This is a genomic window from Thioprofundum lithotrophicum (genome assembly GCF_055387065.1).
Genome location: NZ_AP042379.1, coordinates 695001 through 750607 on the forward strand (window position 1 = coordinate 695001; position 55607 = coordinate 750607).

Consider the following 55607-nt stretch of genomic DNA (forward strand, 5'->3'; position numbering starts at 1 on the left):
GGGCGTTGAGGCCGTTGAATTCGGGCATCTGGTAGTCGGACAGCACGATGTCCCACTCCTGCTGGCGCAGGGCCTCGAGCAGCTGCTCGCGGTTCTCCACGCGCAGGTAGTCGACGTCGAACCCCCCCTTGCGGATGCTGCGGATGACGAGGGCCTCGTCATCGGGGTTGTCCTCGATCATCAGCAGCCTGAGGCTGATCTTCTCCTCGACCATCTTCAGGATTCCGGCACCTCGTTGAGCACCAGCCAGTAGAGACCGAGCTGGGCCACCGCCTCGGTGAACTGGTTGAAGTCCACCGGCTTGCGGATGTAACTGTTGGCCCCGAAGTCGTAACTGTCGATGATGTCCCGCTCCTCGGACGAGGAAGTGAGGATCACCACCGGCAGGCGCCGGGTCCGTTCGTCGGACTTGATGCGCTTGAGCACTTCCAGGCCATCCACCTTGGGCAGCTTGAGATCGAGCAGCACCACCACCGGCAGATCACAGGGCGATCGATCGGCATGCTGCCCCTCGCAGAAGAGGAAATCCAGGGCTTCCACGCCATCCCGGGCCACGGCGATCTCGTTGGCCAGATTGCTTTTCTTCAGGGCCCGCAGGGCCAGGGCCTCGTCGTCGGGATTGTCCTCGACCAGCAGTATCATTTTCTTCTTGAATGCCATCATTCCTCCCCGGTGTGAGCTGCCCGCCAACGGCGGGAACCGATCTTCTCAGCCTAGCCAATTCCTCGCCGCACGGCGAGCGGCTGGGCCAGTTTTAACATTCGACATGCTTCAACGTCGACCGTGGCCCGGGTAGAGAGTCTATCGACCCGGCGCCGGAAACATTTAACCGCGAAGGGAAAACGACGTTTTTCCGCACGTTAAATGGCACTAATTATAGGGTTTAATGCCGTTTTCGTCTGCGTCTTGCACCGGCGCGCCGAGAGTGAAGCAGAAGCGCGCGCCCTCGCCCGGCGCCGACTGGGCCCAGATCCGTCCGTTGTGGCGCTGGATGATGCGCTGCACCGTGGCCAGTCCGATGCCCGACCCCGGAAACTCGGCCTCGGTGTGCAGGCGCTGGAAAGGCTCGAAGAGCTTGCCGGCATGGGCCATGTCGAATCCGGCCCCGTTGTCGCTGACGCACCAGGCCGGGCCGTCCTTGCAGGGCTCCGCCGCGAAGCGGATCCGGGGATTCGGTGTCCGGGCGGTGTACTTCCAGGCATTGCCCAGCAGGTTTTCCAGCACGGCCCGCAGCAGGCCGGGATCGGCCTCGGCCTGCAGATCCGGTTCGATGATCCATTCCACCTGGCGCTGCGGATCCCGGCGCCCCAGCTCGGCGGCGATCTCGCCGGCCAGGGCGGAGAGATCCACCGTCTGCCAGTGCAGTTCGCTGCGGGACAGTTTCGAGAGCTTGAGCAGGGCGTCGATGAGGTCGCCCATGCGCTGGGCGGCGTGACGCACCCGTTCCAGGTATTCGCGCCCGGTGGCATCGAGACGTTCGCCGTACTCCTCGAGCAGGGCGTGGCTGAAACCGTCGATGGCCCGCAGGGGGGAGCGCAGATCGTGGGAGACGGTATAGCTGAAGGAAGCCAGTTCCCGGTTGGCCCGGGTCAGTTCGGCCGTGCGCCACGCGACCTGTTCCTCGAGCCGGTCGCGGTAGTCCTCGAGTGCGCGCTGGGCCGCCTGGCGCCGCTCTTCCAGCCGCTGGGTATGGATGGCGATGGCCGCCTCGCGGGCCATGTTCTCGAACAGCAGGATCTCCTCGGCCGTGTAGTGATGGCAACGCTCGCGGCAGATGCTCATCAGCACGCCCAGCCGTTCTTCGTCCACCTGCAGCGGGGTGGCCAAGGCCGAGCAGACCCGGAACTGCTCGCGCATGCGCGGGCTGACCCGGGGATCCCGGGCCACGTCGTCCAGCGCCAGGGTCTGGCCGTCGTGGTAGACGCTGACTGCCACGGAGGTCTCGTCAAGCGCGAGCCGGAAATGGCCTTCCGGCGCGTAAGGCGCGCCGCTCTGGATCACGCCCACCAGTTCCTCGCGCTGCGGATCCTTGAGGATCAGGAACACCATGTCGCCGGGAATGGCCTCGTCGGCCAGGCCGACGATGGTCTCGAGCAGCGCCGGCAGGGCCCGCGCGCGGCCGGCACAGCGCAGCAGGCGGTTGGAGACGTCGAGCACGGCATTGCGCACCCGCAGGGCCTCGAGGAGCTGGCGGTAGCCCTCGGTCAGCACGCCCAGCTCGTCGGTGGAGCGGGGCCGCAGGCGGGCGCCGGGGGCCGGCACGTCGGGGCCGCCGGCGATCACCGCCTGCAGGGGCTGGAGCGACTGGCCGAAACTGCGCACGAAGATCAGGCTGCCGCCCACCGCCAGCAGTTCCAGGCTCAGCCATACGGCGAAGGTTTCCAGGGTGAAGAAACCGGTGCGGGTCCAGTAGTACTGGACCAGGATGGTGTCGATCAGCAGCGGCACGAGGGCCCCGATCAGGAAGACCTTGGTGCGGATGGTCACCAGCGGCCGCTGCAGAGGCAGCGCATCCAGGGCCCGGCCGAAGAGATCGAGGATCAGGAAGAAAATGGGCAGGCCGACGATGATCGAGACGATCAGGGCCACCAGGTGGATGCGGAACCAGTCGATGGGCGGCGCCAGATAGCCGGTGCTCAGCCAGGTGCCGAGGATCACCGACCCCGGCGCCAGCAGCAGATAGAGCAGGAACAGGCTCCAGTAGCGCCAGGCAAAACGCCGCAGGCTGTGCCGGGCGGCGTCGATGCGCGCCGGCGCGGGCTGATCGAGATAGTCCACAAAGGGCCGGATGCGGCGCGGGAAGTACCACAGGGCGAAGAACAGCCAGCCGAGGATGAACACCGGCTCCAGGGGATGACCCAGCAGGGCCAGGAGCTGGCCGGGCGTGAGAATGCCCAGATAGAGGATGAACAGCAGGCCGAAAACCGGCGGGATCAGCCAGGTGAGAAGAATCAGCAGGAAGAAACGGCGCCGGAACGTGGCGCCGTCGAGGCGGAACCTTTCAGCGGATTGGCGTGGCATCCGTTACTCGCGGCATGACCGGGGGGCGGGTCTGCTTCCAAGGATAGCCCATTTCCGCGGCGCTCAGGTCAGCTTCACCCGTGCGAAGCGGCGCTTGCCCACCTGGAAGACGTGGGTCTCGCCTGACGGCAGGCGCCGTTTCGTGTCTTCGATCTTCTCCCCGTCGATGCGCACCGCCCCCTGGCGGATCATGCGCAGGGCTTCGGAAGTACTCTGGACCAGCCCCGCCTCGCGCAACAGGTTGGCGATGGGCAGGCCCTCGGCGCCGGCGGTGAGCGTCACCTCCGGCATCTCGTCGGGCATGGCGCCCTTCTGAAAGCGGGCGATGAAGTTCTCGCGGGCCTTGCGCGCCGCCTCGGGGGAGTGGAAACGGGCCACGATCTCCTCGCCGAGCAGGAACTTCACGTCACGGGGGTTGCGGCCCTCGGCCACCTCCTGGCGCAGTTTTTCGATCTCGCTCAGGGGCCGGAAGCTCAGCAGTTCGAACCAGCGCCACATGAGATCGTCGGAGATGGACATGATCTTGCCGAACATCTCGTCGGCAGGCTCGTCGATGCCGATGTAGTTGCCCAGGGACTTGGACATCTTCTGCACGCCGTCCAGGCCCTCGAGGATCGGCACGGTGATCACCACCTGGGGCGGCTGCCCGTACTGCTTCTGCAGCTCCCGGCCCACCAGCAGGTTGAACTTCTGATCGGTGCCGCCCAGCTCCACGTCGGCCTTCATGGCCACCGAGTCGTATCCCTGGATGAGCGGATAGAGGAATTCGTGGATGGCGATGGGCTGGCCGGACTGGTAGCGCTTGGCGAAGTCGTCCCGCTCGAGCATGCGAGCCACGGTGTACCGGGCGGCGAGCTGGATCAGGCCGGCCGAGTCCATCTCGTTCATCCAGCTGGAATTGAACATCACCAGGGTCTTTTCCGGGTCGAGGATCTTGAAGATCTGCTGCTCGTAGGTGCGGGCGTTCTCGATCACCTCGTCGCGGGTCAGGGGCGGACGGGTGGCGCTCTTGCCGGTGGGATCGCCGATCATCCCGGTGAAATCGCCGATCAGGAACAACACCTCGTGGCCCAGGTCCTGGAAGGTGCGCAGCTTGTTGATGAGCACCGTGTGGCCCAGGTGCAGATCGGGCGCAGTGGGGTCGAAGCCGGCCTTCACCCGCAGGGGTCGGCCGCTCTGCAGGCGTTCCACCAGCTCCGACTCGACCAGAATCTCCTCGGTACCCCGCTTGATCTGTTCCAGTGCCTCGGCCACGGACATCTTGCTCAGCTCCTCGTTCCCAAAAAGGCGCGTAGATTAGCATACCCCCTGCCCGCCCCGCGGGGCAGGGAGCCGCAGTATCCCGGCGGGCGGGAAAACGGTATCCTGTCGATTGACCGCGCCGGCGTTTCGGGCTATCTTCGGGTGGAAACAAAAAATCAATAAATTCCGTGGATTATAATTCCTTCTTCACAAGGGACTACAAGTCGCTGCTGGAACCGGCTCCCCGTCGCCGACTGCGCTGGACGGGCCTGCATACCCTGCTGCTGGCCAGTGTCATGACCACCCTGGCCACGGTGCTGGTGTTCGTCTCCGCCGACGCCGAGGCCACCCGCAATCCCGCTTCGGCCGCCCCCGACCAGCAGCCCCAGCGGATCACCGTTCCCCTGGAATTTCCGGCCCTGCAAGCGGAGACGCCCCCGACGGTCGCCACCCTCGCCCCCGCTCCGGCGGCCAGCGAACCCGCCGCCGCCCCGCCCGAGGCGCCCTCCTCCCCCTGGCACCGCGTCACGGTTCGCCGGGGCGACAGCCTGGCCCGGATCTTCCGCCGGGAAGGCCTGGATCCGGCCGACCTGCACCGCATCGTGCAGCTGGGGCCGCTGACCGGGGCCCTGCGCCATCTCCAGCCCGGCCAGGCCTTCCGCTTCCGAATGGACGAACAGGGGCGCCTGCAGGCCATGGAATACGTGATCAGCCGGCTCGAATCGCTGGTCGTCACCCGCAAGGACGGGGGGTTCACCGCACGCCATGTGCAGCATCCGCTCGAGGCGCGGCTGGCCTATGCCGCCGGCAAGATCGAAAGCTCCCTGTTCGAAGCCGGCAAAAACGCCGGCCTGAGCGATGCGCTGATCATGGAACTGGTGGGCATCTTCGGCTGGGACATCGACTTCGCCATGGACATCCGTCAGGGCGACCGCTTCTCGCTGCTCTACGAGGAGCAGTACCTGCAGGGGGAGAAGATCCGCAACGGCCCCATCGTGGCGGCCGAATTCACCACCCGCGGCCACACCTATCGCGCCGTGCGCTACACCGACGCCCGGGGCCACAGCGACTACTACACGCCGGACGGCCATTCCATGCGCAAGGCCTTCCTGCGCACGCCCGTGGACTTCCGCCGGATCAGCTCCCGTTTCGGCCGCCGGCATCACCCGGTGCTCAACCGCATGAAGATGCACAAGGGGGTCGATTACGCCGCCCGGCGCGGCACCCCCATCAAGGCCGCCGGTGACGGCCGGATCGTCTTCCGGGGGCGGAAGGGCGGTTATGGACGGGTGATCATCATCCAGCATGGCGGCCGCTACAGCACCCTCTACGCCCACATGTCGGCCTTCAAGAAGGGCCTGCGGGTCGGCTCGCGGGTCCGCCAGGGACAGATCATCGGCTTCGTCGGCAGCTCCGGCCGGGCCACCGGCCCGCACCTCCATTACGAATTCCGCGTCAACGGCGTGCATCGCAATCCGCTGACCGTCAAGCTGCCCGACGCCGCGCCCATCCGCCGCGCCTATCTGGAGGATTTCCGGCGCAAGACCGCAGGCCTGCTGAGCCAGCTCGACCTGTACAACCGCACCCGCCTCGCCCTGCGTCAACCCTGATGGGCAAGCCTGGCGATCTGTTCATCGGCCTGATGAGCGGGACCAGTCTCGACGGCATCGACGCCGTGCTGGTGCGCCTCGAGGAAACGGCCCCCCCGGAACTGCTGGCCTGCCACCGGCACCCGCTGCCGGCGGATCTGCGTCGGGAGATGGCCGCCCTCACCTGCCCCGGCGAGAACGAACTGGCGCGCATGGGCGCGGCGGACGTGCGCATGGGCCGGGAACTGGCCAGGGCGGTTCAGGACCTGCTGGCGAAGGCCGGCACCGAGGCCGCGGCCGTGCGCGCCATCGGCAGCCATGGCCAGACCCTGCGCCACCGGCCCGGCGGCGAAACGCCCACCAGTCTGCAGATCGGCGATCCGAACATCGTCGCCGAGCGCACCGGCATCACCACCGTGGCCGACTTCCGCCGCCGGGACATGGCCGCCGGCGGCCAGGGCGCACCGCTGGTGCCCGCCTTCCACGCGGCCGTGTTCCGCCATCCTGCCGAATCCCGGGTGATCCTCAACCTCGGCGGCATCGCCAACCTGACCCTGCTGCCCGCCGATCCCGACGCCCCCGTGCAGGGCTTCGACACCGGCCCCGGCAACGCCCTCATGGACGCCTGGATCGCCCGCCACCGGAACCGGCCCCACGACGCCGAAGGCCAGTGGGCCGCCAGCGGACAGGTCCATCCCCAGCTGCTTGCCGCCCTGCTCGCCGATGCCTATTTCGGGGCGCCGCCGCCCAAGAGCACCGGCCGCGATCACTTCCATCTGGACTGGGCCGCCCGACAATGGCCAAAGCTCGACGAACTGCCGGCAGCCGACGTGATGGCCACCTTTCTGGAACTGACCGCCGCCTCCATCCGCGACGCCCTCGAGGCACACGCGCCCGATGCCGGGCGCCTGCTGGTCTGCGGCGGCGGCGTGCACAACACCCGGCTCATGCAGCGCCTGCAGGCCCTGCTGCCCGGCCTCCCCGTGGAATCCACCGCCCGCCACGGCCTCGACCCCGACTGGGTCGAGGCCGTGGCCTTCGCCTGGCTGGCCCGGCAGACGCTGGAAGGGCGGCCGGGCAATCTGCCCTCGGTCACCGGCGCCGGGCGGCCAGCCTGTCTCGGCGCCATCTATCCTGGCATCGACTTCTCATAACCCCCCCACAGGCTGTCGAGAAACGCCGATGTCGACAGCCTGTGGGGGGTTTGCGACTTGCAATCACCACAAATACAAAATACAATCATTCTCATTTAGAGACATTCAACCTGCCGGTACCGCTCATGCTGTCACGTTCCAAGTCGCTCGTTCTCCTTCTTCTGCTGTTGTTGCCAACCTTCGCCCTGCAGGCGGAACCGCGCAAGGATCCGGCGGCGGAGCTGATCCATCTGCTGGACTACATCGGGGTGGACTATCCGGGCACCGTGCAGGCGGGGCGGATCGTCAATCCCGACGAATACCGGGAGCAGGTGGAGTTCGCGCAGCGGGTGCCGGCGCTGATCGAGCAGCTGCCGGAAGGCGAGCTGCGCCTGGAACTGGCCGGCCTCGGCCAGGCGCTGATCGCCGCCATCGAGGCGAAGGCGCCGGGCGAGAAGATCGCCGGGATCACCGAACGCATGCAGCAGAAGGTGATCGCCCTGACCGGCACCGCCACCGCACCGCGCCGGCCGCCCTCGCTGGCCAAGGGGGCCGCGCTCTACCAGGCCCACTGCGCGTCCTGCCACGGCGCCGAGGGCCGCGGGGACGGCCCGGCCGGCCGGGGGCTGGAACCGCCGCCCAATGATTTCCACGACCGGGAGCGCCAGTTCGTGCGCAGCCTCTACGGTCTGTACAACACCATCACCCTCGGCGTGAACGGCACCGGCATGCGGGCCTTCACCGAACTGACCAGCGCCGATCGCTGGGCCCTGGCCTTCCACGTGGGCAGCCTGCCCTTCACGGCGGAGGAGAGCGCCCGCGGCAAGGCGCTCTTCGAGGCCGGCAAACTCACCGATCTGATACCCAACCTGGGTGCCCTGGCCCGCCTGACGCCGGCGCAAGCCCGCGAGCAGGCCGGCGAGGACGGCGTGGCCCTGCTGGCCTGGCTGCGCCGCCATCCGGAAGTGCTGGGCGGCGGCGCCAGCGCCCTGAACAAGGCCCAGGTGCTGCTGGACAAGAGCCTGAGCGCCTACGCGGCGGGACGGGTGGAAGATGCCTATCGGATTGCCGTGTCCGCCTATCTGGACGGTTTCGAGGCGGTGGAAGCCGGGCTGCGCAACCTCGACGCGAAGATCGTCAGCGACGTGGAGCGCACCATGTCCGCCTACCGGGCGGCCATCAAGGCCCATGCCCCTCTCGACGAGGTCCGGGCCCGCCATGCCGACGTGAGCCGCCTGCTGGACGAGGCCCGGGAACTGCTCACCGGCACCGCCCTGACCCCGGCCATGACCTTCGCCAGCGCCCTGGTGATCCTGCTGCGCGAGGGTCTGGAGGCCCTGCTGGTGCTGGCCGCCATCATCGCCCTGCTGATCAAGGCCGATCGGCGCGACGTGCTGCCCTGGGTGCACATGGGCTGGGTGAGCGCCCTGGCCCTGGGCGGGGTGACCTGGTGGTTCTCCCGCTATGTGGTGGCCATCAGCGGCGCCAGCCGGGAGGTGACCGAAGGGGTGACCGCGCTGCTGGCCACGGCCATCCTGCTCTACGTGGGCTTCTGGCTCCACTCCAAGACCCACGCGCGGAGCTGGCAGCGTTTCCTGCAGGAGAAGATCCACGGCGCCCTGCAGGGCCGGACCCTCTGGGCCCTGACCGGCATCGCCTTCCTGGCCGTCTACCGGGAGGTGTTCGAGACGGTGCTGTTCCTCGAAGCCCTGAACCAGCAGACCGCCCCCGGCGAAGGCGAACGCATGCTCTGGTGGGGACTGCTGACGGGCGTGGGACTGCTGCTGGTGCTGGCCTGGACCATCCTCAAGACCAGCCTGCGCCTGCCGCTGCGGCTGTTCTTCAACGTCAATGCCTTCATCCTGTTCATCCTGGCCATCATCTTCACCGGCCACGGCATCGCCGCCCTGCAGGAAGCCGGCTACATCGACGCAAGACACCTCAACCTGCCCACCTTCGACTGGGTGGGCTTCTATCCCACCGTGCAGACCATCCTCGGGCAGAGCCTGGTGATCGCAATGATCGCCGGCCTGTTCTTCTGGGAACGTTACCGGAATCAGCGCGAAGCCGCCTGAGGGTAGCGGTGGAACGTGGATCGAAAAAGGGGCCCTGCGGCCCCTTTTCCGTTTCTGCTGCGCCGCCCTGAAGGCCTTGGGCAAGCGTTTCGCCGGCGCCGCTAAACAGAAGCGCCCAATAGCGGACCACTTAGGCAAGCGTGCCCGATTCCAATACCGCCCTCTGGGACCGAGGTCTCAGTGCGCATAATGAACCATGCTCTGATATTTGGAACTCAGCTTTGGCCAACCCAAGAACCGCATTTTTCGGCAACCGGTCAGCGCCGGTCGATGGGCACGTAGGGGCGCAGGGGTTCGCCGGTGTAGATCTGGGTGGGGCGGAAGATCCGGTTGTCGGCGAGCTGTTCGCGCCAGTGGGCGAGCCAGCCGGCGGTGCGGGCGATGGCGAAGATGGTGGTGAACTGATCGGAGGGGATGCCCATTTCCGAGTAGAGCAGGCCGGAGTAGAAATCGACGTTGGCATAGACGCCCTTCTTCGCCAGGCGATCCTCGCAGACCTTTTCCACCGCCTTGGCCACCTCGAACAGGGGATTCACGTCGCCGCCGCGGGCTTCGATGAACTTGTCCATCAGCTTCTGCAGGATGATGGCGCGGGGGTCCTTGGTCTTGTATTCGCGGTGGCCCATGCCCCAGATCACCTTCTTCTCGGCCAGGCGCCGGTCCACGTATTCCTCGGCCCGCTCGGGCGTGCCGATTTCCTCGAGCATCTGCAGCACCTTCTGGTTGGCCCCGCCATGCAGGGGGCCGGAGAGCGCGCCGATGGCCGCGGCGATCACGCTGTAGGGGTTGGCCAGGGTGGAGGCGTTGACCAGCACCGCGAAGGTGGAGGCGTTGATGGTGTGCTCGGCGTGCAGGATCAGGCACACGTCCATGATCCGCGCCAGCAACGGGTCGGGCTCGCGGCCGGTGAACATCCAGAGGAAGTTTTCGGCATAGGAGAGATCGTCACGCGGCGGCACCGGATCGTAACCGCCGCGAATGTGCTCCCACATGGCCACGATGGGCCCCATGCGGGCCAGGATCTTGACGGTGGTGTTGTGGATGTAGTCGAGATCGTTGCAGGTGTCGGCGCCGGTGAGGCAGTCGCTGCCCGGATAGAACATGGCCAGGGAGGAGACCACCGTCTGGAGCATTTCCATGGGATGGCCGCTGGCCGGCAGGTTCTTCATCAGGCCCCGGGTGTGGAACTTGATGCGCCGGTTCTCGACCAGCTGACGGCGGAATTCGGCCAGCTCCTGCTCGTTGGGCAGGCGGCCGTCGAGCAGCAGCAGGGCGGTTTCCTCGAAGGTGCTGTGCTCGGCCAGCTCCTCGATGCGGTAGCCGCGATAGGACAGGATGCCCTTCTCGCCGTCGATGTCGGAGATGTTGGATTTGGTGGCCGGCACCCCGGCCAGGCCGGGCAGATACTCGCTCATGTCCTTCACTCCCGTCGGTTCGGCCTTCCGGCGGCGGAAGGCGGGCAGGCGGGCGGTTCCCTTGTCCGCCGCGCAGAAAACGAAACACCGGGCCGCGGCTCGCGCCGCGCCCCGGCAGGGCAAAGTTTACTCGAAAAGTCGGGGATCAGACAGAAAACGAGGAGCCGCAGCCACAGGTGGTGGTGGCGTTGGGATTGCGGATCACGAACTGGGAGCCGGAGAGATCTTCCTTGTAGTCGATCTCGGCGCCGCTAAGGTATTGAAAACTCATGGGGTCGATCAGCAGGGTCACGCCGCCGTTCTCGACCTTGGTGTCGCCTTCCTGCTCGTTCTCGTCGAAGGTGAAGCCGTACTGGAAGCCGGAGCAGCCGCCGCCGGTGACGAACACCCGCAGCTTGAGGTTGTCGTTGCCCTCTTCCTCGATGAGCTGGCGGACCTTCTGCGCGGCGCTGTCGGTAAAGGTCAGGGGACTTTCGGTTTCGGTACTCATGTCACTACTCCACGGATCGGTGCTGTGCCGGGCACAGGATAACAATAACCTAGTGTTTTGGTCAACTTTCGCTGGCCGCCGGTTCCCCGTCCGAATCGGTGTTCTTCAGGGGCACCACGGTCTCGTCGGCCCGATGGACCAGGTTGCCGTTGACCTCGGCGCCCATGGCCATCTCGATCAGGCTGTAGTACACGTTGCCCTGGATCCGGGCCTGGGCGGCCAGTTCCACGTGGCCGCTGGCGTGCACGTCGCCGATCACGCGGCCATTGATGACCACATTGGGGACTTTCACCTCGCCTTCAATGGTGCCCCGCTCGCTGAGGGTCAGCACCGAGTCTTCGCCCTCGGCGGCGATCACGCTGCCCTGCACGGTGCCGTCCACGTGCAGGCCACCGCTGAAGATGACGTCGCCCTGGATCCGGGTGTTCTGTCCGATCAGGGAATCGATGTGCGCCGTCTGCTTGGGTTTCCGGGATTTACCCCACATGGTCTGGTTTCTCCTGTGTCGGCCAGTCGATGGTCTTTTCGATGGCATCCTTGCGGCGGCCCCGCGGCAGGATGCGCACGGTGATCCGCAGGGGGGTGAAGCCGTCGGGCAGGATCAGATCCCCCTCGAGGTTCTGAAAGTACTTGAACCGGTACGGCAATTCCTTGACCGGCTTCTCGGTCAGGGCAGGCAGTTCCAGACTGCGGGGCTGGCCGCCCTGCAGGCCTTCCACCCGCAATCTTACCGCGCCCCTCGCCAGCCTGTCATTCTTCAGCACCTGGGTGAGCACCACCTTGTAGCGCCAGCTGCGGGGTCCGTTGGGCTCCAGGGTGAAGCTCTGCAGGCGCAGGCCCCGGGAGGCCTCCCGGGGCGAGACGATGCCCCGGTAGAAGGCCAGTTCCTCCTTCAGCTCGAGGATTTCGGCCTGCAGGGCCTTGAGGGTCGCATCCTGCTCCTCGTAGGCCTGGCGCTCGATCTGCGCGGCCCGTTCGAGCTGGGCCTTCTGCTCGCGCAGCGTCTCGATCTCGGCGTTCAGGGCGTCCACGCTGGCCAGCAGTTGCACGATCTCGCGGCCCGATTCGGCGCTGTCGTAGCCGGCCATGTAACGGCCATAGTCGTAGAGGCTCCAGCCGCCGACCGCCAGGGCCACGATCCCGAAGGCGACGAACAGCCGGGTCTTCCAGGGATGATGGGGCTTGACCTTGAGGTGCATGGGTCAGGGCAGCAGGGCGATGCCGTCGATGCCGGCATGCTCGTCGAAGCCGAACAGGATGTTCAGGTTCTGCACCGCCTGGCCCGCGGCACCCTTGACCAGATTGTCAATCACCGAGAGCACCACCACCGTGTCGCCGCCCTGGGGGCGGTGCACGGCGATCCGGCAGGTGTTGGCGCCACGCACGCTGCGGGTCTGGGGGTGGCTGCCCGCCGGCAGTACGTCCACGAAGGGTTCGTCGGCGTAACGGCTCGCGTAGAGGGCCTGCAGATCCCCGGCCTCGCCGGCCAGGGTGGCATAGCAGGTGGCGTGAATGCCGCGGATCATCGGCGTCAGATGGGGCACGAAGGTCAGTTCCACCGGCTGATCCGTGGCCACCCGCAGGCCCTGGCGGATCTCCGGCAGATGGCGGTGGCCGGCCACGGCATAGGCCTGGAAGTTCTCGCTCGCCTCCCCCAGCAGGGTGGTGACGCTGGCCTTGCGCCCGGCCCCGGAGACGCCCGACTTGCAGTCGGCCACCAGGCCCTGCGGCCGGACCAGCCCCTTTTCCAGCAAGGGCAGGAAGGCCAGCTGCACGGCGGTGGGATAGCAGCCGGGATTGGCGATCACCCGCGCCTGGCGGATCGCCTCGCGATTGACCTCGGGCAGGCCGTAGACCGCCTCGGCGAGCAGCTCGGGGCAGGCATGAGGCATGCCGTACCACTGTTCCCATTCGGCCGGATCCCGCAGCCGGAAGTCCGCGGCCAGATCGATGACCCTGACCCCGGCCTCGACCAGCGCCGGCGCATGCTGCATGGCCACGCCGTTGGGGGTGGCGAAGAACACCACGTCGCAGGCGGTCAGATCGGCCTCGTCGGGATCGCTGAAGCGCAGATCCACGTGGCCGCGCAGATTGGGAAACATGTCGGCGACCGGGGTACCGGCCTCGGAGCGGGAGGTGATGGCACGCAGGATCACGCCCGGATGGGCGGCCAGCAGACGCAACAGCTCCACGCCCGTGTATCCGGTGCCGCCAACGATCGCTGCCTGAATCATGTGCCCTTCCCGCTGTGGTGTCTGTACCTGAACGGCACATGATAAATGCTGGCGAAACAATCGGAAAGGCGGGATTTTTCAACCACGTTCACGAAACCGGCCGCCGGGCCGGCTGCAGACAAGAAAAAAGCGGCCGCAGCCGCTTGTCTCGAAAGTTGTCGTTATGCTTGTTGTTGTGGTGTGTTGGCGGATGGTTACCCCCTGCGCGAAGTCAAAATTACCGGCATGCCCCCGCAGGGTCAAGGCCTTTTTTTCCGGCCATTGGCACGCCTCTTGCCGTGCCGGGGAGGCGAGGCGCCCCGTGCTACACTTGCCCGCCATGTACCGCCGCCATCTCCGCCGCACCCATCGCCGCCTGTTCTCGCGCCGTTCCTGGCAACTGCGGCTGGTGTTCTGGGGCGGCGCGCTGGCCGTGGGCGCACTGGCGGCGGCCTTTGCCCTGCTGGCCCGCTTCGCGGACGAACGCTTCCGCGCCCTGCATGCCGAGCAACCCTGGCTGGCCTATGCCCTCACCCCGCTGGCCCTGGCCGCCATCGCCTGGCTGACCCGCAAGGTCTTCACCGGCACCGAGGGCAGCGGCATTCCCCAGGCCATCGCCGCCATCTCGGTGCCCAGCCACGAAGTGCGCGCCCGGGTACTGTCGCTGAAGGTGGCCTTCGGCAAGATCCTGCTGACCACGCTGGGCCTGGCCAGTGGCGCCTCCATCGGCCGCGAGGGCCCCACGGTGCACGTGGGCGCCGCCATCATGCATTCCCTGCGGCGGATCGCGCCCTTTCGCGGCAAGGACATGAACCGTTCGCTGATCCTCGCCGGCGGCGCGGCGGGCATCGCCGCGGCCTTCAACACGCCGCTGGCCGGAGTGCTGTTCGCCATCGAGGAGATGAGCCAGTCCTACGAACACCGCACCACCGGCACCCTGGTGGTGAGCGTGGTGCTGGCCGGTCTCACGGCCCTGGCGATCCTCGGCAGTTATACCTATTTCGGCTCCACCGGCGCGGCCCTGCCCCTCGCGCCCCTGGCCTGGCTGGCGGTGCCCGTCTGCGGCCTGCTCGGTGGCCTGCTGGGCGGGCTGTTCGCCACTTCCCTGATCGAGGGGACCCGGCGCATCGCCCCGCTCGCCCGGCGCCATCCCGTGCTGCTGGCCTTCGGCTGCGGCCTGCTGCTCAGCGGCCTCGGCTATCTCTCGGGGGGCATGACCTACGGCACCGGTTATGACGAGGCCCGGCACCTGATCGAGACCGGCGAGGAAGCCAATGCGGCCTTTCCCCTGCTCAAGCTGCTGGCCACCACCGTCTCCTATCTGAGCGGCATCCCCGGCGGCATCTTCGCGCCCTCCCTGTCGGTGGGCGCCGGGCTCGGCGCCGATCTGGCCGGCCTGTTTCCCGGTGTGCCCTTCGGCGCCATCGTGCTGCTGGGCATGGTGGGCTATTTCACCGGCGTGGTGCAGACGCCCATCACCGCCTTCGTCATCGTCATGGAGATGACCGACAATTCCCACATGCTGCTGCCCCTGATGGCCACGGCCTTCATCGCCCAGGGGGTCTCGCACCTGGTCTGCCCGCGCCCCATCTACCGGGCCCTGGCCGAGGCCTACCTGCGGCGGCAACCCGGCTGAAACCGAGGAGAACCCCATGCTCTGGCTCAAGGCCCTGCACATCGCTTTCATGGTCGCCTGGTTCGCCGGCCTGTTCTACCTGCCCCGGCTGTTCGTGTATCACGCCATGAGCGAGGACGCCGCCACCCGCCGGACCCTGGCGATGATGGAGCGCAAGCTCTACCGCTTCGTGACGCCCATCATGTGGCTGATGATCGGCTTCGGGCTGGCGCTGATCGCGGCCTACGGCCTGGCCTGGTTCCGCCAGCAGGGCTGGCTGCACGCCAAGCTGCTGCTGGTGGGCCTGCTGATGGGCTACCACTTCTATTGCGGGCACCTGGTGCGCGAATTCGCTGCCGGGCGCAATGCCCGCTCCCATGTGTTCTACCGGATCTTCAACGAAATCCCGGTCCTGTTCCTGTTCGCCATCGTGATCCTGGCGGTGGTGCGGCCGATCTAGCAGGCTGTTGAAAGCCAGCCGTTGGGTTCGCTGACGAATCAGCGCATCCCAACCACAAACGTAAGCACTTACTTCCATAAAAAACACCAGAAAACACAAACATACAATCAAGACATTTTCTAAACGATAATGATTTGCATTTAGATATGTTTTTCGATATATTTCTCCGCACCGACATTTCTGACAACCTACAAAACCGCGGAGAGTTGCACGACATGAAAACGCGCAAGACCCCCATCGCCCTGGCCCTGTCCCTGATGCTGGCCAGCCCGCTGGCCGCCCAGGCAGACACCGATCTCAAGGCCGAGGTGGAACGCCTCAAGGCCCAGAACAGGGAAATCCTCGAGCGGCTGGACGCCACCGCCGAGCTGCTGGAATCCGGCCGGGCCGGCCAGCCAGCCGGCACCACCGAGGCCGGTCCCCACGATCACGCCATCCCCACTTCCGGCAGCATGCGCGACCGCACCTTCGGCATCCACGGCAGCGCCGGCTCGACCATCGTCGGCGCCTACGGCGAGATGCACTACAACAACCTCAGGCAGAAGGACAGCGGCAGCACCGATGGCGACAAGAAGGAGATGGACTTCCACCGCTTCATCCTGTTCATGGGCCACGAGTTCAGCGACAAGATCCGCTTCTGGTCGGAGCTCGAGGTGGAACACGCCTTCATCAAGGACACTTCTGGCGGAACCAATGGTGGTGAAGTGGCCATCGAACAGGCCTTCCTGGAATTCGATCTGAACGACCGCACCTCGGCCCGCGCCGGCATCCTGCTGGTGCCGGTGGGCTTCATCAACGAGACCCATGAGCCGCCCACCTTCTACGGCGTAGAGCGCAACAACGTGGACAAGTACATCATCCCGACCACCTGGCGCGAGGGCGGCGCGGGGCTGACCGGCCGCTTCGGCCAGGGCTTCAGCTACGACGTGCTGGTGCACACCGGCCTCAAGACCAGCAGTTCCAGCAATTACGCCGTGCGCAAGGGCCGCACCGGGGTGGGCAACGCGCCGGCCGACAACCTGGCCATGACCGCGCGCCTGAACTGGGTGGGCATGCCGGGCCTGCTGGTGGGCGGCGCCGTGCAGCGCCAGACCGACGTCACCCAGGGCACCGATGCCAACGCCGGCGCTGCCACCCTGCTCTCGGGGCATTTCTCCTGGCAGACCGGCCCCTTCCAGCTTCTGGGCGTGTACGCCACCTGGTCCCTGGATGGCAGTGGTCCGGCCTCGGTGGGTGCCGACAAGCAGACCGGCTGGTACGTGGAGCCCTCCTGGAAGGTGACGCCGAAGTTCGGTGTCTTCGCCCGCTACAGCACCTGGGACAACCAGGTCAACAGCGGCACCGACACCGCCTACGCGCAGCGGGACATCGGCTTCAACTACTGGCCGCACGAGAACGTGGTGCTGAAGTTCGACTACCAGGATCAGTCCACGCCGGCCGGTTCGGCCGAATACGACGGCATCAATCTGGGCGTGGGCTACATGTTCTGAGGCCCGCCCGCCAAGCCACACCGCACGCCGGTCGCGTACAATGCGCGACCGGCGTTGTCGTTGGAGCCGACCATGAACGTGAAAAAACTGCTGTTCCCCCTATTGCTGCTGGGCCTGGCCCCGACGCTTTCGGCCCGGGGGGTGTACCAGACGCCCGAGGCCTTCCTGGCCGAAGCCTTCGACGGCAATCCGCCGAAACCGGCCGTGATCTGGCTCACCGGCGAGAAGCGCAAGGTGGTGACCGAAATCCTGCAGCACCGGCCCGACCGCCTGCGGGTGCGCTACTGGGCACGCGACGGCCGCTCGGCCTGGATCCTGGAGGAGATCGGCAAGGAAAAACCCATCACCGTGGGCATCGTGATCGAAAACGGCCGGATCACCCGCATTCGGGTGCTGATCTTCCGCGAAAGCCGGGGTGACGAGGTGCGCCACGCCTTCTTCACCCGCCAGTTCGACCAGGCCGGCCTGGCGCCCGGCCACCGTCTCGACCGGCCCATCGACGGCATCTCGGGGGCCACCCTCTCGGTGCGCGCCCTGACCAAGCTGGCCCGGGTGGCCCTCTACCTGGATCGGCAGAGAGCCAGCTCATGAACCGACGGCGCCGGCATCGGCTCAAGCTCAAGTCGTTCTACGTCTGGCACCGCTGGCTGGGACTGGCGGCCGCCCTGTTCGTGATCCTGCTGGCGGTGACCGGCCTGATGCTCAACCACACCGAGGCCCTGCGCCTGGACGCGCGGCACGTGCACAGCGACTGGCTGCTGGATCACTACGGCATTCGCGCCCCGGCCGAGGTCCCGGCCCATGCCGCCGGAGAACACTGGGTCAGCCAGTGGGGGCGGCGGCTCTATCTGGACACGCGGGATCTGGGCGAGACGGCGGACGGCCGCCTGATCGGCGCCGGCCGTTTCGGCGAGCTGATCCTGATCGCCCTGGAGCGGGCCCTGCTGCTGGTGACCCCGGAGGGCGACGTGGTGGAGCGGCTCGGCGCCGAAAGCCTGCCCGCCCTGCCCCTGCAGGGCCTCGGCCGCAGTCCCGACGGGCGGCCGCAACTGCACACGCCCCGGGGGAGCTTCGTCGCCGACGGGGAGCTGCTCGGCTGGCAGAAGATCGGCAGGAGCGCGATCCAACGCGCCCCCGCCGGGGAACTGCCCCCCGGCCTGCGCGCGCGGCTGCTGCGCGCCTGGCGCGGCCAGGGCCTGAGCCTGGAACGGGTGATCCTGGATCTGCACAGCGGCCGGATCCTCGGCGCGGCCGGGGTCTTCGTGATGGACGCCGCCGCGGTGCTGCTGCTCCTGCTGGCCTTCTCCGGCAGCGGGATCTGGATCGTGCGCACCCTGCGCGAGCGGCAGCGCAACCGCCAGCGGACCCGCCATGGTGCGGCGGAAAAAGCGGAACGGCGATAACAGGCTGTTAACCCAGGAAGTAGGCCCGCTCCAGGCTGCCGATCTGTTCCCGCGCCATGGCCAGGGCCTCGGGCACCGCGGCTGGCGCGATGCCCGCCCATTCCCAGACCGCGTCGGCCACCGGCAGATCTTCCAGCACCGCCTCGTCGGGCAGCAGATGACGCTCGGCGATGCGGTTGGCAATCTCGACCAGGGCCACGGCCGCGCGGTGTTCCGCCGCGGCCGCCCCGGCGTCGTGATGATGCGCGATCACGGCGATGTAGCGTTCGGGCAGCCGCCACTGGCGGGCCAGCGCCGCGCCCACCCGGCAGTGATCGGTGTCGAGGAAACGGCGCTCGGCCTCGGCCACGTCCCGCGGCCCGCCCCCCTCGATCTGCTGCAGGATGACCTGGCGCATCGGCTCGGGATAGCGGTGAAACAGGATGAGTTGCCCCACGTCGTGCAGCAGGCCGGCGGTGAACAGGGTGCTGAAGCGGCTGTCGCGGCGGTCGCCCAGCGCCTGGGCCACCAGGCCGCAGAACAGGCTGTGCCGCCAGAAGTCCTTGAGGGTGATGAGTTCCTGGGGAATGCGCTCGAAGGCCGAGGTGACCGCCGAGGCCAGCACCAGGTTGCGCACCTGCTGCAGGCCCAGCAGGGTCAGGGCCTGTCCGATGTTCTCCACCTTGCGGGCGAGGCCGTAATAGGGGCTGTTGGCGATGCCCAGCAGGCGCATGGTCAGGGCCGGATCCTGACTGATCACCTTGCCCAGCGCATGCACGCTGCAATCGGGATCGTCCACCATTTCATTGACCCGCAGCGCCACTTCGGGCAGCGAGACCAGATCCCGGTAATCCCGGACCAGGCGGATTTCAAGGGGCGTGTCGGCCATGCCCCCCTTATCGGCCGCCCGGCGAAAAAATGTATAGGCGCATGACCACGGGTGATAAAATTCGCCTTCTCCCAACTCCGGCGCTTTCCCCATGGATCCGAAACAGGAACTCATCCGCCATTACCGCTGGCTGCGCCAGTACGGCCTGAACGACTCCCACAGCGGCAATGCCTCGGTGCGCGACGGCGACGTGGTGTGGATCACCCCCACCGGCGCCTGCGCCGACACCCTGACGCCCGAGCAGCTCGTCCGCTGCAGCCTGGATACGCCGGGCGAGGGCGCCTCGCTGGACGCCCCCCTGCACCTGGCCGTGTACCGGGCGGTGCCCGGCACCGGCGCCGTACTGCACAGCCATGGCCCGCACACGGTGGGGCTGACCCTCACCGGCGACGACGACTACGTGCCGGTGGACTTCGAGGGGCAATACTATTTTCCCCGGGTGCCGGTCATCGACATCCCCTACGCGCGCTATGTGGCCGAGGCGCCGCAGCGGGTCGCCGAGGCCCTGCGCGAGTCGGTGATTGCCGTGGTGCGCGGCCACGGGGTCTATGCCCGGGCCGAAACCCTGAACCTGGCCTACAAATGGAGCTGTTCCCTGGAGCAGTCGGCCAGGACCGATTTCGTCGCCCGCCTCGGCCGACCGGGCCCCACGGCGGAATGATACAATCGGTACAACCCCGCAACGGCAGACCCGCCATGCCCCAGACCGCCAGTCTTCCCGTCGTGATGTGCTTCTCCGGCCTCGACAGCACCGGCGGTGCCGGCCTGCAGGCCGACATCGAGGCCATCGCCAGCATGGGCGGGCATGCCGCCCCCGTGGCCACCGCCCTCACCGTGCAGGACACCCGCCAGGTGCTGGACTTTTCGCCGGTGGAACCGGCACTGCTGGTGGAACAGGCCCGCGCCATCCTCGAGGACATGCCGGTCTCGGTGTTCAAGATCGGCATGACCGGGCAGGTGGCCATCGTCGAGGCCATCCACTCGATCCTGGTGGACTATCCCGACGTGCCGGTAGTGCTCGATCCGGTGCTCGCCGCCGGCGGCGGCGGCGCCCTGAGTGAAGACGCCGACGCGCTGGGCGCGGCCCTGAAGGAACTGCTCTTTCCCCTGGCCACGGTGGCCACCCCCAACAGCGAGGAAGCGCGCCGGCTGGCTCCGGAAGCCGACACCCTCGAGGCCTGCGGCCAGGAACTGCTGGATACCGGCTGCCAGTTCCTGCTCCTGACCGGCACCCACGAGGATTCGGAACACGTGGAGAACCGCCTGTTCGGCAACCACCGTCTGCTGGAAACCTTCACCTGGGAGCGCCTGCCCGATCCCTATCATGGTTCCGGCTGCACCCTGGCCGCCGCCATCGCCGGGCTGCTCGGCCAGGGTCTGGAAGTGTTCACCGCCGTGCACGAAGCCCAGGAATACACCTGGGAGTCGCTGCGTCACGGCTACCGCCTGGGCATGGGACAATTCCTGCCCAACCGCCTGTTCTGGGCCCGCGGCGAGGAAGAATGATTCGCGATCCCCGCCTGCGCGGGCTGTACGCCATCACCGATCCCGACCTGTGCGGCGACGATCTGCTGTCCCTGGCGGAGGCCGCCCTCGAAGGCGGCGCGCGGCTGCTGCAGTACCGCAACAAGCGCGCCGATGCCCACCGGCGGCGCGCCGAGGCCACCGCCCTGGCCGATCTGTGCCGGCGCCATGACGCCCTGTTCCTGGTCAACGACGATCCCGAACTGGCCCTGGCCTGCGGCGCCGACGGCGTGCACCTCGGCCAGTCCGACACGGGGCTCGACGCCGCCCGGGCATTGCTCGGCCCACACGCCATCATCGGCATCACCTGCCACGCCGATCCCGGCCTGGCCCGCAAGGCCCAGGCCCAGGGCGCCGACTACGTGGCCTTCGGCCGCTTCTTCCCCTCCCGCACCAAGCCCGACGCCCCGCCCGCCGGGCTGGCCGTGCTGCGCCAGACCCGCGCCGAACTCGACCTGCCCCTGTGCGCCATCGGCGGCATCCTGCCCGAACACGTGCCCCTCCTGCGCGAGGCGGGGGCGGATATGGTGGCGGTCATTCATGGTATATTTGGCGCCGCCGACGTGCGCGCCGCCGCGCGTGCATATACCGTATCGACCGTCTGGAAATAACACGGAGGGCACGGAGACACGGAGAACACCGAGATGTTTTTTTCCGTCGCACAAACCGCAGTCTGACGACACGTCCGATTCCAAATACAACACTCCGTGAACTCCGTGTCTCCGTGCCCTCCGTGTTCCTTCCACCCAACCTGCTACAGGATCCGCCATGACCCGTTCGCACGATCTGTTCGTTGAAGCCCAGCAGTACATTCCCGGTGGCGTGAATTCGCCGGTGCGCGCCTTCAAGGGCGTGGGCGGGGATCCGGTGTTCTTCGAGAAGGCCAAGGGCCCCTACGTGTGGGACGTGGACGGGCGGCAGTACATCGACTACGTGGGCTCCTGGGGGCCGATGATCCTCGGCCATGCCGACGACGAGGTGCTGGCGGCAGTGAAGGCCGCCGCCGAGAAGGGGCTGAGCTTCGGCGCCCCCACCGAACTCGAGATCCGCATGGCAGAGAAGGTCTGCGAACTGGTGCCCTCCATCGAGCTGGTGCGCATGGTCAGTTCCGGCACCGAGGCCACCATGAGCGCCCTGCGCCTGGCCCGTGGCTACACGGGACGCGACAAGATCGTCAAGTTCGAGGGCTGCTACCACGGCCATTCCGATTCGCTGCTGGTCAAGGCCGGCTCCGGGGCCCTGACCCTGGGCGTGCCCACCTCGCCCGGCGTGCCCGCCGCCCTGGCCGAGCACACCCTCACCCTCACCTACAACGATGCCGAGCAGGTGCGCGAGGTGTTCGGCCGGATGGGCGAGCAGATCGCCGCCATCATCGTCGAACCGGTGGCCGGCAACATGAACTGCGTGCCGCCGGTGCCCGGTTTCCTCGAGACCCTGCGCGAGGTCTGCGACGAATACGGCAGCGTGCTGATCTTCGACGAAGTGATGACCGGCTTCCGGGTGGATCTGCACGGCGCCCAGGGCCGCTACGGCGTCACCCCCGATCTGACCACCCTGGGCAAGGTGATCGGCGGCGGCATGCCGGTGGGCGCCTTCGGCGGCAAGCGCGACATCATGGAACGGATCGCCCCGCTCGGCCCCGTGTACCAGGCCGGCACCCTGTCAGGCAATCCGGTGGCCATGGCCGCGGGCCTCAAGACCCTGGAACGCATCAGCGAACCGGACTTCTTCGCGCGCCTGGCCGATCGCACCGCCGCCCTGGCCGAAGGGCTGCGCATGCGCGCCGAGGCGAAGGGCATTCCGCTTGCCACCAACGAAGTGGGCGGAATGTTCGGCTTCTTCTTCACCGAGAAGGAAAGGATCACCCGCTTCGACGAGGTGGCCGCCTGCGATCAGGAACGCTTCAAACGCTTCTTCCACGCCATGCTCGAGGAAGGCGTGTACCTGGCCCCCTCCGCCTTCGAGGCCGGTTTCGTCTCCGCCGCGCACACCGACGAGCACATCGGCGCCACGCTGGACGCAGCGGAGCGGGCCTTCGCCCGCCTATAACCAATGGCAGAGAGCAGCGGCACAAAAACCCCGGCGGGTTGACGGTTTCTTCGCCCCTCGTCTATAGTCCCTACAAACAACAAGCCAATACCCGGCCACCCCGACCCCGTGGCCCAACACGGTTTCGTGGGGGGCAACAAGCACAAGAACAAACGCCTGCCACCGGCCACTTGACCACACCGATCCGCCGGAGAAGTGCCATGCGCAGACGTCTTGCCATTCCCAACATCGGGCGCCTCGATCAATTCATCCGGATCCTTCTCAGCCTGAGCATGATCTACCTGGGCTTCATCGACGCCCAACTGATCCCGGATCCGATCAGCCGTTTCGTTCTCGGCGCGTTCGGTGTCATCAACCTCGTCGTGGCCCTCGTCCGTTTCTGTCCGCTCTATGCCCTGACCGGAATCAGCACCTGCGCCACCCGGCAGGACTGAGCCGGGCCAGCGATGCGGGTTTCCAGTCAGCTTCTGGGCGCCGTGGTGGGCGTCACCATGCTGGCCCTGCTGGTGTATGGGGTGCTGGCCTACTGGCTCACCCAGAACGCCGACGTGCAGAAGCGGCTGGAACTGCTGAACCATTTCGGAGCGGAAATTGCCGACCGCCTCGCCGAGGCCACGGAGGCGCCGGATCCTCGGCTGCTGGAACGGTTACGCAAGCAACTGGCTCCCTCGCACACCGTCCTGCTGTGGAAGGCAGGCGGCCATGCGCCGGTCGTCGCGGCCGAACCCGGCAGCGAAGAACCGCTGTTGCGGGCCATCGTCGCCCGGCACGGAGCAACCGCGTTGCCGGCGACCACGCAAGCGGGACACGAGAACTTCCCCGGCGGCGACTATCTGTGGGTGCAAACCCCTCTGCCCGACAGGCCGCAGGCAGCACTGCTGATCCTCGAACCCTATGGCGAATCACCCATCGCTTCCACCCTGCGCAGCCGCCTGATCGTCTCGGGGATCGCCATCCTCTGGATCGCCGTGTGGGTGGCCCTGTTTCTCTCTTCCCGAATCTCGCGGCGGCTGGAAGAAAAGAACCAGGCCCTGCGGCATCAGGCCCTGCACGACGAGCTAACCGGCCTGCCCAACCGCAACCTGCTGCTCGACCGCCTGCGCCAGGCCCGTTCCGCCGCCCAGCGCCATGGCCTGCCCTTCGCCCTGTTCCTCATGGATCTCAACCGCTTCAAGGAGGTCAACGACACGCTCGGCCATCACTTCGGCGACCGCCTGCTGCAAGAGGTGGGAGAACGTCTCGGCGCCTCGCTGCGCGAGAACGACTCCATCGCCCGCCTGGGGGGCGACGAATTCGCCATGCTGCTGCCGGAAACCGATCGCCACGGCGCCACCGTGTGCGCCAGCCGCATCCACCAGGTGTTGCAGCAGCCCTTCGACATCGAGGGCGTGCGCATCGAGGCCGGCGCCAGCATCGGCATCGCCCTGTATCCGGAACACGGCGAGGATCCGGCCACCCTGCTGCAGCATGCCGACGTGGCCATGTACCAGGCCAAGCGCAGCGGCGGCTTCGCCTTCTACGATCCGGGGCAGGACTCGCACAGCGTGCGCCGCCTGCGCCTGATGGGCGAGTTGCGCAGCGCCATCGAACAGGGAGAGCTCTTTTTGCACTACCAGCCCATGCTGGATTTGCGCCGGGGCGCGCCGGCGGCCCTCGAGGTACTGACCCGCTGGCAGCATCCTGCGCTGGGCAGGGTGGCGCCCGACGAGTTCATCCCCATGGCCGAACAGACCGGCACCATCCATGCCCTCACCGTCTGGTCGCTGCAACAGGCCCTGCGGGAGGATCCGGCGCCGGATCTGATCCTGTCCCTGAACCTCTCGCCCCAGTGCCTGCAGGACACCGCCCTGCCCGACGCCATCGGCGCCCTGCTGGCGGAGCACGATTTTCCCGCCACCCGCCTGCAACTGGAGATCACCGAGAACGCCCTGATGCACGATCTGCAGCGCGCCCGGCAACTGCTCAACCGCCTGCACGGCATGGGGATCCGCCTGGCCATCGACGATTTCGGCACCGGCTTCTCCTCCCTGGCCTATCTGCGCGAGCTGCCCTTCGACGAACTGAAGATCGACAAGTCCTTCGTCATGGACATGGCCGAGGAAAACAACCTGGCCATCGTGCGCACCATCATCGATCTGGGCCACAACCTCCATTACCAGGTGGTGGCCGAGGGCGTGGAAGAGCCGCTCGGCCTCGAACGGCTGCGTGCCCTGGGCTGCGACCGGGTGCAGGGCTACCTCTTCAGCCGGCCCCAACCCGCCGACGCCCTGCGAGACTGGCTGCGCGAGGGCGCCTGGCGGCAGGTGGGCAGGGCCGCCTCAGGCCGCGCCTGAGATCTGCACTTCCCGCATGCGCCGCGCCGCGGCCACCATGGCCGCCAGCGCCGCTTCCACCTCCGGCCAGTCGCGGGTCTTGAGGCCGCAGTCGGGATTCACCCACAACCGCTCCAGCGGGATCCGTTCGGCGGCCCGGCGCAGCAGGGCATGGATTTCCTCCACCGTCGGCACGTTGGGCGAGTGGATGTCGTACACCCCGGGACCGATGGCATTGGGGTAGTCGAAGTCGCGGAACGCCTCCAGCAGTTCCATGTGGGAGCGGGCGGTCTCGATGGTGATCACGTCCGCATCCATGGCGGCGATGGCCGGCAGGATGTCGTGGAAGTCGGCATAGCACATGTGGGTGTGGATCTGGGTGCCGTCGTCCACGCCGCCGGCGGTGAGCCGGAAGGCGTTCACCGCCCAGTCCAGATAGGCCTGCCATTCGCCCCGGCGCAGCGGCAGGCCCTCGCGCAGGGCCGCCTCGTCGATCTGAATCACCCGGATCCCCGCGGCCTCGAGATCCTGCACCTCGTCGCGCAGGGCCAGGGCGATCTGCCGGGCCGTCTCCCGCCGCGGCTGATCGTCACGCACGAAGGACCAGTTGAGGATCGTCACCGGGCCGGTGAGCATGCCCTTCACGGGCCGCTCGGTCAGCGACTGGGCATGGCGGATCCAGTCCACGGTCATGGCCGCGGGGCGGAACACGTCGCCGTACAGGATCGGCGGCTTCACGCAGCGCGAGCCGTAGGACTGCACCCAGCCGTGTTCGGTGATGGCGAAGCCCCCGAGCTGTTCGCCGAAGTATTCCACCATGTCGTTGCGCTCCGGCTCGCCGTGCACCAGCACGTCCAGTCCCAGGGCCTCCTGGCGGCGAATCACGTCGGCGATCTCGGCCTGCATGCGCCGGCGATAGGTGGCATCGTCCAGTTGCCCGCGCCGCCAGTCGCGGCGGGTGGCGCGGATGGCCGCGGTCTGGGGAAAGGAGCCGATGGTGGTGGTGGGCAAGGGCGGCAGCTTCAGCCAGGCCTGCTGGCGGGCATGGCGCACGGCGAAGGGGCTGCGCCGGGAGGCCATCGCCGGGGTGACCGCCGCCAGCCGCTCGGCCACCGCCGGGCGGTGGATGCGGGCCGAATGACGGCGGCCATTGGCCGCGGCGCGCGCCGCGGTCAGTTCGGCGGCCACCGCCGCCTCGCCCGCATCCAGCGCGGTGCGCAGGATCCGCAGCTCGTCCAGCTTCTGCCGGGCGAAGGCCAGCCAGTTCCGCAGCTCGGCGTCCAGCCCCGTCTCCCGCCCCAGATCCTGCGGCACGTGCAGCAGCGAACAGGACGGCGCGAGCCACAGGCGATCACCCAGGCGTCCGGCCACCGGACGCAGCCGCGCCAGCAGGGGATCGGGATCGGCCCGCCACACGTTACGCCCGTCGAGGATCCCCAGCGACAGCACCTTCCAGGCCGGCAGCTTGTCGAGCACCACATCCAGTTGCGCCGGCGCGCGCACCAGATCCACGTGCAGCCCGTCCACCGGCAGATGACAAGCCAGATGCAGATTGTCCCCAAGCCCACCGAAGTAGGTGCACAACAGGGTCTTCGGGCCTGCGCCCGACAGGCGGCTGTAGGCCGCCTCGAAGGCCGCGCGCCATTCGCGGGGCAGATCCAGCACCAGGATCGGCTCGTCGATCTGCACCCATTCCACGCCCTGCGCAGCGAGCCGCTGCAGGATCTCGCCGTACACCGGCAGCAGGCGATCCAGCAGGGCCAGCCGGTCGAACTCGCCGTCCCGGCACTTGCCCAGCCACAGCCAGGTGAGCGGCCCGAGCAACACCGGCTTGACCCGATGCCCTTCGGCCCGGGCTTCGGCCACCGCGTCGAACAGCCGGGACGATGCCAGCCGGAAGGCCATGTCTGCATGCAGTTCCGGCACGATATGGTGATAGTTGGTATCGAACCACTTGGTCATCTCGCAGGCAGGCGCCGGCGCCCCCGAAGGCGCCCGGCCGCGCGCCATGCGAAACAGGGTGTCGATGTCCACCGTCTCGCCCTGCCAGCCGAAACGGGGCGGCACCGCGCCGAGCATGGCGCTGGTGTCGAGCACGTGGTCATAGAGCGAGAAGTCGCCGACGCTGACGAAATCCAGCCCGGCCTCGCGCTGGGCCTGCCAGCCGGCCAGCCGAATCGCGCGGGCGGCGCTCTCCAGCGCCGCCCTGTTCAGATCCCCGCGCCAGTAGCCCTCGAGGGCCTTCTTCAGTTCGCGATCCGCGCCGATCCGCGGATAGCCGAGAGTGTGAATCGTGGTCATGTTCGCTCCTTGTGGACTTGCAGGCCGAGGAACGGGAGTCTGGCGCGGGGCTAACAATTAGTAAATCTCAAATATTTTTTGTTTTTGTTGAGTATTTTTCATATATTTCTTCCATGATCGATATCCGCCACCTGCGCACCCTGGCCGCCATCGCCGAGCACGGCACCCTGGCGCGGGCCGCCGAACACCTGCACGTGAGCCAGTCGGCCCTCTCCCACCAGGTGCGGGAGCTGGAGGGCCGGCTGGGCGTGGAACTGCTGGCCCGGCAGGGACGGCGCCTGCGTTTCACCGCCGCCGGCGAACGCCTGCTGCGGCTGGGCGAGCGGGTGCTGCCCGAGATCCGCCGCGCCGAGGCCGACTTGCGCCGCATCCGCGACGGCCAGGCGGGCCGCCTGCACATGGCCCTGGAATGCCACAGCTGCTTCGACTGGCTGCTGCCCACCCTGGAGCGTTACCGGCCCGCCTGGCCGGAGGTGGAACTGGACGTGAGCCTGGCCTTCCACTTCGAGCCCCTGCCGGCCCTGGTGCGCGGCGATCTGGATCTGGTGATCACCTCCGATCCCGAACCCCTCCCCGGCGTGCGCTACACGCCCCTGTTCCGCTTCGAGGGGGTGCTGATCCTCCCCCCGCGCCATCCCCTTGCCGTCCGGCCGTACATCGAACCGGCGGATCTGGCCACCGAAACCCTCATCACCTATCCGGTACCGCCGCAACGGCTCGACGTGTACCGCCACTTCCTGTTCCCCGCCGGCGTGCATCCGATGCGGCGCACCACCGAGCTGACCGAGATGATCGTCCAGCTCGTGGCCGCCGGGCGAGGCGTCGCCGCCCTGCCCCACTGGGCGGTGCAGGCGGCCGAGGCGCGGGGCGTGATCGTCTCCCGGCCCCTGGGCGCCCAAGGGATCTGGCGCACCCTGCAGGCCGCAAGCCGCGAGGGCGAAGCCGACACCCCCTGGATGCAGGCCTTCCTCGCCACCGCCCGCCAGACCGCCGGCGAGACCCTCGGCACCATCGAGCCGGCCTGATCCCCGGCCCCGGAGGACGGTGTTGTCAAAGTGATGTTGCCATTTACGAAAAAGCACAGTATCTTGTGCCTTGTCTCCGGTGCGAGCCCAGATATGGGGTCGCCAAAAGGGAACCCGGTGAGAATCCGGGACTGACGCGCAGCGGTATTGGGGAACGAGGGCGCACCATGACACTGTCCGCAAGGACGGGAAGTCGCCGCCCGAGGCCAGCCGGTTTCCGGCCCGCCCCTGAGTCCGAAGACCTGCCGGAGACGGATGCCGCAGGCCGGCATCCGCACCCGGGCCTTCGCGCAACAGGCACGGGGCGAGAGCCGATCCCCGGGCCGTGGTGCGCCCGCCCTGCGTCTCTTTCCCCGTTCGTTGCCGCAGGCCGCCGACGACAACGAACGCGAGGAGAGGCGTCATGCAAACCCCGACATTTCCCACCGAAACTCCCGATCCCGCCCCGGCCCCGGCCAGCGTCCCGCCGGGCCGCGACACGCCCGCCGGCCAGGCCCGGGTGATCCGGCGCAACGGCAAGCTCACCGCCTTCGACCGCAGCAAGATCGCGGTGGCCCTCACCAAGGCCTTCCTGGCGGTGGAGGGCCGGCAGGCGGCCGGCTCGCCGCGCATCCACGAAACCGTGGAGCGGCTCACCGACCAGGTGGTGGAAAGCCTGTTCCGGCGCCGCCCCGAAGGCGGCACCGTGCACATCGAGGACATCCAGGACCAGGTGGAACTGGCCCTGATGCGCGCCGGCGAACACAAGGTGGCCCGCGCCTACGTGCTCTACCGCGCCGAGCGGGCCGAACGGCGCGCCCACGGCGAGGGCGAGACGCAACAGGCCGATCTGGCTGACTTCCGCCTCCGCCTGAAGGGGGAAGACGGCCGGCCGGTGATCCTCGAGCGGGCCGCCCTGCAGCAGCGGGTGGAAGCGGCCTGCGCCGATCTGCCGGACGTAGCGGCGGCGCGCATCGTGGACGCCACCTGGCGCAACCTCTACGAAGACATGCCGGCGGCGGATCTGGACGAAGTGCTGCTGATGAACGCGCGCACCCTCATCGAGCAGCATCCGGCCTACAGCCAGGTGACCGCCCGGCTGCTGGCCGACCGCCTGTGGCGGGAAGCCACCGCCTTCCTCGGCCTGGCGGCCGAGTCCGACTACGCCGACCTGTTTCCCCGCTACGTGCAGCGCGGCATCGACGCAGGCCTGCTCGACGAGGAACTGGGCCGCTTCGATCTGGAACGGCTGGCCGCGGCGCTGCGCCCCGAGCGGGATCGGCAGTTCACCTATCTGGGCCTGCAAACCCTCTACGACCGCTACTTCCTGCATCGCGACGGGGTGCGCTTCGAGCCGCCCCAGGCCTTCTTCATGCGCGTGGCCATGGGCCTGGCCCTGCGGGAGATCGATCGCGAGGCGCGGGCCATCGAATTCTACGAACGGCTTTCGTCCTTCGACTTCATGAGCAGCACGCCCACCCTGTTCAACGCCGGCACCCGGCGGCCGCAACTCTCCTCCTGCTACCTGACCACCGTGCCCGACGATCTCGAGGGCATCTACAGCGCCATCCGCGACAACGCCCTGCTGTCCAAGTTCGCCGGGGGCCTCGGCAACGACTGGACCCGGGTGCGGGGCATGGGCGCCCACATCCGGGGCACCAACGGCACCAGCCAGGGCGTGGTGCCCTTCCTGAAGGTGGCCAGCGACACGGCGGTGGCCGTCAACCAGGGCGGCAAGCGCAAGGGCGCCGTGTGCGCCTACCTGGAAACCTGGCACATCGACATCGAGGACTTCCTGGAACTGCGCAAGAACACCGGCGACGAGCGCCGCCGCACCCACGACATGAACACCGCCCACTGGATTCCGGATCTGTTCATGCAGCGGGTGGCCGAGGAAGGCGAATGGACCCTGTTCTCCCCCGACGAAGTGCCGGATCTGCACGATCTCACCGGCCAGGCCTTCGCCGAGCGTTACGCCGAATACGAAGCCATGGCCGCGCGCGGCGAGATCCGCCTGTTCCGCAAACTGCCGGCGGTGGACCTGTGGCGCAAGATGCTGGGCATGCTGTTCGAGACCGGTCACCCGTGGCTCACCTTCAAGGATCCGTGCAACCTGCGCTCGCCCCAGCAGCATGCGGGCGTGGTCCACTCCTCCAACCTGTGCACCGAGATCACCCTCAACACGTCCGACGACGAGATTGCCGTGTGCAACCTCGGCTCGGTGAACCTGGTGAATCATCTCACTACCGACGGCGAACTGGATCGGGACAAGCTCGAGGCCACCGTGCGCACCGCCATGCGCATGCTCGACAACGTGATCGACATCAACTGGTACAGCGTGCCCCAGGCGCGCAATGCCAACCTGCGCCACCGGCCGGTGGGTCTGGGGATCATGGGCTTCCAGGACGTCCTGCACTGCCTGGGCATCCCCTACGCCTCGGAGGACGCCGTGGAATTCGCCGACCGCAGCATGGAACTCGTCAGCCACTTCGCCATCGCCGCCTCCTGTGACCTGGCCGCCGAACGGGGCCGCTATCCCAGCTTCGAGGGCTCCCTGTGGAGCCAGGGCATCCTGCCCATCGATTCCCTGGATCGGCTGGCCGAGGCCCGCGGCGGCCTGCTGGAGGTGGATCGCCGCCACCGCCTCGACTGGGACGGGTTGCGCGAGCGGGTGCGCAGCGTGGGCATGCGCAACAGCAACGTGCTGGCCATCGCCCCCACCGCCACCATCGCCAACATCTGCGGCGTGAGCCCCTCCATCGAACCCACCTACCAGAACCTGTATGTCAAGTCGAACCTGTCGGGCGAGTTCACGGTGGTCAATCCCGCCCTGGTCGAAGCCCTGCGCGAGCGCGGCCTGTGGGACGAGGTGATGGTCAACGATCTCAAGTACTACGACGGCAGCGTGCAGCCCATCGACCGGGTACCCGACGAACTCAAGGCCCTGTACGCCACCGCCTTCGAGATCGATCCCCGCTGGCTGGTGGAAGCCGCGGCCCGGCGCCAGAAATGGATCGACCAGGCCCAGAGCCTCAACCTCTACCTGGCCGAACCCTCGGGCCGCAAGCTCGACAACCTCTACAAGCTGGCCTGGGTGCGCGGTCTCAAGACCACCTACTACCTGCGCACCCTGGGCGCCACCCACGTGGAGAAGAACAGCGAACCGGCCGCACCCCGGGCCTGCGCCATCGACGATCCCGACTGCGAGGCCTGTCAGTGAACGGCAGAGAAAAGCGCAAAGAGGCAAGCCGCCGCTTGCCGACACCGCCTGCATTCCCTATCCAACCACGCGAGGACACGAACATGCTCAACTGGGACGATCCCCTTTCCCTGCAGGACAGCGGCACCGCCCACCCCGCGCCGCCGGCCACCCCCGAGGAGGCAAGCACGCCGGCCACGGCCCTGGCGCCGGTGCGGGCGGAAGACAAGCGGGTGATCAACGGGCAGACCGACATCAACCAGCTCGCGCCCTTCCGCTATCCCTGGGCCTGGGAGTTCTTTCTCAACGCCAACCGCAATCACTGGACGCCGCTGGACATCAACATGAGCCGCGACGTGCAGGACTACCATCACCGCCTGACCACCGAAGAACGGCACGTGTACGAAAACGTGCTGGCCTACCTCACCACCGCCGACATCCTGGCCATGCGCAACGTGGGCCTGGCGGTGATGGAGAAGATGAGCGCGCCGGAGCTGCAGATCTACCAGGCCCGGCAGGTCTACGAGGAAGCCCTGCACACCTGGACCTACCAGCACTGCATCGAGTCCCTCGGCCTCGATCAGGGCGAGATCTACAACCGCTACCGGGTGGTGCCGGCCATCCACCGCAAGATTGCCATCGCCAACCGGCGCCTGGACTCGGTGCTGCGCGCCGACATCGATCTGCGCGACCCGGCGGAACTCGACAACTTCCTGCTGGCCTACGTCTTCTTCGCCGCGGTGTTCGAGGGCGGCTGGTTCTACAACGGCTTCTCGCCCATCTTCGCCCTGCAGCGGCGCGGCCTGATGACCGGCACCGCCGAGCAGCTCCAGTACATCATGCGCGACGAGGTGCTGCACTGCGCCTTCGGCATCCGCACCTGCAAGCAGATCATGGAGGAGAACGCCATCCGCCCCGATCCCGCCGCCGTGCAGGCCATGTGGGAGGAGGCCCACGACGCCGAGCGCGAATACGCCGAATACATCCTGCGCGATCCCATCCTCGGCTACCGGGCCGAGGATCACCTGGAACAGTTCCGCTACATCGCCAACCGCCGCGCCCGCCAGCTCGGCTTCGAGGAACCCTTCCCCGGCGCCCGCAACGCCCTGCCCTGGCTGGACGAACAGGCCAACCTGCGCAAGGAGAAGAACTTCTTCGAGACCCGCGTGACCGAATACCAGACCGGCGGGGCGCTGCGCTGGGACTAGTCGCGAAGCGTACGCTTCGCGACGGGGACGAGGGACGAGGGACGAGGGACGGATAACCAAGGAGACACTCGGCCCTTTATACTGCAGCCATGGAACCGGCCTATCTCACCCCCCTGTTCGACTGGCTGCAGGCCCATCCGCTGACCGCGCTGGGGCTGGTGTTCCTTACGGCCTTCGGCGAGTCGCTGGCCTTCGTGGGGATCCTCGTGCCGGGGGCGGTGCTGATGGTGGCCTTCGGCGCGCTGGTGGCGCTGGACGTGATGCCGCTGGGCGCCACCCTGCTGGCGGCCATCCTCGGCGCCATCGCCGGCGACGGGTTGAGCTACTGGCTGGGGCACCACTACCGGGAACGCCTGCGCGGCTTCTGGCCCTTCTCCCGCCATCCCGAGCTGCTGATGCGGGGCGAGGCCTTCTTCCATCGCCACGGCGGCAAGAGCGTGCTGTTCGGGCGCTTCTTCGGCCCGGTGCGGGCGGTGGTTCCGGCCGTGGCGGGCATGCTCGAGATGCCCGCCGGCCGCTTCCTGCTGGTCAACGTGATCTCGGCGATCCTCTGGGCGCCCGCCTACCTGCTGCCGGGGCTCGTGTTCGGCGCCTCGCTGGATCTGGCCTCGGAGTTCGCCGGCCGCTTCACCGTGCTCCTGGTGGGCCTGCTGGCGGCCCTGTTCGTCAGCGGCTGGCTGATCCGCCAGTTCTACCTGTGGCTGCAACCCCTGGCCCTGCGGGCCATGGCCCGGGCGCTGGAATGGAGCCGCCGCCATCCCGTGCTGGGCGAAGTGCCGGCGGCCATCGTCTCGCCCACCCACCCCGAGGTGCGCGGCCTGACCCTGCTGGCCCTGATCCTGCTGGTGGCCGCGGCCGGCTTCGCCCTGCTGGCCCATTACGGGGATCGCCTGCCGCTGGTGCACAACCTCGATCTGCTGCTGCACAACGGCCTGCAGGATCTGCGCTCGCCGCCCTTCGAGGGGGCGATGGTCTTCCTGGCCGGCCTTGCCGATCCGCGCCTGCTGGCCGCCATCGTGGTGCTCACCGCCGGCCTGCTGCTGCATCAGGGCCACCGCCTGGCGCTGTGGCACTGGCTGGCGGCCTTCGGCGTCACCTTCCTGTTCGCCCTGGTGGCTCGCCATACCGGCCGCTTCGGAGGGCCAATGCCCCCCTTCCTGCCCGGAACGCCCGGCGGCAACCTGATGCTGGCCGTGGCGGTCTACGGCTTTCTCGCCATCCTTGCCGGGCGGGGCCTGCCGCCGCGCTGGCATCTGCCCCTGTACCTGCTGTGCATCCTCCTGCTGTGGCTGATTGCCTTCGCCGATCTCTATCTCGGCCTGCTGTGGGCCAGTGACGCCCTGGCCAGCCTGCTGCTCGGCGTGGCCTGGACCGCCCTGCTCGGCATCGCCTACCGCCGCCATGCGCGGATCGCGCCTTTCGACCGCCGGCACGGCCAGGTGCTCGCGCTCGTTCTCGTGCCGCTGCTGGTCGGCTGGCCGCTCTCGCAACAGGCCGAACACGCCGCCGCCCACGCCCCGCCGCGCACCACCTACGTGATGGATCGGGCCGCCTGGCGCGAGTCCGGCTGGCAACTGCTGCCGGCAGTGCGCGCCGATCTGCGCGGCGACCGCCGCTTCGTCTTCAACCTGCAATGGGCCGCCCCCCGCCCGGCCATCGAACACGCCCTGCGCGCGGCGGGCTGGCAACCGGCCCGCCACGGCGCCCGCCGCTGGCTCAACTGGTTCAACCCGCTGGCCACGGCGGACGCCCTGCCGCTGCTGCCCCAGGTCCACGCCGGGCGCTACGATGCCATCCGCTACTGGCGGCGCGAGGACGACGATCACCTGTGGGTGGTGCGCCTGTGGGAATCCGACTACCTGCTCCGGGACGGCGGGCAACAACTGCCCCTCTGGTACGGCCAGCTCGCCCGCATGCGCCGGGTGCAGCGCTGGGGCCTCAACTACCTGGTCACCGATCCGGACGCGGCCACCGCCCTGGCCACCTGGCGCGCCCGCCCCGGTCCCTTCGCCCACGGCCACCTCGCCCCCCGCGACGTGCCGCTTCTGCTGCTCGAAACGCCCGCTGCCACGAACGTGCACCACGAAAACGGAGAAACAATGTAAGCACGGTGCAAGCCGCGAACAGGCGGTAACTGGATAGCCGTTTCGAAATGTGCGTCATTTTGATGCTGATCACACGATTCGAGGTCGCCCTCATGACCGGAGAGGGCTTCGTGGCTGTAGCGGGTCATGTCCGATATTCTCGGAACAGCTATCTAGTAGGTAGCTGGGCAATACGCGTTGTTACCAGTTACCAGCGACCCGCTACCACGTGTTCGCGGCTTGCGCCGCGCCTACAGGCCAAGCACAAAACCACGGTGCTGGTAACCGCCCTGCGGCCGGTTTCACTCGAGTTCCAGGCCGGCGAGCTGTTGGGCAATCACGTCGAGGCGGGCGCGGGCGTCGTTCTCGGCCAGCAGGGCCTGCTTGTCGGCCAGGTCCAGGGGCAGGAGTTCGGCGAGCCGGCCGCTGACCCATTCGGCGTCTTCCCAGCGCGGGGTGAGGGTACTCCAGGGCGGTTCGAGCTGGCCCAGGATCTGGCGCAGGAGATCGACCAGGCGCGCGTGGGTGGCGCCGACCGTGGCCCCCTCCGGCGGCGGCAGGCATTCCACGTCGGCCCGGATCAGGCCATCGGCACAAACTTCGGTGCTGCGCACCCGGAAGCGTTGTTCGCCCTTGAGGGTGACGCCCAGCAGGCCGTCGGGGCGGCGGTGCCAGTAATGGATGCGCGAGAGGGTGCCCAGCTCGTGGATTTCGGGCACGCCGCCCACTTCGCTGCCATGGCGGATCAGCACCACGCCGATCCCCGTGTCGTGGCGCAGGCAGTCGGAAATCATGTCGAGATAGCGGGGTTCGAAGATCCGCAGCGGCAGCACCCCGCCGGGAAACAGCACGGTCTGGAGCGGGAACAGGGGAATGATCTGCCGCCCGCTCACCGGGTCACTGCTCCAGCCCCCAGCGGGGCAGCAGATCGTGCTCGACGCCCAGGTGATCGAGCACCCGGGCGACGATGAAGTCCACGATGTCGTCGACCGATTGCGGGCGATGATAGAAGCCGGGGTTGGCGGGCAGAACGGTGGCGCCGGCCTCGGCCAGGGTCAGCATGTTGCGCAGGTGAATGGGGGAGAAGGGGGTCTCGCGCACCACCAGCACGAGCTGGCGGCGCTCCTTGAGCATGACGTCGGCAGCCCGCTCCAGCAGATCGTCGGCGCTGCCCTGGGCCACGGCCGCCAGGGTGCCGGTAGTGCAGGGACAGATCACCATGGCCCGGGCCGGATGGGAACCGGAAGCCATGGGCGCCAGCCAGTCCTCGCGGCCGAACACCCGCAGGGGCGCCTGCGGCAGATCGAACAGGACGCGGAAGAACTCCCGCATCTCCTCGGGCCGCGCCGGCACTTCCAGTTCCGCTTCCAGCTTGAGCACCATGCGCCCGGCCTTGGAAACCAGCAGCCAGACCTCTCGCCCCTGGCGCAGCAGCACTTCCAGCAGGCGCAGGCCGTAGGCGCTGCCGGAGGCGCCGGTCATGGCGAGGATGATGGGCGGTGCTGTCGTCATGCCGAGGAGGTCCGCTGGCCCGCGCGCGCGCGCAGGGCATCGAGCAGGCGGGCGTGAAGGTTGTCGAAACCGCCGTTGCTCATCACCAGCACGTGGCTGCCCGGCGCTGCCGCGGCCACCAGGGCCGCAATGATCTCGTCGGTGTTCGCATGCAGGCTGGCCGCGGCCAGTTCATCAACTATAGCAGTCATGTCCCAGTCGATCTCCGGTGGCCGGTGGATCAGCACCCGATCGGCGGCGCGCAGCGAGGCGGCCAGGCGATCGGCATGCACGCCCATGCGCATGGTGTTGGAGCGGGGCTCGAGCACGGCGAACAGGGGCGCCTCGCCCACCCGCCGGCGCAGGCCGGCCAGGGTGGTTGCGATGGCGGTGGGATGGTGGGCGAAATCGTCGTACACGGTCACCCCGTCGGCCACGCCGCGCACCTCCAGGCGCCGCTTCACGCCGGCGAAGCGGGCCAGGCTGGCACAGGCCTGCGTGGGCGGCACGCCGGCATGGCGGGCCGCGGCGATGGCCGCCAGGGCATTGAGGCGGTTGTGGGCGCCGGGCACGTCCCAGGCCACGTGGCCAATGGCCTCACGCTCCAGCCTGACGGTGAAGCCCTCGCCCTGCGCATCGGGCTCGCCACGCCAGGCGTTGTGCGCGCCGTCGCCGAAGGTCTCCACCGGCGTCCAGCAGCCCCTCTCCAGCACCCGGGTCAGGTTGGGATCGTCGCCGTTGCGGATCACCAGGCCGTTGCCCGGCACGGTGCGCAGCAGATGGTGGAACTGGGTTTCGATGGCCGCCAGATCGGGAAAGATGTCGGCGTGATCGAACTCCAGATTGTTGAGAACGCAGGTGCGCGGCCGGTAGTGGACGAACTTGGAACGCTTGTCGAAGAAGGCCGTGTCGTACTCGTCGGCTTCCACCACGAAGAAGGGCGCCGCCCCCAGCCGCGCGGAGACACCGAAATTGCCGGGCACGCCGCCGATCAGGAAACCGGGCGCAAGACCCGCATCCTCCAGCAGCCAGGCCAGCAGGCTGGCGGTGGTGGTCTTGCCGTGGGTGCCCGCCACGCCCAGCACCCAGCGATCCCGCAGGACCTGCTCGGCCAGCCACTGGGGGCCGGAGACATAGGGCAGGCCCCGGTTCAGCACGTGCTCCACCGCCGGGTTGCCCCGCGAGAGGGCGTTGCCGATCACCACCAGATCCGGTTCCGGATCGAGATGGGCGGGATCGTAGCCTTCGCGCAGCGTGATGCCGGCGGCCGCGAGCTGGGTGCTCATGGGGGGATAGACGTTGGCGTCGGAACCGCTGACCGTGTCGCCACGTTCACGGGCCAGCAGCGCCAGGCCGCCCATGAAGGTACCGCAGATCCCGAGGATGTGGATGTGCATGGCTTCAAACGGCTCCGACCAGGCTGCTGACCACGCCATTGTAGAGCAGCACGCTGAGCAGGAAATAGCCCAGGCTCAACAGGCCGGCCAGCACCGGATTGATGGACAGGGCATGACGCAGCACGTGCATGGTCACCAGCAGGCTCCAGATCACCAGAATCTGGAACAGCAGCACCACGCCCGCGCCGATATCCGGGGCGAAATGCAGAATCAGGACCAGGGGCAGATCGATCAGCCCGATCAGCAACATGGCACCGAACCAGGCGATCAGGGTCTGCACCAGGCGGGCACGATAACCGGCGATCACCAGCAGCCCGCCGAAGAAGACGAGATTGAAGACCAGCGCCGCGCCGGCGAAGATCAGCACGCCGCCGAAATCCATGCCCGTGTCGGCCAGGGCCAGGCGCGTAACGTCCACCCCCATCCCCACCACGATCAGGATCGCCAGCAGCTCCCGCGAGAAGGGCATGTCCTGAGGGCCCTTGCGCAGGAGACAGACCGCCCAGAACAGCCTCAGCAGTAAACCCATTCCCGCCCCAGTCGTGGTGGTTTCTCCGATGGCGGATCATACCTTACTATTGGTTTTCCGAACCCGCCGGGTTCCTGATGCACGATCAACCAATCATGACGCCCCCCACCCCCGACGACGTCCGCTACGTGGACACCCCCGAGGCCCTCGAACGCCTGTGCCGGGATCTGCAGCCGGCCCGCGTGCTGGCCCTGGACACCGAATTCATCCGCGAGAAGACCTACAGCGCCCGCCTGTGCCTGATCCAGATCGCCAGCGACGATCTCATCGCTTGCGTGGATCCCCTGGCCCTGCCCGATCTCGCGCCGCTGCTCGAGATCCTGCACGATCCCGCACGCCTCAAGGTGCTGCACGCCGCCCGCCAGGATCTGGAGATCTTTCACGATCTGGACGGCCGCATCCCCGCGCCCGTGTTCGACACCCAGATCGCCGCCACCCTGCTGGGCTTTCCCGATCAGGCCGGTTACGGCACCCTGGTGGAAGGCCTGCTCGGCGTGCGTCTGGAGAAGAGCCATGCCCGCACCGACTGGTCCCGGCGGCCGCTGGAAGCCGAACAGATCGCCTATGCCGCCGACGACGTACGCTACCTGCGACAACTCTATCCACTGATCCGCCAGCGCCTGGAAGCGGCCGGCCGCCAGGACTGGCTTGACGAAGACTTCCGGGCCCTCGAGAACCCGGCCCTCTACACGCGCCCCGACGAGGACGCCTGGCGCCGGGTCAGTGGCCATGGCCGGTTGCGCCCGGCCCAGCTCGTGGTGCTGCGGGCCCTGGCCGCCTGGCGCGAAGCCCAGGCCCGGGCGCGGGACAAGCCGCGCAAGTGGTTCCTCGGCGACGAGACACTGCTGGAACTGGCCCGCCGCGCCCCGGCGGATCGGGCCGCGCTGGAACGCATCCGCGGCCTGACGCCGGCCCTGCTCCGCCAGCATGGCGACACCCTGCTGCACCTCATCCGCGAAGCCCGTGCCCTGCCGCGGGAACAGTGGCCCGAAGCCCCGAAGCGCGAACGCCCCACGCCCGAACAGGAAGGCCTTGCCGATCTGCTCATGGCCTGCGTGCGCCTCCTCGGCCAGCAGCACGGGATCAGTCCGGCCACCCTCACCACCCGCAAGGAGGTGGAACGCCTGGTGCGGGGCGAACGGGATCTGCCGCTGCTGCAGGGCTGGCGGGCCAAACTCGCCGGCCACACCCTGCTGGACCTGCTGCAGGGCAAACTGGCCCTCCAGGTCCAGGGCGATCGGGTGGTGACCCGGGCGGTGACCACCGAGGGCACGGCGTGAATGCCCCTCCCGGCGCCAACGGACGGCACCGCTATCCCTGGCGGGACGGCAACCGCTTCCACCTGCTGGTGGACGGCCCGCGCTTCTTCCCGCACATGCTCGAGGCCATCCGCCGGGCCGAACACTTCGTCTGCCTGGAAACCTATCTCATGGAATCGGGCCGCGTGGCCCGGCAATTCATCGACAGCCTGTGCGCAGCCGCAGAACGCGGTGTGACCGTCCTGCTGTTGCTCGACGACTACGGCTGCCGTGGCCTGTCCCAGACCGATCGGCAACGCCTCGTGGACGGCGGCGTGCAACTGGCGATCTACAATCCCTTGCGTCTGCGCAAGCTGCTGGGCAACCTGCCGCGGGATCACCGCAAGCTGCTGCTGGTGGACGGCAGGCAGGCCTTCACCGGCGGCTTCGGTCTCACCGACGACTTCCAGCGCCTGCGCGCCCCGGAACGGACCTGGCACGAAGTGGTGGTGGCCATCCGCGGACCGGTGGTGCAGGACTGGCTGGACCTGTTCGCCCGGGGCTGGCAGCAGGCCACGGGCAAATCCTGCGGCCTGCCCGTCATCGCCCCCGCCGAAGAGGCCGAGGGCCAGGCCGGCCGGGTCAGCGTGGCCGAAGGCAGCGGCCACCAGGAGATCATCGCCAACCTGGTGAAACGCTGCCGCCATGCCGAACGGCGGATCTGGATCGCCAGCCCCTATTTCGTGGTCTCGCGCAAGTTGCGCCGGGTGCTGCAACGCGCTGCCCGGCGAGGCGTGGACGTGCGGGTCATGGTGCCCGGCCCCATCAGCGATCATCCCTGGGTGCGGCATGCCAGCCGGGGCTACTACAGCCGCCTGCTGCGCCATGGCGTGCGTCTGTTCGAATACCAGCCCCGCTTCCTGCACGCCAAGCTGCAACTGTGCGATGGCTGGGCCTCCATCGGCTCCAGCAACCTGGACCGCTGGAACCAGCACTGGAACCTGGATGCCAACCAGGACGTGGAAGACGAACGCTTCGCCCGGGAAGTGGCAGTGCAATTCGAGAAGGATTTTCTCTACAGCCAGGAGATCCTCTACCAGGACTGGCGGGTGCGTCCCCGCCGACAGCGCCTGCTCGAATGGCTGTGCGGGCGTCTGGTGCGGCTGCTGGAATGGCTGGGGCACACCCGACGACGCACCTTGCCCCGGCACCGGCAACACTGAAAGGCAAACGGGGAACCCGAAGGTTCCCCGTTTGCCAACTCCGGCACCAGACTCAGCGCCGGCGGGACTTCTTCCTGGCTGCCTTCTTCTTGGCCACCTTCTTCTTGGCTGCCTTCTTCTTGGCTACCTTCTTCTTGGCGACCTTCTTCTTGGCGGCCTTCTTCTTGGCGACCTTCTTCCTGGCCACCTTCTTCTTGACTGCCTTCTTCTTGGCTACCTTCTTCTTGGCTGCCTTCTTCTTGGCTACCTTCTTCTTGGCGGCCTTCTTCTTGGCTACCTTCTTCTTGGCGACCTTCTTCTTGGCGACCTTCTTCTTGGCGACCTTCTTCTTGGCGACCTTCTTCTTGGCGACCTTCTTCTTGGCTACCTTCTTCTTGGCGACCTTCTTCTTGGCGGCCTTCTTCTTCGCTGCCTTCTTCTTCGCTGCCTTCTTCTTCGCTACCTTCTTCTTCGCTACCTTCTTCTTGGCGACCTTCTTCTTGGCCACCTTCTTCTTGGCGGCCTTCTTCTTGGCCACCTTCTTCTTGGCGGCCTTCTTCTTGGCCACCTTCTTCTTGGCGGCCTTCTTCTTAGCGGCCTTCTTCACGGGGCTTGCCGCCGCGGCAGGCTCGGCGGGGGCCGGTTCCGCCTGGGACGGCAAGGCGTCCAGAATCCGTACGATGGCCTGGAAGATCTCCTCCACCTCACCCACGCCGGGCACCGTGCGCAGAATCCCCTGGCCACGGTAGTAGTCGATGAGCGGGGCCGTCTGCTCCTGGTAGACCCGCAGGCGCTTGGCCACCGTCTCCTCGTTGTCGTCGGCCCGCTGCACCAGCTCGCCGCCACACTTGTCACAACGGCCGGGCACCCGGGGCGGATTGGTATAGACGTTGTAGATGGCGCCGCAGGCGGAGCAGGTGCGGCGGCCGGTCAGGCGTTGCATGAGGATATCCAGCGGCACGTCGATGAGCAGGCTCACCTGCAGGGGCTTGCCCATCCGCTCCAGCATGCGGTCCAGCGCCTCGGCCTGGGGGATGTTGCGGGGGAAGCCGTCGAGAATGAAGCCCTTCTCGGCGTCGGGCCGGCCCAGCCGCTCGCTGATCAGATCCAGCACCAGCTCGTCCGGCACCAGCTGGCCGGATTCCATGTATTGCTTGGCCTGCAGGCCAAGCGGCGTGCCCTCGGACACCGCCTCGCGCAACAGATCGCCGGTGGAAATCTGGGGAATGCCGTATTTTTCGACCAGATACTTGGCCTGGGTACCCTTGCCGCTGCCCGGCGCGCCAATCAGTACGATTCTCATGATGCCCTCGCTCCCTAGTTCGGTGGGTGGTTCGTTGCCTTGTTCTTGATTCGGGGCGGCATCCGCGCCCCGGCCTTCGCCTGCCGTAAAACTAATCCCTCACCTTGACCAAGTCAATGAAAAGGGAAGGGGAAATGTCACGGTTTCCCGTCTCCGGGAAGGCGCCTCCCGGCCTCGGGAATCCCGGCATCGAGACCCGGTCCAATTCTGTTTTCCCTCTCCGGCTGCTAAAATGGTCATTTTTCCATCCCGGGCACCGCCCGGCGCACGGCGAGGACGCGCATGAACCTGGACAGAGTGGGCCCCGGCAAGCAGGTGCCGGACGTGGTCAACGTCATCATCGAAATCCCTTCCCACAGCGATCCCGTCAAGTACGAGGTGGACAAGGAGACGGGGGCCATGTTCGTGGATCGCTTCATGAACACGGCCATGCACTATCCCTGCAACTACGGCTACATCCCCCATACCCTCTCGGAAGACGGCGATCCGGTCGACGTGCTGGTGGTCACCCCCATTCCCCTGATCAGCGGCTCGGTGATCGAATGCCGGGCCATCGCCATGCTGCAGATGACCGACGAAGCCGGCCCCGACGCCAAGCTGCTGGCCGTGCCCGTGGACAAGCTGTGCAAGAGCTACCGCCACATGCAGGGGCCGGAAGACATGCCCGAGACCCTGCTCAACCAGATCGCCCACTTCTTCGAACACTACAAGGATCTGGAGGAAGGCAAGTGGGTGAAGGTGGAAGGCTGGCTCGGCGCCGAAGCCGCCCGCAAGGAGATCCTGGAATCCATCGAGCGTTACCAGAACGCGCCCGAGAAACCCTGTTTCTGAGACGCCCATGAAGGTCTGCATCCTTTCCGACAGCCACGACAACCGTTTCCTGCTCGGCGCCGCGGTGCGCGACGCCCTGGCCCGGGGCGCCCAGGCGGTGCTCCACTGCGGCGACGTGGTGGCCCCCACCACCCTGCGCATCCTCCAGCCCCTGGGCCTGCCGGTGCACGTGATCCACGGCAACAACACCGGCGACACCTACGCCATGGCCCGGCTCGGCCACGATCCTGACAGCGTCATCCACTATCACGGCCAGGACGCCGGCCTGGAGCTGGCCGGCCGGCGCATCTTCCTGGTGCACTATCCCCATTACGCCCGCGCCATGGCCACCACCGGCGACTGGGACCTGGTCTGCTGCGGCCACGATCACCGGGTGCTGCTGGAGACGGTCACCACCGTCCGCGGCACCACCTGCCAGCTGATCAACCCCGGCACCGTCGGCGGCGTGGGCGCCCCGCCCACCTACGTGCTCGGCGATCTGGAAACGATGACCTTCGACTTGATCGACGTGCCGGTGGAAGAGGAAGTGGTGGTCAACCGCACGCCGGTAACGAAGCACCCGTAACCGGCAAGGCCGGCGGAGGGATTCGACATCGACGGTGCGTGGCTTAGCGAACGCACCTACGGCTGGGACCCGCATCGGGCACGCCCTTCGGTCCGGGGAGGCGTTTCGTGACCGTCGGCCGCAGGGACAACGTCCAGGATGGACAAGTGTCGCGAGAGGGCAGGATGCCCGAAGCGACTGCGGGCCGTCGAGCCTACAGGGAAGTATTTACGGCGTGTCACGAAACGCCTCCCCGGACCGAAGGGCTCTGTGCTTGAAACAAGCGCCGTAGGTGCGTTCGCGGAACCACGCGCCCCAAGTAAGGAGTTCGGCCTCGACGGCGCCTGGCTTACGTGTTCTCCACCCAGCGCTCGCCCGCCGCCGTCACTTCCTTCTTCCAGAACGGCGCCCGGGACTTGAGTTCCTCCATCAGCCAGCGGCTGGCCTCGAAGGCGGCGGCGCGGTGGGCCGACCAGACGGCCACCAGCACGATGGGATCGTCCGGCCGCAGGGGTCCGACCCGGTGGCAGATCAGGCTGTCGAGAATGTCCCAGCGCGCAGCGGCCCGGCGGGAGATGTCCTCCAGATAGCGCTCGGTCATGCCCGGATAATGCTCCAGGGTCATGCCCTGCACCGTGTCGCCCTGGTTGAAGTCGCGCATGGTACCCACGAACAGGGCCGTGGCCCCGTAGCTGCCGGGCGTCAGGTGTTCCCGCTGGTGGGCCTGCACCGTCTGCCAGGGATCGAAGGGCTCGGCAAGGATGCGGACGATCATCTCAGCCTCCGGTCACGGGCGGAAAGAAGGCCACCTCGTCACCGTCGCGCACCGGGTGATCGGCGTTCACGTACGCCTGGTTGACGGCCATCAGGGTATTGGCCGGCATGGCCCGATCGGTGGCCGTCTGCCACACCTCGGCCACGGTGTCGGCGCACTCGCAGTCGATGTGCAGATCGGCCATGCCCACCTCCTCGCGCAGGCTGGCAAAGAATTTCACGGTGATGGTCATGGCACGGGTCCGATTGCAGTCAACAGCCACGCAAGCCTATCATGAGGCCCCGCATTCCCCCAAGGACACCTCCATGACCGACTTCACCCATTTCAATGCCGAGGGCGATGCCCACATGGTCGACGTGGGCGGGAAACCGGCCACGGCCCGGGTGGCCGTGGCCGAAGGCGTGATCACCATGACCCCCTCCACCCTCGAGCGCATCCTGGCCGGCGGCCACAAGAAGGGCGACGTGCTGGGCGTGGCCCGCATCGCCGGGATCATGGCCGCCAAGCGCACCGCCGATCTGGTGCCCCTGTGTCATCCGCTGATGCTGACCCGCGTGGAGGTGGACTTTGCCCCCGAGCCGGCCGAAAACCGCATCCGCTGCACGGCCACCGTCGAGACCCGCGGTCAGACGGGGGTGGAGATGGAAGCCCTCACGGCCGTGCAGATCGCCCTGCTGACCATCTACGACATGTGCAAGGCCGTGGATCGGGGCATGACCATGCACGGGATCCGGCTGCGGGAGAAACGCGGCGGCAAATCGGGCCACTGGCGGCGCGAAGAGGACTGACCCGCGGCCGTCTTTGCCATACCAAAAGGCTGGTTTTTCTGCACCGCCTGACTATACTTTCCAGAACAGATTCCCTCACCAACGGCTGGCTTTCCGTTGCAGGTTCCGTCCATGGCTGTCTACCGGTTTCTTCCCCTCTTGTTCCTGTTCTGTCTGCCCGTGCCGGCACTGGCCGACACCTCCGACTGGCTGCAGGTCCAGCGCTTCCAGCAGCAACTGGAAAAGGCCCGGGGTGGCGATGCCGAGGCCATGTACGACGTGGCCCGCCGCTACGAGCGCGGCCGGGGCACGAATCCCGACCTGGCCAGGGCCGCCGAGTGGTATCGCAAGTGCATGGCCACCGGCAATCCGGCCTGCCAGGCCCGCCTGGGGCTGCTCTACTTCGAGGGCCGCGGCGTGCCCCAGGATCACCGCAAGGCCCTCAAGCTCCTGCGCCCCGCCGCCGAGGCCGGCATCCCCCTGGCCCAGTATCAGCTCGGCGTGATGTACGAATACGGCACGGTAGTCAGGCAGAACCGCGACCTGGCCATGCGCTGGTATCGCCGCGCCCTCGAAAACGGCGACTATCGCGCCGAACAGAAGCTGGCCCAGCTCAAGCGCCAGCCGGCGACCCCGCCTGCGGCACCCCCACCCCCCCGCCCGGCGGATCGCACCCGGGAGAGATTGCTCGCGGGCAACTGGCTCAACGGCGAACATCCGGCCACCTTCCTGCCCTCGGCCATCAGCCGCTGCGAAGCGCAAAAGGACACCATCGTCTGCACGGCAGAGCAGGAACGCACCACCGACACGGACATCATCACCACCCGCACCGAAGCCGAGATCGAAAATCCGGCCAACGGCGCCTTCACCGTGACCTATTTCAGCACCGTGCTGACCGTGAAGCCAAAGGCCGCCCAAACCCGCGCCCCCATCGACGACGAGGACGAGATCGGCGCCTCGCTCAGCGCCGTGAAGGTGGGCCAGAAGAGCCGCAAGCGCACCCTGAAGTGCCGGTTTCTCGACGCGCGCCACATCCGCTGCGAAGGCGGCCTGCGCCCCCGGGAGTTCCATTTGCCCGATGCCTGAGGCTGTGGCCCAATAGCGCCATGCCCGACCCTCACCGCGATCCCTGGCTGCCCTCGCCGCCCCTGTCCGAATCCGAACTGCTCGCCCAGGCCCGGCGCCTGGCCGGCCTTGCCCTGGGCGAGCTGGCCCGCCTGCTCGACCAACCCGTGCCCCGGGATCTGCGCAGCGCCAAGGGCTGGGTGGGCCAGCTGCTGGAGTTGGCGCTCGGCGCCAGCGCCGGCGCCCGCCCGGAGCCGGACTTCCGCCACATCGGCGTGGAACTCAAGACCCTGCCCCTCAACGCCCGGGGCGAGCCCCGCGAATCCACCTACGTCTGCACCGTGCCGCTGACCGGCAACACCGGCCTGCACTGGGAAACCTCCTGGGTACGGCGCAAGCTGGCGCGGGTGCTGTGGATGCCGGTGGAAGCCGACGCGGCCATTCCGCTGGGCGAACGGCGCCTCGGCATGCCCCTGCTGTGGAGCCCCGAGCCGGAAGAGGAGGCCGTGCTGCGCCAGGACTGGGAAGAACTGATGGAGATGGTGGTCACCGGCCGCCTGGAGGAACTCTCCGCCCGCCACGGCACCTGGCTGCAGATCCGCCCCAAGGCAGCCAATGCCCGCGCCCGCTGCCACGGCTACGACACCGAAGGCCGCCTCACCGAAACCCTCCCCCGCGGCTTCTACCTGCGCACCGCCTTCACCCGGCGGTTGCTCATCCGGCATTACCGGCGCAACGCCGGCTGATGGAAGTGCCTTTCATCGCGGCTTGCGCCGCGCCTACAGGCAACCCCCGATTTTCGATTGTAGGAGCGGCGCAAGCCGCGATGCGGCGGTAGCGGGTTGCAGGTGGCTGGTCGCCGGGAAAACCGAATATCGTTTCCAGCTACCCGTCCCCAGCCACCCGCGACTGCACTGTCGCGGCGAGGGCGCCGCGCCTACGGGGATTCCTCCATTGCCACCTTGTCCGGGTGACATTCGTGCAGGCCCAGGGTGCGGCCGTCGGGCATGACCACGCGGGCGTGGCAGCGGCAGAGCTTGCGCGGCTCCGGCACGCAGCAGGAATGGGCGATGATCCCCACCTCGCGGTGCATGTTCTTCACGTAGCGGGCCACCCGCTGGGCCTTGTCTTCCACGTCCAGGCCCGCCTGCAGGCGCGGGTTGTGGGTGGTGATGCCGGTGGGGCAGGTGTTGCGGTTGCACTGCAGGGCCTGGATGCAGCCCAGGGCGAACAGAAACCCCCGGGCCGAGTTGACGAAATCGGCGCCGATGCACAGGGCCCAGGCCACGTCCACCGGGGTGATCAGCTTGCCCGAGGCGATCACGCGGATCCGCTCGCGCAGGCCGTGCACCACCAGGGCATCCACCAGCGCCGGCAGGGCCTCGCGGATCGACAGGCCCACGGCGTCCATCAGCGACATGGGCGCCGCCCCGCTGCCGCCTTCGGCGCCATCGATGGTGATGAAGTCGGGGGCGCTCGCCTCGCCACGGCGCGCGATGGCCTCGCAGAAACCGTCGAGCCAGCGCGGATCGCCAAGCACCAGCTTGATGCCGGTGGGCTTGCCGGTCACCCGGCGCACGTGCGCCACCATGTCCAGAATGTCGTCGTTGCCATGGATTTCCGGATGCCGGTTGGGGCTGATGGAGTCGGTGTGAGGGCGAATGCCGCGGATGCGGGCGATCTCCTCGGTCACCTTCACCGCCGGCAGGATGCCGCCCTTGCCCGGCTTGGCCCCCTGGCTGAGCTTGATCTCGAACATGCGCACCTGGGGATGCGCGGCCACCTCGGCCAGCCGCCCATCGTCCAGCCGCCCGGCCGCATCCCGCACGCCGTACTTGGCGGTGCCGATCTGGAACACCAGATCCGCCCCGCCCTCGAGATGCCAGGGCGAGAGCCCCCCCTCCCCCGTATTCAGCCAGCACTGACCCAGGAAGGCCCCCCGCGAAAGCGCCTGCACGGCCGGCCGGGAAAGGGCGCCGTAGCTCATCCCCGAGATGTTGATGATGGAGGCCGTGGTATAGGGCTCGGCGCAATGCTCGCCGATGGTCACCGGATGGGGCGGCACGGCATCCGTGTCCAGGGTCGGAAAAGGGCAGTTCATGAAGATGATGGTGCCGGGCGCGTTGATGTCCTTGGTGGAGCCGAAGGCCCGGGTATTGGGCGCATCCTGGGCCGCATCGTAGACCCATTCCCGCTGCGCGCGGTTGAAGGGCAGCTCCTCCCGATCCATGGCGAAGAAGTACTGCCGGAAGAACTTGCCCAGATGGGAGAACAGATAGCGGAACCGGCCGATGACGGGGAAGTTGTGGCGAATGGCATCCTTGTGCTGGGACACGTCCACCACATACAGCACCAGCACCACCAGCACGATGAGCCCGATGGTGAAGATGAACAGGGTGGACATCACCTCCAGGCTGGTGAGCATGAAACCGGACAGTTCGTGGGTCGTCATGGGAACTCCTCGCAGCGGACGTTGCGCCACATGGTATATCGCGGCGGGAAGTCAGGACAGCTTCCAGCCAGACGAACCTTGGCCGTACCGGGTAACCCTGCTTTCCATCCGTTGTTGCCCCCGCGGGGGCGACCGTATAATGGCCGGCCCTGTTGCCTGGAGCCCGTGTCATGAATTCCGACGATCTCGATCCGACCCTGTTCGGGGACACCCTCGCCGTCGATGCCCAGAGCCCGGCGGATCTGGAAAAGCAGCTGGCCCTGTTCCGGCAGCATCTCGAAGCCCTGCCGGCCACGGCCAGCGAGGTGGATCGCGCCCGCGTCAAGCTGGACATCGCCGAAACCGAACTGGCCCTGGAACGCAAGGAAGCGGCCTGGGAACGGGCCCGCCGCGCCTTCGACGTGTTCCTGGCCAACCAGGCCTGGCAGGAAGCGGTGGAGGCCTGCAACGTGCTGTTCCAGACCGAACAGCCGGCCTCCCTGGCGGCGCTGGGCATGGGCGTGTGGCTGGGCGTGACCTTTCCCATCGAACCCGACACCACCGTGGCCATGCTCCAGCACATCATCGACGAAACGCCGCCCGACGCCGACGGCGCGGCGGTGGCCGCCATCGTGGCCCACTACATCGCCGACATCCGCAGCCCCGAAGACAAGCACGAAAGCCTCACCTTCCTCACCCAGAACCTGCTGGGCCAGGTGGCCAAGCGCCACAGCAACGTGATGACCCAGGACCAGCTCGACGCCTGGCTGGACCGCCTGGAACTGCGCGATCCGCAGATCTTCCTGCCGCGCCTGGCGCAGGTGGTGGAGGTGCTGGTGGGCGATCAGTGGTGGTTCGACCGCGACGCCCTGCGCGCCCTGCTGCCGGATCAGTGATCCCCGGGTGAAGAAACTCTGCAACTGCGCCAATTATTAACCCGGCAAACTTCGAAACGTGCTGGAAGTGCGGGGCAGTATTGAGGTGAGGGGCTTTCGATATGCCCTTCTGCAAAGAACGCGGAGGGCGCAGAGACGCAGAGGACGCCGAGGGATCATGTATTTCGTGCGATGCGAAATCCGCGCACGAACCCCACGAGACAGGCGTCTGGTGCCGATTGTCCTGATTCAGGAACGGCATGGAGCGCAGCCACAATCAACCTCTGCGCTCTCCGCGTCTCTGCGTCCTCTGCGTTACTTCCACCTCATTACACCGGAGCCAACCGCTCACCCCTTCCCCTTCTCTCGCGCCAGCGGGCGGAACTTGAGCGGGCTGACGTTGCGTTCGACGCCGTACTGGATCTCGACCCGGTTGCGGCCGAGGCGCTTGGCGGTGTAGAGGGCTTCGTCGGCGCGCTGGATGAGACTCTGGGGATCGTCGCCGGCAACGAACAGCGTCAGCCCGGCGGAGAAGCTGGGCAGTTCCATGTCGTGGCCGTCCAGCATCCAGCGGGTTTCGGTCACGGCCCGGCGCACCTTGTTGAGGGCGGCCATGGCGCCGTGCTCGTCGGTATTGGGCAGCAGCACGGCGAACTCCTCGCCCCCGTAGCGGGCCACCAGATCGTGCTGGCGAAAGATGGTGAGCACGTCCTCGGCATAGGCGCACAGCACCGCATCGCCCGCGGCATGGCCGTACTGATCGTTGATGCTCTTGAAGTGATCCAGATCGATCATCACCAGGGCCAGGCGGAAGCCGTGGCGGCGGGTGCGGCCCACCTCGTCCTCGAGCCGGCGCAGGAAGGCACGGCGGTTGGGCAGGCCGGTCAGCTCGTCGGTCATGCTGAGCATCTTCACCCGCGCCAGCTCGTCGGACAGCTTGCGGCTGTCGGTTTCGATCATGCGCAGCACCTGCTTGGTCTCCACCAGCTTGTCCACCAGCGCCGTGTGCGTGCGCGAGAGGGCCGCCACGTCCTCCAGCAGGCAGCGGCGCAGGGTGTCGATGTCGTCGATGGACTCGGCTTCCTCCAGGCCGTTTTGCACGCTCTCGAGCATGGAGCCGAACTGGCGGTTCTCGTCGATGGTCTCCTGGATCTTTTCGGCCAGCAGTTGCTGCATCTTCTCCGCGGTGCGGCTGCGGGAAGAGAGGTATTGGCGGAAGGTATCGGTGGCCTGCTGCTCGGCGTCCCCGAAGCCCGCCGGCACGCTGCCGAACACCTTGGCCCGGACCGGCGGCGCGGGCGGCACGTCGATGGCCTCTTCGGTCCCCGGCGCCGCCTCATGCCTTGCCGGATCGCCGTAGTATTCGAGCAGCGGCGCGATGGCCTCGCGCAACACCTCTTCCTGCAGGGCGGGCATCCGCTGCAGGTGCATCACGTAGAGATCGATCTGCCGCTGCAGGGACTTCAGATCGGTGAAGGTCTGCGGCTGCTGCAACTGCTTGAGCAGCAGCTTGACCTGAACGTAGAGGGGCGTATCGGGTTCGAGATGGGCGGCATAGGCGCGCAGGAACCCGCCCAGCCACAGGGTCAGGAGCCTTTCCCGCCCCGCGTGTTCCTGCTCCGTGTCGGCGAGCAGGCGGCGGATCTGGCGAAACACCACCGCCCCGTTGGGGTTGCGATTGAGCTCGTCCAGCATCAGGAGAATGCTGCGGGCACGGCTGGAGAAGGCCTTCTCGGTCAGCAGCTGCCGGGAAGCATCGCTGGACGCATCGCGCCGATCGGAACCATCCTGACTCACGAAAACCCCTTGGGGAAACCCCTTTTTCCAGCCCGATCCCCGCCCGCGGGACGAATGCCGCGAGGGGACTGCCTGACCGGCACGGCCGCAACCGGGGCTGCGTTCGCCATCCCGGCTCGACAGGCGGGTGAAAAAACCCGGCGAAGGGCGTTTTCAGCCGCCTGTTGCAAGGCATCAGGGCCGGGGGGTAACCCTGCGCCTTCCATGACTAAAACTAGCCCACCGGCAAGGAGCCTGACAAGCAGATTTTTGCCCTGGAAAAATTCCCGCAAGCGGGAACGCAAAAACAATGACTTGGAGCAAAAAGCGAAGAAACTCGTTCAAAATCGTTCCCGCCCGGCCACGAGGTGCCCGTCAACCGGGGCCATCGTCATCAGGCGTTTGCGGCTGCTATGATGCAAGCCGGCAAGCCACCTGCGATCCTGCGCATGCTCAAGAACCTGCAACGCTATCTGCTGACCGGCGCGGTGACCATCATCCCCCTGTGGATCACCTGGCTGGTCTTCACCTTCTTTCTCGGCCAGCTCTCGGCCTTCGGCCGCCCCTGGGTGCTGGCCTTCTCGCGGGCCATCCGCGAATCGTTTCCCACCCTGGCCCAGTGGCTGCTCGAGCCCTGGTTCCAATCGGTGCTGGCCATCGCCCTGACCCTCATCGCCCTCTACCTGCTCGGTTGGGGCGCGACCCGGGTCATCGGCCGGCGGCTGCTGGGGCTGTTCGATCAGCTCATGCACCGCATTCCGGTGGTGCAGACCATCTACGGTTCGGTGCGCAAGCTGATCGGCGTGCTGCAAAGCAAACCGGAGAGCATCCAGCGGGTGGTGCTGATCGCCTTTCCCAATCCCGACATGCGCACCGTCGGTTTCGTCACCAAGGTGATGACCGACGCGGAGACCGGCGACGCGCTGGCCGCGGTGTACGTGCCCACCACCCCCAACCCCACGTCGGGATACATGGAAATCGTGCCGCTCGATCAGCTCATCGAAACCGACTGGAGCATGGACGAAGCGATGACCTTCATCCTCTCGGCCGGCGCCGTGGCCCCCGATCGGATCCGCTTCCATCCGCCGCCGAAGTCCGATTCGTGACCGGCCCGATCCCGGGAAGCGCTGCGGTTCGCAGTGATGTCTGAAGGATCCGTAGGCCGGCTCAAGCGCAGCGGAGCCGGCAAAAGGCTTCGACGTGAAGATGTGGAAGTAACGCAGAGAGCGCAGAGACGCAGAGGACGCGGAGGGACAGGCATTTCGTGCGATGCAAAATCCGCGCTAACCCCACAAGACCGGCGCTTGGGATCGTTTGCTCTGATTCATGAACGGCACGAGACGTCGTCCCAATCAACCTCTGCGCTCTCTGCGTCTCTGCGCCCTCTGCGTTCTTTGCAGAAGGGCATATCGAAGCCAATCACCGAATACCGCCGCAGACGCATGCCGGCTCCGCTGCGCTTGAGCCGGCCTACGGGGTGAGGCGCAAAAACGATTCTGAAACGCGTTATCCTCAGCGCTTCCCTTGTGCCCCCGGCGATCTGGACTACACTGTGAGACAGGCCCCTTCGCCAACGTCGCCATGACCCGCATCACCCCACCCGCCGACGATCTCGGCCGCCAGTTGCTGCAGATCGAAAACCGCAAGCCGGTCACGGCGCGCGCGGTGGGCGAGACCGCCGCCCCCGCCGCGGTGCGCGACACCCGCGACCAGGCCACCGCCACTCCCGGCACGAGTGGCCCGCCGCGCGTCGAACGCCGGCAGGGCGAACGGCGCCAGGGCGAGCGCCGGCGCCGCCAGCAACCCATGTTCATCGACACCCGCACGGGCCAGGACCGCCGCCGCAACGCCGGCAAGCGCAGCACCGATCAGCTCGCGCCGGGCCCCACGCGCGGCATCGACGTGGAAGTCTGAGGATTCAATCCACGAACGGCCCGTGCTGGCGCAGCGGCTCCCCATGGGGGCGTCCGGCCAGCCACACCACCTCGGCCGCCTGCTCGCCCGCGGCCAGTTCCAAGCGCTCGCGCCCCGCAAACAGCCCCGCTTCCCGGGCCGCCAGCGGCCGCCCGCCAAGCAGAATGCCGCCCTCCAGCACGTAGGCCAGTCCCTGCCAACCCGGCGGCACGGCCATCGTCACCGCCGCGCCGGGTTCCAGACGCAGGATTTCGTAGTGCACCGGCGTGTGCAGGCGCAGGGGAGAACCCTCGCCCACCACGATGCGCCGCTCCCCGCCGGCGAAGGGCCGCACGGGCAGATCTTCGGGCGGCACGGCCTGGTAGTCGGGTTCGATTGACTTCTGCGCCCGGGGCAGATTGATCCACAACTGGATCCCGGCGCTCTCGCCCGCGGGCATCTCCGAATGTTCCAGTCCGCGCCCGGCGGTGAAGCGCTGGGCGCCGCCGGCGCCCATGGTCGAATCGTTGCCCAGACTGTCGCGGTGCCGGATCCCGCCTTCCAGCAGGTAGGTGATGGCCTCGAATCCCCGATGGGGGTGGGTGGGAAAGCCGCTGCCCGGCCCGATGCGGAAATGATCGAACAGGACGAAGGGATCGAGATTCCAGCGCGAGCCCGGAACCGGAAACAGGCGGAAGACCTCGGCGCCCTCGCCCTCCTGGCCTTGGCGGGCCGCCAGGGTATGCACACCGGGCGGGAGAGGATCGGGCGCCCTCATCCCAGGTGCTCCCGCCCCGGCGGGCTGTCGAGATCCAGCGCCGGTCCCTTGGGCACGATGCCCGAGGGATTGAGCGCCGGATGGCTGGTGAAGTAGTGGATCTTGATGTGTTCGAGATTCACCGTGTCGGCGATCCCCGGCCACTGGTAGAGATCGCGCAGGTAGCCGGAGAGGTGGGGATAGTCGGCGATGCGGCGCAGGTTGCACTTGAAGTGGCCCACGTACACCGGATCGAAGCGCACCAGCGTGGGAAACAGCCGCCAGTCCGCCTCGGTGGGCTCGCCGCCCAGCAGGAAGCGCTGCGTTGCCAGGCGCGCGTCCAGTTCGTCGAGGCGGGCGAACAGGGCATCGAAGGCCGCTTCGTAGGCGCGCTGATCGCGGGCGAAGCCGGCCTTGTAGACGCCGTTGTTCACGTCATCGTAGATCACGGCGTTGAGGGCGTCGATTTCCTCGCGCAGCGGCGCCGGGCGCAGCTCCACCGGATGTTTGGCAAAGGCGTCGAAAGCCGTGTCGAGCATGCGGATGATTTCCGAGGACTCGTTGTTGACGATGGTGCCCTGCTGGCGATCCCACAGTACCGGCACGGTGACGATGCCGCTGAAGTCCGGCTCGGCCCGGGTGTAGATCTCGTGCAGGAAGCGCGCCCCGTTCACGGTATCGCCCGTGGCGCCGGGCACCCGCTCGAAGTTCCAGCCCTCCGGGCCCATCCAGGGGTTGACCACGTCCACGCTGATCACCTCCTCCAGCCCCTCCAGGGCCCGCACGATCAGCGTCCGGTGGGCCCACGGGCAGGCCAGGCTCACGTAGAGATGATAACGGCCGGGTTCGGCCGCAAAGCCGCCCTCGCCAGTGGGCCCTGGCGATCCGTCGGGCGTGATCCAGTTGCGGAAGGTGGACTCGGTGCGGTGGAAGGCCTTGTCCCGGGTCACGTTTTCATACCAGTCGCCCTCGAGGCGACCCTCTTGCATCAGGCTCATGGGAAATCCTCGCCAAGGTGGAGAAAGGGCACGGAGCGCCGAACGCCCCGCGCCCGCTGGGGACCGTGACGACCGTCAGGCGCCCTGTCCCGCCAGCCGTCCCGCCGCGCCACGCCGGGCGTCCAGGCTGAAGGCCCCGGCGCCATTGGCCGCCACGACCAGCAGGCCGCCGGTGATGGCCAGGTTCTTCATGAACATGATGAGCTGCATCTGGTTGCCGAAATCGTTGTGGAACAGCAACCCCGCCAGCAGGGTGAAACCGGCCAGCGCCCAGGCGGCGATGCGGGTCTGCCAGCCGACGATCAGGGCCAGCGCGCCGCCCACTTCCACCAGGATCACCAGGGGCAGCAACGCGCCGGGTACCCCATGGGATTCCATATAACCCTGGGTGCCGGCATAGCCCCCGATCTTGTTCAGGCCCGCCATCAGGAAGATCAGGGCCAGCAGGATGCGGCCGGTGAGATTCGTGTATTTGTCCATGGCATTTCTCCTCTCGTTTGTGAAGGTGCGAAAGGAGTATGGATGCAGATTTTTAAATTGAAAAGCGCTAATTTTCGCTCCAATCAATCGATTTTTTCGATATATTGTGCTCATGAACGAACCGCGCACCACCCTCGAACAATGGCAGATCTTCCTCGCCGTGGTCGATGCCGGCGGCTACGCCCGGGCTGCCGAACGCCTGCACCGCAGCCAGTCCTCGGTCAGTTACGCCATCGCCCGGCTCGAGGAGGGCCTGGGCGTCGAACTGCTGACCCGCCAGGGCCGGCGCCGGGTGCTGACCCCGGCCGGCGAAGCCATGGCCCGCCGCGCCCGCCGCCTGTTGCAGGACGCCCGGGATCTGGAGGCCTTCGGCCGCGATCTCGACGCCGGCTGGGAGGCGGAAATCCGCCTGGTGGTGGACGCGGCCTTCCCCGCCGATCTGCTCATGCAGGCCCTGGCCCGCTTCGCGCCCCACGATCGCGGCACCCGGGTCCAGGTTCGCGAGGAGGTGCTCTCCGGCCCCCTGGAAGCCCTGGACGCGGGCGAGGCGGAACTGGCCA

Annotated in this window: 51 protein-coding genes, 1 pseudogene and 1 riboswitch (2 of these 53 cut by a window edge); of the genes and pseudogenes, 29 read left to right on the forward strand and 23 right to left on the reverse strand. The window is 67.5% G+C overall.

Features of this window, described 5'->3' with window-relative positions; genetic code table 11:
- The 4 genes from ACZ5BH_RS03295 to tyrS all read right to left on the reverse strand — a co-directional run.
- Positions 1-214 carry the 5' end (the start) of a putative bifunctional diguanylate cyclase/phosphodiesterase gene (locus ACZ5BH_RS03295; RefSeq protein WP_464890488.1) on the reverse strand. 1505 nt of this gene lie to the left of the window's left edge, so 214 of the gene's 1719 nt are visible here — the first part of the coding sequence; it begins with the start codon at positions 212-214; its stop codon lies beyond the left edge, outside the window.
- Positions 215-216: 2 nt separating this feature from the next.
- Entirely contained in the window at positions 217-642 is a 426-nt protein-coding gene (locus tag ACZ5BH_RS03300) for a response regulator (RefSeq protein ID WP_464890489.1), read from the reverse strand.
- Positions 643-870: 228 nt separating this feature from the next.
- On the reverse strand, positions 871-3021 hold the full coding sequence (locus ACZ5BH_RS03305; protein WP_464890490.1) for a sensor histidine kinase: 2151 nt from the start codon (positions 3019-3021) through the stop codon (positions 871-873).
- A 63-nt stretch (positions 3022-3084) separates the two neighbouring features.
- Entirely contained in the window at positions 3085-4281 is a 1197-nt protein-coding gene (tyrS, locus tag ACZ5BH_RS03310; RefSeq protein ID WP_464890491.1) for a tyrosine--tRNA ligase, read from the reverse strand.
- Between the two features lie 170 nt (positions 4282-4451).
- On the opposite strand from tyrS, the gene ACZ5BH_RS03315 reads away from it, so the two are divergent.
- The 3 genes from ACZ5BH_RS03315 to ACZ5BH_RS03325 all read left to right on the forward strand — a co-directional run bounded on the left by ACZ5BH_RS03315 (position 4452) and on the right by ACZ5BH_RS03325 (position 9060).
- The gene (locus ACZ5BH_RS03315; RefSeq protein WP_464890492.1) at positions 4452-5873 is read left to right on the forward strand and encodes an OapA family protein; all 1422 of its coding nucleotides are present in this window, start codon (positions 4452-4454) and stop codon (positions 5871-5873) included.
- Complete coding sequence (locus ACZ5BH_RS03320) at positions 5873-7006, forward strand: anhydro-N-acetylmuramic acid kinase (RefSeq protein ID WP_464890493.1); 1134 nt, start codon at positions 5873-5875, stop codon at positions 7004-7006. Before ACZ5BH_RS03315 ends, ACZ5BH_RS03320 begins: the two co-directional genes overlap by 1 nt.
- A 125-nt stretch (positions 7007-7131) precedes the next feature.
- On the forward strand, positions 7132-9060 hold the full coding sequence (locus tag ACZ5BH_RS03325) for an FTR1 family protein (protein ID WP_464890494.1): 1929 nt from the start codon (positions 7132-7134) through the stop codon (positions 9058-9060).
- 257 nt (positions 9061-9317) lie between these two features.
- Here the strand turns inward: ACZ5BH_RS03325 and ACZ5BH_RS03330 are convergent, their stop codons facing one another.
- From ACZ5BH_RS03330 to argC, 5 genes are all read right to left on the reverse strand, one after another.
- Complete coding sequence (locus tag ACZ5BH_RS03330; protein ID WP_464890495.1) at positions 9318-10475, reverse strand: citrate synthase; 1158 nt, start codon at positions 10473-10475, stop codon at positions 9318-9320.
- Positions 10476-10620: 145 nt separating this feature from the next.
- Positions 10621-10965, reverse strand: a complete 345-nt coding sequence (gene erpA, locus ACZ5BH_RS03335) for an iron-sulfur cluster insertion protein ErpA (protein WP_464890496.1) — start codon at positions 10963-10965, stop codon at positions 10621-10623.
- 61 nt (positions 10966-11026) lie between these two features.
- The gene (locus tag ACZ5BH_RS03340; protein WP_464890497.1) at positions 11027-11452 is read right to left on the reverse strand and encodes a bactofilin family protein; all 426 of its coding nucleotides are present in this window, start codon (positions 11450-11452) and stop codon (positions 11027-11029) included.
- Positions 11442-12164: a DUF6776 family protein gene (locus tag ACZ5BH_RS03345; RefSeq protein ID WP_464890498.1), complete on the reverse strand. Its 723-nt coding sequence runs from the start codon at positions 12162-12164 to the stop codon at positions 11442-11444. Before ACZ5BH_RS03345 ends, ACZ5BH_RS03340 begins: the two co-directional genes overlap by 11 nt.
- Positions 12165-12167: 3 nt before the next feature.
- Positions 12168-13199 (reverse strand): N-acetyl-gamma-glutamyl-phosphate reductase, encoded by a 1032-nt coding sequence (gene argC / locus ACZ5BH_RS03350; RefSeq protein ID WP_464890499.1) that lies wholly within the window; start codon positions 13197-13199, stop codon positions 12168-12170.
- Positions 13200-13500: 301 nt separating this feature from the next.
- On the opposite strand from argC, the gene ACZ5BH_RS03355 reads away from it, so the two are divergent.
- The 5 genes from ACZ5BH_RS03355 to ACZ5BH_RS03375 all read left to right on the forward strand — a co-directional run bounded on the left by ACZ5BH_RS03355 (position 13501) and on the right by ACZ5BH_RS03375 (position 18146).
- Complete coding sequence (locus ACZ5BH_RS03355; protein ID WP_464890500.1) at positions 13501-14814, forward strand: chloride channel protein; 1314 nt, start codon at positions 13501-13503, stop codon at positions 14812-14814.
- Positions 14815-14830: 16 nt separating this feature from the next.
- Complete coding sequence (gene hemJ, locus ACZ5BH_RS03360; protein WP_464890501.1) at positions 14831-15253, forward strand: protoporphyrinogen oxidase HemJ; 423 nt, start codon at positions 14831-14833, stop codon at positions 15251-15253.
- 215 nt (positions 15254-15468) lie between these two features.
- On the forward strand, positions 15469-16743 hold the full coding sequence (locus tag ACZ5BH_RS03365) for a porin (RefSeq protein WP_464890502.1): 1275 nt from the start codon (positions 15469-15471) through the stop codon (positions 16741-16743).
- A 72-nt stretch (positions 16744-16815) separates the two neighbouring features.
- The gene (locus ACZ5BH_RS03370) at positions 16816-17334 is read left to right on the forward strand and encodes an FMN-binding protein (protein WP_464890503.1); all 519 of its coding nucleotides are present in this window, start codon (positions 16816-16818) and stop codon (positions 17332-17334) included.
- Entirely contained in the window at positions 17331-18146 is an 816-nt protein-coding gene (locus ACZ5BH_RS03375; RefSeq protein ID WP_464890504.1) for a PepSY domain-containing protein, read from the forward strand. Before ACZ5BH_RS03370 ends, ACZ5BH_RS03375 begins: the two co-directional genes overlap by 4 nt.
- Positions 18147-18153: 7 nt before the next feature.
- On the opposite strand, the gene ACZ5BH_RS03380 is transcribed toward ACZ5BH_RS03375, so the two are convergent.
- The gene (locus tag ACZ5BH_RS03380) at positions 18154-19014 is read right to left on the reverse strand and encodes an HDOD domain-containing protein (RefSeq protein ID WP_464890505.1); all 861 of its coding nucleotides are present in this window, start codon (positions 19012-19014) and stop codon (positions 18154-18156) included.
- A 91-nt stretch (positions 19015-19105) separates the two neighbouring features.
- Here ACZ5BH_RS03380 and ACZ5BH_RS03385 point away from each other — a divergent pair, with 91 nt between their 5' ends.
- The 6 genes from ACZ5BH_RS03385 (at position 19106) to ACZ5BH_RS03410 (ending at position 24920) form a co-directional block, all read left to right on the forward strand.
- Entirely contained in the window at positions 19106-19675 is a 570-nt protein-coding gene (locus ACZ5BH_RS03385; protein WP_464890506.1) for a class II aldolase/adducin family protein, read from the forward strand.
- Positions 19676-19710: 35 nt separating this feature from the next.
- Complete coding sequence (thiD, locus tag ACZ5BH_RS03390; protein WP_464890507.1) at positions 19711-20520, forward strand: bifunctional hydroxymethylpyrimidine kinase/phosphomethylpyrimidine kinase; 810 nt, start codon at positions 19711-19713, stop codon at positions 20518-20520.
- On the forward strand, positions 20517-21149 hold the full coding sequence (thiE, locus tag ACZ5BH_RS03395; protein ID WP_464890508.1) for a thiamine phosphate synthase: 633 nt from the start codon (positions 20517-20519) through the stop codon (positions 21147-21149). Before thiD ends, thiE begins: the two co-directional genes overlap by 4 nt.
- A gap of 157 nt (positions 21150-21306) precedes the next feature.
- Positions 21307-22587, forward strand: coding sequence for a glutamate-1-semialdehyde 2,1-aminomutase (hemL, locus tag ACZ5BH_RS03400; RefSeq protein WP_464890509.1), 1281 nt, complete (start codon positions 21307-21309; stop codon positions 22585-22587).
- 200 nt (positions 22588-22787) lie between these two features.
- The gene (locus ACZ5BH_RS03405) at positions 22788-23021 is read left to right on the forward strand and encodes a YgaP family membrane protein (protein WP_464890510.1); all 234 of its coding nucleotides are present in this window, start codon (positions 22788-22790) and stop codon (positions 23019-23021) included.
- A gap of 12 nt (positions 23022-23033) precedes the next feature.
- A complete protein-coding gene (locus ACZ5BH_RS03410; protein WP_464890511.1) occupies positions 23034-24920 on the forward strand; it encodes a putative bifunctional diguanylate cyclase/phosphodiesterase in 1887 nt (628 codons plus the stop codon).
- Here the strand turns inward: ACZ5BH_RS03410 and metE are convergent.
- Entirely contained in the window at positions 24906-27200 is a 2295-nt protein-coding gene (gene metE, locus ACZ5BH_RS03415; protein ID WP_464890512.1) for a 5-methyltetrahydropteroyltriglutamate--homocysteine S-methyltransferase, read from the reverse strand. The two genes, ACZ5BH_RS03410 and metE, sit on opposite strands and share 15 nt — an antisense overlap.
- 113 nt (positions 27201-27313) lie before the next feature.
- Here metE and ACZ5BH_RS03420 point away from each other — a divergent pair, with 113 nt between their 5' ends.
- The 4 genes from ACZ5BH_RS03420 to ACZ5BH_RS03435 all read left to right on the forward strand — a co-directional run bounded on the left by ACZ5BH_RS03420 (position 27314) and on the right by ACZ5BH_RS03435 (position 34716).
- On the forward strand, positions 27314-28225 hold the full coding sequence (locus ACZ5BH_RS03420; RefSeq protein ID WP_464890513.1) for a LysR family transcriptional regulator: 912 nt from the start codon (positions 27314-27316) through the stop codon (positions 28223-28225).
- A 60-nt stretch (positions 28226-28285) separates the two neighbouring features.
- A riboswitch (cobalamin riboswitch) is annotated at positions 28286-28489 on the forward strand.
- A gap of 139 nt (positions 28490-28628) precedes the next feature.
- Positions 28629-31424 carry a ribonucleoside-diphosphate reductase subunit alpha gene (locus tag ACZ5BH_RS03425; protein ID WP_464890514.1) on the forward strand — a complete coding sequence of 932 codons (2796 nt, stop codon included), beginning with the start codon at positions 28629-28631 and terminating at the stop codon, positions 31422-31424.
- Between the two features lie 83 nt (positions 31425-31507).
- On the forward strand, positions 31508-32611 hold the full coding sequence (locus tag ACZ5BH_RS03430; RefSeq protein WP_464890515.1) for a ribonucleotide-diphosphate reductase subunit beta: 1104 nt from the start codon (positions 31508-31510) through the stop codon (positions 32609-32611).
- Between the two features lie 89 nt (positions 32612-32700).
- Positions 32701-34716 (forward strand): DedA family protein, encoded by a 2016-nt coding sequence (locus ACZ5BH_RS03435; RefSeq protein WP_464890516.1) that lies wholly within the window; start codon positions 32701-32703, stop codon positions 34714-34716.
- A gap of 281 nt (positions 34717-34997) precedes the next feature.
- Here ACZ5BH_RS03435 and ACZ5BH_RS03440 read toward each other — a convergent pair whose 3' ends face one another.
- The 4 genes from ACZ5BH_RS03440 to ACZ5BH_RS03455 are packed head-to-tail and all read right to left on the reverse strand — an operon-like array spanning position 34998 to position 38112.
- Complete coding sequence (locus ACZ5BH_RS03440) at positions 34998-35588, reverse strand: LON peptidase substrate-binding domain-containing protein (protein WP_464890517.1); 591 nt, start codon at positions 35586-35588, stop codon at positions 34998-35000.
- Between the two features lie 4 nt (positions 35589-35592).
- Positions 35593-36207, reverse strand: coding sequence for a flavin prenyltransferase UbiX (locus tag ACZ5BH_RS03445; protein ID WP_464890518.1), 615 nt, complete (start codon positions 36205-36207; stop codon positions 35593-35595).
- A complete protein-coding gene (gene mpl / locus ACZ5BH_RS03450) occupies positions 36204-37583 on the reverse strand; it encodes a UDP-N-acetylmuramate:L-alanyl-gamma-D-glutamyl-meso-diaminopimelate ligase (RefSeq protein WP_464890519.1) in 1380 nt (459 codons plus the stop codon). Before mpl ends, ACZ5BH_RS03445 begins: the two co-directional genes overlap by 4 nt.
- 4 nt (positions 37584-37587) lie before the next feature.
- Positions 37588-38112: a hypothetical protein gene (locus ACZ5BH_RS03455; RefSeq protein WP_464890520.1), complete on the reverse strand. Its 525-nt coding sequence runs from the start codon at positions 38110-38112 to the stop codon at positions 37588-37590.
- A 95-nt stretch (positions 38113-38207) separates the two neighbouring features.
- Here ACZ5BH_RS03455 and rnd point away from each other — a divergent pair, with 95 nt between their 5' ends.
- Both rnd and ACZ5BH_RS03465 read left to right on the forward strand, forming a co-directional pair.
- Positions 38208-39392: a ribonuclease D gene (gene rnd, locus ACZ5BH_RS03460; RefSeq protein WP_464890521.1), complete on the forward strand. Its 1185-nt coding sequence runs from the start codon at positions 38208-38210 to the stop codon at positions 39390-39392.
- Positions 39389-40573, forward strand: a complete 1185-nt coding sequence (locus ACZ5BH_RS03465) for a phospholipase D-like domain-containing protein (RefSeq protein ID WP_464890522.1) — start codon at positions 39389-39391, stop codon at positions 40571-40573. Before rnd ends, ACZ5BH_RS03465 begins: the two co-directional genes overlap by 4 nt.
- A gap of 643 nt (positions 40574-41216) precedes the next feature.
- On the opposite strand, the pseudogene ACZ5BH_RS03470 reads toward ACZ5BH_RS03465, so the two are convergent.
- Positions 41217-41855: pseudogene (locus ACZ5BH_RS03470) on the reverse strand (adenylate kinase); the annotation flags it as partial.
- Between the two features lie 282 nt (positions 41856-42137).
- On the opposite strand from ACZ5BH_RS03470, the gene ppa reads away from it, so the two are divergent.
- Both ppa and ACZ5BH_RS03480 read left to right on the forward strand, forming a co-directional pair.
- Positions 42138-42686, forward strand: coding sequence for an inorganic diphosphatase (ppa, locus tag ACZ5BH_RS03475; protein ID WP_464890523.1), 549 nt, complete (start codon positions 42138-42140; stop codon positions 42684-42686).
- Positions 42687-42693: 7 nt separating this feature from the next.
- Positions 42694-43251: a metallophosphoesterase family protein gene (locus ACZ5BH_RS03480; RefSeq protein ID WP_464890524.1), complete on the forward strand. Its 558-nt coding sequence runs from the start codon at positions 42694-42696 to the stop codon at positions 43249-43251.
- A 328-nt stretch (positions 43252-43579) separates the two neighbouring features.
- On the opposite strand, the gene ACZ5BH_RS03485 is transcribed toward ACZ5BH_RS03480, so the two are convergent.
- Together ACZ5BH_RS03485 and moaD are read right to left on the reverse strand one after the other, a co-directional pair.
- Positions 43580-44005 (reverse strand): molybdenum cofactor biosynthesis protein MoaE, encoded by a 426-nt coding sequence (locus ACZ5BH_RS03485; protein WP_464890525.1) that lies wholly within the window; start codon positions 44003-44005, stop codon positions 43580-43582.
- A 1-nt stretch (position 44006) separates the two neighbouring features.
- Entirely contained in the window at positions 44007-44237 is a 231-nt protein-coding gene (gene moaD, locus ACZ5BH_RS03490) for a molybdopterin converting factor subunit 1 (RefSeq protein ID WP_464890526.1), read from the reverse strand.
- A gap of 73 nt (positions 44238-44310) precedes the next feature.
- Between moaD and moaC the strand changes: the two genes are divergently transcribed.
- From moaC to mutH, 3 genes are all read left to right on the forward strand, one after another.
- Entirely contained in the window at positions 44311-44793 is a 483-nt protein-coding gene (gene moaC / locus ACZ5BH_RS03495) for a cyclic pyranopterin monophosphate synthase MoaC (RefSeq protein ID WP_464890527.1), read from the forward strand.
- A gap of 111 nt (positions 44794-44904) precedes the next feature.
- Positions 44905-45858, forward strand: coding sequence for a tetratricopeptide repeat protein (locus ACZ5BH_RS03500; RefSeq protein ID WP_464890528.1), 954 nt, complete (start codon positions 44905-44907; stop codon positions 45856-45858).
- A 20-nt stretch (positions 45859-45878) separates the two neighbouring features.
- Positions 45879-46583: a DNA mismatch repair endonuclease MutH gene (gene mutH / locus ACZ5BH_RS03505; RefSeq protein ID WP_464890529.1), complete on the forward strand. Its 705-nt coding sequence runs from the start codon at positions 45879-45881 to the stop codon at positions 46581-46583.
- Between the two features lie 191 nt (positions 46584-46774).
- Here mutH and ACZ5BH_RS03510 read toward each other — a convergent pair whose 3' ends face one another.
- Complete coding sequence (locus tag ACZ5BH_RS03510; protein ID WP_464890530.1) at positions 46775-48289, reverse strand: FMN-binding glutamate synthase family protein; 1515 nt, start codon at positions 48287-48289, stop codon at positions 46775-46777.
- Positions 48290-48459: 170 nt separating this feature from the next.
- Between ACZ5BH_RS03510 and ACZ5BH_RS03515 the strand changes: the two genes are divergently transcribed.
- Entirely contained in the window at positions 48460-49164 is a 705-nt protein-coding gene (locus tag ACZ5BH_RS03515) for a hypothetical protein (protein WP_464890531.1), read from the forward strand.
- Positions 49165-49491: 327 nt separating this feature from the next.
- Here the strand turns inward: ACZ5BH_RS03515 and ACZ5BH_RS03520 are convergent, their stop codons facing one another.
- Complete coding sequence (locus ACZ5BH_RS03520; RefSeq protein ID WP_464890532.1) at positions 49492-50940, reverse strand: GGDEF domain-containing protein; 1449 nt, start codon at positions 50938-50940, stop codon at positions 49492-49494.
- A gap of 392 nt (positions 50941-51332) precedes the next feature.
- On the opposite strand from ACZ5BH_RS03520, the gene ACZ5BH_RS03525 reads away from it, so the two are divergent.
- Both ACZ5BH_RS03525 and ACZ5BH_RS03530 read left to right on the forward strand, forming a co-directional pair.
- The gene (locus tag ACZ5BH_RS03525; protein WP_464890533.1) at positions 51333-52025 is read left to right on the forward strand and encodes a DUF502 domain-containing protein; all 693 of its coding nucleotides are present in this window, start codon (positions 51333-51335) and stop codon (positions 52023-52025) included.
- A gap of 475 nt (positions 52026-52500) precedes the next feature.
- On the forward strand, positions 52501-52833 hold the full coding sequence (locus ACZ5BH_RS03530; RefSeq protein ID WP_464890534.1) for a hypothetical protein: 333 nt from the start codon (positions 52501-52503) through the stop codon (positions 52831-52833).
- A 4-nt stretch (positions 52834-52837) separates the two neighbouring features.
- Here the strand turns inward: ACZ5BH_RS03530 and ACZ5BH_RS03535 are convergent, their stop codons facing one another.
- The 3 genes from ACZ5BH_RS03535 to ACZ5BH_RS03545 form a co-directional block, all read right to left on the reverse strand.
- On the reverse strand, positions 52838-53590 hold the full coding sequence (locus ACZ5BH_RS03535; protein ID WP_464890535.1) for a pirin family protein: 753 nt from the start codon (positions 53588-53590) through the stop codon (positions 52838-52840).
- Positions 53587-54567: a glutathione S-transferase family protein gene (locus ACZ5BH_RS03540; RefSeq protein WP_464890536.1), complete on the reverse strand. Its 981-nt coding sequence runs from the start codon at positions 54565-54567 to the stop codon at positions 53587-53589. The genes ACZ5BH_RS03535 and ACZ5BH_RS03540 overlap by 4 nt, the downstream gene beginning before the upstream one ends.
- Before the next feature lie 75 nt (positions 54568-54642).
- Positions 54643-55047 carry a DoxX family protein gene (locus ACZ5BH_RS03545; protein WP_464890537.1) on the reverse strand — a complete coding sequence of 135 codons (405 nt, stop codon included), beginning with the start codon at positions 55045-55047 and terminating at the stop codon, positions 54643-54645.
- A 112-nt stretch (positions 55048-55159) separates the two neighbouring features.
- Here ACZ5BH_RS03545 and ACZ5BH_RS03550 point away from each other — a divergent pair, with 112 nt between their 5' ends.
- Positions 55160-55607, forward strand: the beginning of a protein-coding gene (locus ACZ5BH_RS03550; protein WP_464890538.1) for a LysR family transcriptional regulator. Its footprint extends 449 nt past the window's final position; only the first 448 of its 897 coding nucleotides appear in the window; the start codon lies at positions 55160-55162; its stop codon lies beyond the right edge, outside the window.

Bases quoted from the DNA above. Each gene is read 5' to 3' on its own strand.
- ACZ5BH_RS03300 (WP_464890489.1), bottom strand. From the start codon at position 642: ATGATACTGCTGGTCGAGGACAATCCCGACGACGAGGCCCTGGCCCTG.
- ACZ5BH_RS03305 (WP_464890490.1), bottom strand. From the start codon at position 3,021: ATGCCACGCCAATCCGCTGAAAGGTTCCGCCTCGACGGCGCCACGTTC.
- tyrS (WP_464890491.1), bottom strand. From the start codon at position 4,281: ATGTCCGTGGCCGAGGCACTGGAACAGATCAAGCGGGGTACCGAGGAG.
- ACZ5BH_RS03320 (WP_464890493.1), top strand. From the start codon at position 5,873: ATGGGCAAGCCTGGCGATCTGTTCATCGGCCTGATGAGCGGGACCAGT.
- ACZ5BH_RS03325 (WP_464890494.1), top strand. From the start codon at position 7,132: ATGCTGTCACGTTCCAAGTCGCTCGTTCTCCTTCTTCTGCTGTTGTTG.
- ACZ5BH_RS03330 (WP_464890495.1), bottom strand. From the start codon at position 10,475: ATGAGCGAGTATCTGCCCGGCCTGGCCGGGGTGCCGGCCACCAAATCC.
- erpA (WP_464890496.1), bottom strand. From the start codon at position 10,965: ATGAGTACCGAAACCGAAAGTCCCCTGACCTTTACCGACAGCGCCGCG.
- ACZ5BH_RS03340 (WP_464890497.1), bottom strand. From the start codon at position 11,452: ATGTGGGGTAAATCCCGGAAACCCAAGCAGACGGCGCACATCGATTCC.
- ACZ5BH_RS03345 (WP_464890498.1), bottom strand. From the start codon at position 12,164: ATGCACCTCAAGGTCAAGCCCCATCATCCCTGGAAGACCCGGCTGTTC.
- argC (WP_464890499.1), bottom strand. From the start codon at position 13,199: ATGATTCAGGCAGCGATCGTTGGCGGCACCGGATACACGGGCGTGGAG.
- hemJ (WP_464890501.1), top strand. From the start codon at position 14,831: ATGCTCTGGCTCAAGGCCCTGCACATCGCTTTCATGGTCGCCTGGTTC.
- ACZ5BH_RS03365 (WP_464890502.1), top strand. From the start codon at position 15,469: ATGAAAACGCGCAAGACCCCCATCGCCCTGGCCCTGTCCCTGATGCTG.
- ACZ5BH_RS03370 (WP_464890503.1), top strand. From the start codon at position 16,816: ATGAACGTGAAAAAACTGCTGTTCCCCCTATTGCTGCTGGGCCTGGCC.
- ACZ5BH_RS03375 (WP_464890504.1), top strand. From the start codon at position 17,331: ATGAACCGACGGCGCCGGCATCGGCTCAAGCTCAAGTCGTTCTACGTC.
- ACZ5BH_RS03380 (WP_464890505.1), bottom strand. From the start codon at position 19,014: ATGGCCGACACGCCCCTTGAAATCCGCCTGGTCCGGGATTACCGGGAT.
- ACZ5BH_RS03385 (WP_464890506.1), top strand. From the start codon at position 19,106: ATGGATCCGAAACAGGAACTCATCCGCCATTACCGCTGGCTGCGCCAG.
- thiD (WP_464890507.1), top strand. From the start codon at position 19,711: ATGCCCCAGACCGCCAGTCTTCCCGTCGTGATGTGCTTCTCCGGCCTC.
- thiE (WP_464890508.1), top strand. From the start codon at position 20,517: ATGATTCGCGATCCCCGCCTGCGCGGGCTGTACGCCATCACCGATCCC.
- hemL (WP_464890509.1), top strand. From the start codon at position 21,307: ATGACCCGTTCGCACGATCTGTTCGTTGAAGCCCAGCAGTACATTCCC.
- ACZ5BH_RS03405 (WP_464890510.1), top strand. From the start codon at position 22,788: ATGCGCAGACGTCTTGCCATTCCCAACATCGGGCGCCTCGATCAATTC.
- ACZ5BH_RS03410 (WP_464890511.1), top strand. From the start codon at position 23,034: ATGCGGGTTTCCAGTCAGCTTCTGGGCGCCGTGGTGGGCGTCACCATG.
- metE (WP_464890512.1), bottom strand. From the start codon at position 27,200: ATGACCACGATTCACACTCTCGGCTATCCGCGGATCGGCGCGGATCGC.
- ACZ5BH_RS03420 (WP_464890513.1), top strand. From the start codon at position 27,314: ATGATCGATATCCGCCACCTGCGCACCCTGGCCGCCATCGCCGAGCAC.
- ACZ5BH_RS03425 (WP_464890514.1), top strand. From the start codon at position 28,629: ATGCAAACCCCGACATTTCCCACCGAAACTCCCGATCCCGCCCCGGCC.
- ACZ5BH_RS03430 (WP_464890515.1), top strand. From the start codon at position 31,508: ATGCTCAACTGGGACGATCCCCTTTCCCTGCAGGACAGCGGCACCGCC.
- ACZ5BH_RS03435 (WP_464890516.1), top strand. From the start codon at position 32,701: ATGGAACCGGCCTATCTCACCCCCCTGTTCGACTGGCTGCAGGCCCAT.
- ACZ5BH_RS03445 (WP_464890518.1), bottom strand. From the start codon at position 36,207: ATGACGACAGCACCGCCCATCATCCTCGCCATGACCGGCGCCTCCGGC.
- mpl (WP_464890519.1), bottom strand. From the start codon at position 37,583: ATGCACATCCACATCCTCGGGATCTGCGGTACCTTCATGGGCGGCCTG.
- ACZ5BH_RS03455 (WP_464890520.1), bottom strand. From the start codon at position 38,112: ATGGGTTTACTGCTGAGGCTGTTCTGGGCGGTCTGTCTCCTGCGCAAG.
- rnd (WP_464890521.1), top strand. From the start codon at position 38,208: ATGACGCCCCCCACCCCCGACGACGTCCGCTACGTGGACACCCCCGAG.
- ppa (WP_464890523.1), top strand. From the start codon at position 42,138: ATGAACCTGGACAGAGTGGGCCCCGGCAAGCAGGTGCCGGACGTGGTC.
- ACZ5BH_RS03480 (WP_464890524.1), top strand. From the start codon at position 42,694: ATGAAGGTCTGCATCCTTTCCGACAGCCACGACAACCGTTTCCTGCTC.
- ACZ5BH_RS03485 (WP_464890525.1), bottom strand. From the start codon at position 44,005: ATGATCGTCCGCATCCTTGCCGAGCCCTTCGATCCCTGGCAGACGGTG.
- moaD (WP_464890526.1), bottom strand. From the start codon at position 44,237: ATGACCATCACCGTGAAATTCTTTGCCAGCCTGCGCGAGGAGGTGGGC.
- moaC (WP_464890527.1), top strand. From the start codon at position 44,311: ATGACCGACTTCACCCATTTCAATGCCGAGGGCGATGCCCACATGGTC.
- ACZ5BH_RS03500 (WP_464890528.1), top strand. From the start codon at position 44,905: ATGGCTGTCTACCGGTTTCTTCCCCTCTTGTTCCTGTTCTGTCTGCCC.
- mutH (WP_464890529.1), top strand. From the start codon at position 45,879: ATGCCCGACCCTCACCGCGATCCCTGGCTGCCCTCGCCGCCCCTGTCC.
- ACZ5BH_RS03510 (WP_464890530.1), bottom strand. From the start codon at position 48,289: ATGACGACCCACGAACTGTCCGGTTTCATGCTCACCAGCCTGGAGGTG.
- ACZ5BH_RS03515 (WP_464890531.1), top strand. From the start codon at position 48,460: ATGAATTCCGACGATCTCGATCCGACCCTGTTCGGGGACACCCTCGCC.
- ACZ5BH_RS03525 (WP_464890533.1), top strand. From the start codon at position 51,333: ATGATGCAAGCCGGCAAGCCACCTGCGATCCTGCGCATGCTCAAGAAC.
- ACZ5BH_RS03530 (WP_464890534.1), top strand. From the start codon at position 52,501: ATGACCCGCATCACCCCACCCGCCGACGATCTCGGCCGCCAGTTGCTG.
- ACZ5BH_RS03535 (WP_464890535.1), bottom strand. From the start codon at position 53,590: ATGAGGGCGCCCGATCCTCTCCCGCCCGGTGTGCATACCCTGGCGGCC.
- ACZ5BH_RS03540 (WP_464890536.1), bottom strand. From the start codon at position 54,567: ATGAGCCTGATGCAAGAGGGTCGCCTCGAGGGCGACTGGTATGAAAAC.
- ACZ5BH_RS03545 (WP_464890537.1), bottom strand. From the start codon at position 55,047: ATGGACAAATACACGAATCTCACCGGCCGCATCCTGCTGGCCCTGATC.